Annotated in this window: 34 protein-coding genes and 1 tRNA gene; 12 read left to right on the top strand and 23 right to left on the bottom strand. The window is 67.8% G+C overall.

Annotated features, from left to right (window positions below):
- Window positions 1-260: 260 nt before the first annotated feature.
- From helR to A5780_RS21630, 3 genes are all read right to left on the bottom strand, one after another.
- A complete protein-coding gene (helR, locus tag A5780_RS21620) occupies window positions 261-2,462 on the bottom strand; it encodes an RNA polymerase recycling motor ATPase HelR (protein WP_064909418.1) in 2,202 nt (733 codons plus the stop codon).
- A gap of 194 nt (window positions 2,463-2,656) precedes the next feature.
- A complete protein-coding gene (locus A5780_RS21625) occupies window positions 2,657-4,084 on the bottom strand; it encodes a hypothetical protein (protein ID WP_197521825.1) in 1,428 nt (475 codons plus the stop codon).
- Window positions 4,085-4,219: 135 nt separating this feature from the next.
- On the bottom strand, window positions 4,220-4,429 hold the full coding sequence (locus tag A5780_RS21630) for a DUF397 domain-containing protein (protein WP_030516880.1): 210 nt from the start codon (window positions 4,427-4,429) through the stop codon (window positions 4,220-4,222).
- A 382-nt stretch (window positions 4,430-4,811) separates the two neighbouring features.
- Between A5780_RS21630 and A5780_RS21635 the strand changes: the two genes are divergently transcribed.
- Both A5780_RS21635 and gluQRS read left to right on the top strand, forming a co-directional pair.
- Entirely contained in the window at window positions 4,812-5,297 is a 486-nt protein-coding gene (locus A5780_RS21635; protein ID WP_064909434.1) for a DUF309 domain-containing protein, read from the top strand.
- Entirely contained in the window at window positions 5,294-6,214 is a 921-nt protein-coding gene (gluQRS, locus tag A5780_RS21640; RefSeq protein WP_064909419.1) for a tRNA glutamyl-Q(34) synthetase GluQRS, read from the top strand. Before A5780_RS21635 ends, gluQRS begins: the two co-directional genes overlap by 4 nt.
- Window positions 6,215-6,267: 53 nt before the next feature.
- Here the strand turns inward: gluQRS and A5780_RS21645 are convergent, their stop codons facing one another.
- Window positions 6,268-6,804 (bottom strand): DUF4190 domain-containing protein, encoded by a 537-nt coding sequence (locus A5780_RS21645; RefSeq protein WP_030516877.1) that lies wholly within the window; start codon window positions 6,802-6,804, stop codon window positions 6,268-6,270.
- Window positions 6,805-6,853: 49 nt separating this feature from the next.
- Here A5780_RS21645 and A5780_RS21650 point away from each other — a divergent pair, with 49 nt between their 5' ends.
- A complete protein-coding gene (locus A5780_RS21650; protein ID WP_064909420.1) occupies window positions 6,854-7,627 on the top strand; it encodes a queuosine precursor transporter in 774 nt (257 codons plus the stop codon).
- 33 nt (window positions 7,628-7,660) lie between these two features.
- Here A5780_RS21650 and tgt read toward each other — a convergent pair whose 3' ends face one another.
- From tgt to A5780_RS21675, 5 genes are all read right to left on the bottom strand, one after another.
- Window positions 7,661-8,905, bottom strand: coding sequence for a tRNA guanosine(34) transglycosylase Tgt (gene tgt, locus A5780_RS21655; RefSeq protein WP_064909421.1), 1,245 nt, complete (start codon window positions 8,903-8,905; stop codon window positions 7,661-7,663).
- A gap of 33 nt (window positions 8,906-8,938) precedes the next feature.
- Entirely contained in the window at window positions 8,939-10,885 is a 1,947-nt protein-coding gene (locus A5780_RS21660) for an ABC transporter ATP-binding protein (RefSeq protein WP_036525382.1), read from the bottom strand.
- On the bottom strand, window positions 10,882-12,618 hold the full coding sequence (locus A5780_RS21665) for an ABC transporter ATP-binding protein (RefSeq protein WP_064909422.1): 1,737 nt from the start codon (window positions 12,616-12,618) through the stop codon (window positions 10,882-10,884). The genes A5780_RS21660 and A5780_RS21665 overlap by 4 nt, the downstream gene beginning before the upstream one ends.
- 114 nt (window positions 12,619-12,732) lie before the next feature.
- Window positions 12,733-13,218 (bottom strand): Rrf2 family transcriptional regulator, encoded by a 486-nt coding sequence (locus A5780_RS21670; protein ID WP_064909423.1) that lies wholly within the window; start codon window positions 13,216-13,218, stop codon window positions 12,733-12,735.
- A complete protein-coding gene (locus tag A5780_RS21675; RefSeq protein ID WP_064909424.1) occupies window positions 13,218-13,814 on the bottom strand; it encodes a TetR/AcrR family transcriptional regulator in 597 nt (198 codons plus the stop codon). The genes A5780_RS21670 and A5780_RS21675 overlap by 1 nt, the downstream gene beginning before the upstream one ends.
- A 206-nt stretch (window positions 13,815-14,020) precedes the next feature.
- Here A5780_RS21675 and A5780_RS21680 point away from each other — a divergent pair, with 206 nt between their 5' ends.
- Both A5780_RS21680 and A5780_RS21685 read left to right on the top strand, forming a co-directional pair.
- Window positions 14,021-16,402: an MMPL family transporter gene (locus A5780_RS21680; protein ID WP_064909425.1), complete on the top strand. Its 2,382-nt coding sequence runs from the start codon at window positions 14,021-14,023 to the stop codon at window positions 16,400-16,402.
- 257 nt (window positions 16,403-16,659) lie between these two features.
- Window positions 16,660-18,969: an MMPL family transporter gene (locus A5780_RS21685; RefSeq protein ID WP_064909426.1), complete on the top strand. Its 2,310-nt coding sequence runs from the start codon at window positions 16,660-16,662 to the stop codon at window positions 18,967-18,969.
- A gap of 22 nt (window positions 18,970-18,991) precedes the next feature.
- Here the strand turns inward: A5780_RS21685 and A5780_RS21690 are convergent, their stop codons facing one another.
- From A5780_RS21690 to A5780_RS21705, 4 genes are all read right to left on the bottom strand, one after another.
- The gene (locus tag A5780_RS21690; protein ID WP_063010939.1) at window positions 18,992-19,927 is read right to left on the bottom strand and encodes an LLM class F420-dependent oxidoreductase; all 936 of its coding nucleotides are present in this window, start codon (window positions 19,925-19,927) and stop codon (window positions 18,992-18,994) included.
- Window positions 19,928-20,040: 113 nt separating this feature from the next.
- Window positions 20,041-21,438 (bottom strand): aminotransferase class I/II-fold pyridoxal phosphate-dependent enzyme, encoded by a 1,398-nt coding sequence (locus A5780_RS21695; protein WP_064909427.1) that lies wholly within the window; start codon window positions 21,436-21,438, stop codon window positions 20,041-20,043.
- A gap of 40 nt (window positions 21,439-21,478) precedes the next feature.
- Window positions 21,479-27,805: a type I polyketide synthase gene (locus tag A5780_RS21700; protein ID WP_064909428.1), complete on the bottom strand. Its 6,327-nt coding sequence runs from the start codon at window positions 27,803-27,805 to the stop codon at window positions 21,479-21,481.
- 120 nt (window positions 27,806-27,925) lie between these two features.
- Window positions 27,926-28,522 carry a GNAT family N-acetyltransferase gene (locus tag A5780_RS21705; RefSeq protein ID WP_227462882.1) on the bottom strand — a complete coding sequence of 199 codons (597 nt, stop codon included), beginning with the start codon at window positions 28,520-28,522 and terminating at the stop codon, window positions 27,926-27,928.
- 504 nt (window positions 28,523-29,026) lie between these two features.
- Here A5780_RS21705 and A5780_RS21715 point away from each other — a divergent pair.
- Window positions 29,027-29,434: a hypothetical protein gene (locus A5780_RS21715; protein WP_146098704.1), complete on the top strand. Its 408-nt coding sequence runs from the start codon at window positions 29,027-29,029 to the stop codon at window positions 29,432-29,434.
- 17 nt (window positions 29,435-29,451) lie between these two features.
- Here the strand turns inward: A5780_RS21715 and A5780_RS21720 are convergent, their stop codons facing one another.
- A complete protein-coding gene (locus tag A5780_RS21720; RefSeq protein WP_064902791.1) occupies window positions 29,452-30,042 on the bottom strand; it encodes a TetR/AcrR family transcriptional regulator in 591 nt (196 codons plus the stop codon).
- An 84-nt stretch (window positions 30,043-30,126) separates the two neighbouring features.
- Here A5780_RS21720 and A5780_RS21725 point away from each other — a divergent pair, with 84 nt between their 5' ends.
- Window positions 30,127-30,462, top strand: a complete 336-nt coding sequence (locus tag A5780_RS21725) for a hypothetical protein (RefSeq protein ID WP_063010859.1) — start codon at window positions 30,127-30,129, stop codon at window positions 30,460-30,462.
- A 117-nt stretch (window positions 30,463-30,579) separates the two neighbouring features.
- Here the strand turns inward: A5780_RS21725 and A5780_RS21730 are convergent.
- The 3 genes from A5780_RS21730 to A5780_RS21740 all read right to left on the bottom strand — a co-directional run bounded on the left by A5780_RS21730 (window position 30,580) and on the right by A5780_RS21740 (window position 31,720).
- Window positions 30,580-30,670 (bottom strand) — tRNA-Ser (locus A5780_RS21730).
- A gap of 46 nt (window positions 30,671-30,716) precedes the next feature.
- A complete protein-coding gene (locus A5780_RS21735) occupies window positions 30,717-31,187 on the bottom strand; it encodes a nucleoside deaminase (RefSeq protein ID WP_063010857.1) in 471 nt (156 codons plus the stop codon).
- Window positions 31,184-31,720 (bottom strand): tRNA adenosine deaminase-associated protein, encoded by a 537-nt coding sequence (locus tag A5780_RS21740; protein WP_030516861.1) that lies wholly within the window; start codon window positions 31,718-31,720, stop codon window positions 31,184-31,186. The genes A5780_RS21735 and A5780_RS21740 overlap by 4 nt, the downstream gene beginning before the upstream one ends.
- Window positions 31,721-31,778: 58 nt before the next feature.
- On the opposite strand from A5780_RS21740, the gene A5780_RS21745 reads away from it, so the two are divergent.
- Window positions 31,779-32,729, top strand: coding sequence for a prephenate dehydrogenase (locus tag A5780_RS21745; protein WP_063010855.1), 951 nt, complete (start codon window positions 31,779-31,781; stop codon window positions 32,727-32,729).
- 14 nt (window positions 32,730-32,743) lie between these two features.
- Here the strand turns inward: A5780_RS21745 and A5780_RS21750 are convergent, their stop codons facing one another.
- The 3 genes from A5780_RS21750 to A5780_RS21760 all read right to left on the bottom strand — a co-directional run bounded on the left by A5780_RS21750 (window position 32,744) and on the right by A5780_RS21760 (window position 37,227).
- Complete coding sequence (locus tag A5780_RS21750; RefSeq protein ID WP_030516859.1) at window positions 32,744-33,364, bottom strand: putative glycolipid-binding domain-containing protein; 621 nt, start codon at window positions 33,362-33,364, stop codon at window positions 32,744-32,746.
- Window positions 33,365-33,428: 64 nt separating this feature from the next.
- On the bottom strand, window positions 33,429-35,402 hold the full coding sequence (locus A5780_RS21755; protein WP_082976633.1) for an ABC transporter ATP-binding protein: 1,974 nt from the start codon (window positions 35,400-35,402) through the stop codon (window positions 33,429-33,431).
- Window positions 35,356-37,227 (bottom strand): ABC transporter ATP-binding protein, encoded by a 1,872-nt coding sequence (locus A5780_RS21760; protein ID WP_082976630.1) that lies wholly within the window; start codon window positions 37,225-37,227, stop codon window positions 35,356-35,358. Before A5780_RS21760 ends, A5780_RS21755 begins: the two co-directional genes overlap by 47 nt.
- A gap of 359 nt (window positions 37,228-37,586) precedes the next feature.
- On the opposite strand from A5780_RS21760, the gene A5780_RS21765 reads away from it, so the two are divergent.
- The 3 genes from A5780_RS21765 to A5780_RS21775 all read left to right on the top strand — a co-directional run bounded on the left by A5780_RS21765 (window position 37,587) and on the right by A5780_RS21775 (window position 40,357).
- Window positions 37,587-38,729: a DNA cytosine methyltransferase gene (locus A5780_RS21765; RefSeq protein WP_064902800.1), complete on the top strand. Its 1,143-nt coding sequence runs from the start codon at window positions 37,587-37,589 to the stop codon at window positions 38,727-38,729.
- A gap of 350 nt (window positions 38,730-39,079) precedes the next feature.
- Window positions 39,080-39,496, top strand: coding sequence for a very short patch repair endonuclease (locus tag A5780_RS21770; protein WP_063010836.1), 417 nt, complete (start codon window positions 39,080-39,082; stop codon window positions 39,494-39,496).
- A 78-nt stretch (window positions 39,497-39,574) separates the two neighbouring features.
- On the top strand, window positions 39,575-40,357 hold the full coding sequence (locus tag A5780_RS21775) for a DUF998 domain-containing protein (RefSeq protein WP_082856748.1): 783 nt from the start codon (window positions 39,575-39,577) through the stop codon (window positions 40,355-40,357).
- A gap of 171 nt (window positions 40,358-40,528) precedes the next feature.
- Here A5780_RS21775 and A5780_RS21780 read toward each other — a convergent pair whose 3' ends face one another.
- Complete coding sequence (locus A5780_RS21780; protein ID WP_231983044.1) at window positions 40,529-42,085, bottom strand: esterase-like activity of phytase family protein; 1,557 nt, start codon at window positions 42,083-42,085, stop codon at window positions 40,529-40,531.
- 113 nt (window positions 42,086-42,198) lie between these two features.
- On the opposite strand from A5780_RS21780, the gene A5780_RS21785 reads away from it, so the two are divergent.
- Window positions 42,199-42,975, top strand: coding sequence for a maleylpyruvate isomerase family mycothiol-dependent enzyme (locus A5780_RS21785; protein WP_064909431.1), 777 nt, complete (start codon window positions 42,199-42,201; stop codon window positions 42,973-42,975).
- Window positions 42,976-42,985: 10 nt separating this feature from the next.
- Here A5780_RS21785 and A5780_RS21790 read toward each other — a convergent pair whose 3' ends face one another.
- Both A5780_RS21790 and A5780_RS21795 read right to left on the bottom strand, forming a co-directional pair.
- A complete protein-coding gene (locus tag A5780_RS21790) occupies window positions 42,986-43,819 on the bottom strand; it encodes a dienelactone hydrolase family protein (RefSeq protein ID WP_063010832.1) in 834 nt (277 codons plus the stop codon).
- A 25-nt stretch (window positions 43,820-43,844) separates the two neighbouring features.
- The gene (locus A5780_RS21795) at window positions 43,845-44,366 is read right to left on the bottom strand and encodes an AraC family transcriptional regulator (protein WP_064909432.1); all 522 of its coding nucleotides are present in this window, start codon (window positions 44,364-44,366) and stop codon (window positions 43,845-43,847) included.
- Between the last annotated feature and the right edge of the window lie 177 nt (window positions 44,367-44,543).

A 44,543-nucleotide genomic window follows, 5' to 3' on the forward strand; every position in this document is an offset into this window, starting at 1 on the left:
GACGACCTTCGCTTTACAAGAGCGGTGCTCTACCACTGAGCTAAGGAGGCGGGTGAAGCGGTGCCAAGATCACCGGGCGAATTCCGGGGCGGCTGCACGCCTGGGCGCGGGCGGCGGACGGAACATGGCTGGGGCTGGTGGAATTCGAGTTGCGCACCGGGAACGGGCGCAGTCGGCTACCGGTGACCCAATGGTGTCCGGCGCATGCGTTGATCATGCGGGGCGGGTGCGGGCCGCCGGATTAGCGGCCCGCCACATCGCTACGCGGAGCGGCGATTTCCGGCCGCCGCGGGCTCGGCGACCGGGACCAGACCGGCGAGTGCCGTGGGCAGCGGGTCTCGGTGCAGAACTCCGAGGCGCTGGGTGGCGCGGGTGAGGGCCACGTAGAGTTCGGCCGCGCCCCGCGGCCCATCGGACAGGATGCGCTCCGGTTCGACGACGAGTACGGCATCGAACTCGAGGCCCTTCGTCTCCGATGCCGCAACCGTGCCGGGGACGCCGGGCGGGCCGATCACGACGGCGGTGCCCTCGCGACCCTCCTCGTCGCGAACGAAATCCGCGATGGCGGAGGTCAATTCGCTTTCGTCGACGCGGCGCGACCACGGCCGCACGCCACAGGCACGCACCGACTCGGGTGACCGCGCATCCGGCGCGAATTCGGCGAGAACCGCCGCCGCGACCGCCATGATCTCGGCCGGCGTCCGGTAGTTCACCGTCAGGGAGCGATAGCGCCACCGGCCGGGAACATAGGGCTCGAGCATGGCGTCCCACGATGTCGCGCCGGCGGTCGAACGACGCTGGGCGAGGTCGCCGACCACGGTGAAGGAGCGGCCCGGACACCGCCGCATCAGCACCCGCCAGTCCATCTCGGAGAGCTCCTGCGCCTCGTCGACCACGATGTGGCGATAGGTCCAATCCCGGTCGGCGGCGGCGCGTTCGGCCAGATCACGGGTATCGCGATCGGCGAATCGGTCGGCGAGGTCCTCGGCGTAGAGCAGGTCGGTGGCGAAGAGGTGGTCCTCGTCGTCCATCGAATCCTCGCGGCCGGTCATGAGCTCCAAAACCCCTGCGGCATATCGGGCTTCGGCCGCACGTTCACGTTCCACGGTGTCGTCCGCCGGCTTCTCCCGGCCCAGCAGATCGACCAGTTCGTCGAGCAGCGGTACATCCGACACCGTCCACGCGGCGCCGTCGGCACGCCCGAGGGCCGGGTCGGCGCCTGCCGCTCGCAACCGCTCGGACGACGAATACAGCTCGGCCAGTAGCTTTTCCGGGGTGAGCACCGGCCAGAGCTGGTCGAGCGCGGCAGCGAACTGCTCACTCTCGGCGAGCTCGGCGACGAGGTCGGCGCGCAGGTTCTCCCACGCCTCCCGGTCGTCGCGGGTGATCCAGCCCTTGCCGATCCGCGCGATCGCGCGCTCGGTGATCACGTAGGTGACGATCTCGCGGAACACCGCACGCGCCTCGTTGTGCGGCAGACCGCTGGTGCGCGCCTCCTCGCGCGCCCATTCCGCGGTCGCCGCATCGATGCGCGCGGTGACATCGGTCAATTCGATGGTCAGCGGTTCCGCCGGCAAGCACTGCCGGTCCGCGACCGCGGCGGCGAGCACATCCAGCATGCGCAGCGAACCCTTGATGCGCACCGCATCCGGAGTGTCCTCGGCGGTCACGTGCAGGCCCGGCACCAGATCGCCCGTGGTGGTGAAGACGACGTTGGTTTCGCCGAGCGACGGCAGCACGCGGTCGATATGACGCAGAAAGGCCGGATTGGGTCCGACCACGAGAACGCCGTGGCGCTCCATCTGCTCGCGCTGGGTGTAGAGCAGATAGGCGACGCGATGCAGCGCCACCACCGTCTTGCCGGTACCGGGTCCGCCCTCGATCACCAGCACGCCGGGATGATCGAGCCGGATGATCTCGTCCTGTTCGGCCTGGATGGTGGCCACGATGTCGCGCATGCCCTCGCCACGAGGCGCGTCGACGGCCGCGAGCAGCGCCGCATCCCCGCGTTCCCCGGCGCCCGGACGGCCGAAGATCTCGTCGGTGTAGTCGACGACGCGGCGGCCGCGGAAATGGAACTGCCGGCGCCGCCGCATCCGCTCCGGGCTGGCGGCGGTGGCGGTGTAGAAGGCCCGTGCCGCCGGAGCCCGCCAGTCCAGCAGCAACGGCTCGAAGTCGTTGCTCCGCTCGAACAGCCCGATCCGGCCGATATAGGACCTCTCCCCGGAATCGCTGTCCAATCGGCCGAAACACAGGCCGTTGTCGGCCACGTCCAAGCGCTTCACCTCACGCGCCAGCGTGCGCACCTCCACATCGCGGTCCACCAGCGCACCGCCGTTGCCGCGCAACGCCGCGCTGTAGCGGCCCTTCGCCTCGGCGCGCTCGCCGTCGAGGCGTGCGTAGAGCCCGGACACGTAGTCCTGTTCGGCCCGCAACTCGTCCTGATACCCCGGTTCCGACATGTGTCCCTCATTTCCCTGGCTCGACATGGTTCATGTGGACACCCGTGTCCGTCTCGGCCGCTGCGCGTCTCCTCCCGTTTTCGCAGGTACACGGCCTCGGCGGGCCATTGTGCGGCACGACCGGGGCCTTGCCGCAAGCCCCCCACTCCGCTATATATTGAATATGGAAAGAGGTGCACCAGCCTCTTCCGCGATCAGTCGGCGGTCAGCCGCGCACCGACCTCACCCACCGCGCCACGCAAGAGGCGGGCGTACTCGTCCACATCCACCACCTGGGGATCGGCGTGGACCGACAGGGTCACCGTCGTTCCGAGTCCGTGCAGGCCGTGGGTCAGATGCATCACCGCGCCGAGGGCGGGGAAACCGGCGGTGAAGCGGACCGCGCCGCCGGCGATCGACAGATCCGCCTCGCCGCGGTGGACGCTGGAGAGCACGGTGTGGCCCGAGATCCGGTCGGGAACCAGATCCAAGGGATAGCCGGCGATATCGCGACGGAGAACCGGGGCCGGGATCGCGTCGGTGACGCGGTCACGCGCGGACTGCAGCGGATGGGTGGCGCGGATCCGTCGTTCGGCCAGCGCCGCGGCGATGCGGCGCGCCCGCAGCCGCAGGTCCGGTTCCGCGACGCACAGATCGACACCGAGGTCACGATAGTTGTTGTGCGGGACAGCTTTTCGATCGGTCACCACAGGCAGGGCCATCGAGACCTGCGCGCCCAACGGGTCGGCGGATTCGCCGTGGGCGGCAAGATATCGACTCATCGCGACGGAGATCGCGGTCAGCGCGACGACCGTGACCGTATAGCCGGGAACGTGCAGGCTCTCCCCCGCGATCACGCGGACGGCCCGATGCTCCGGCGCCGGCGGGCGGTTCAGCCGGGTCGGCGCGAAATTCGGTGCCGCGGGGGGAATCTCACCCGCCTCGGCGAGGCTGTTCAATTCCCTGTCCGCACGTGCCGCGACGAATCCGCGCCGCACCGTTCGGGCCACGCCGGGCAGGAACGAAAGAAGCGCCAGGGCTTCGACCGCAAGGGTTTCCACAGATGACGCGAACCGGGCTCGCGCCCCGCGGCCGTGATGCCGATCGACCATCGCGCCGGTGGACGATCCGACGCGATCCGAACCGTCACCCGGTTCGGCGACCCCGCGAGCTGCCGCGTCCAAGCCCCGCAACAACTCGCGCGCGATATGCGCGGCCCGTTTTCCGTCCGCCAGCGCATGCGAAAGCTGAAGCACCACAACGAGTGCGGGCCCCGATGCGCCCGGCGCGTCCCGGACGCCGCGATACAGATGGATCCGCCAGATGTATCGCCGCGCCGGTACCGAGTGCGCCAGAATCACCCCCAGCGATGCTTCCACAGTCGTCCACAGCGGCTCCTCGGACGCGTGGACGACGACCTGCGCCTCGTCGAAATCCGCAGGCTCCCAGGCCGGATAAGCGAAACGGTGCTCCCGGATACGGACGTTCAACTCCGGGATTTCGGCGCTGCGCGCGATCACCGCCGCCCGCAGCGCGTCGGCGGACCATCCGGCGTCGTCGAAGCAGTAGAGCAGGAACAGGTCGTTGCAGGCCCGGCGCGACAACCAGAACCTGGTGGCATCCTGCGGTGTCAGTAGATCCACCCGCCGACGATATCCACAACCGTCCACATATCCCGCACCCACCGAGATCCATCGGCACCCGGGATCGGCCGCATCGACCAGCACAACAAGGCCCCGAGTCGCGTCGACTCGGGGCCCATCACCTGATCGCCGGGGTCAGGCGGGACCTAACTTCCCGTCGGTCACGCCCGAGACGAACGCATCCCACTCGCCGGGCGTGAAAGCCAGAATCGGCCCGCTGCCGCAGTCTTTGGTATCGCGAACCCCGACATTGCCGTCACTCAGAAAAGCGACCTCGACACAGTTTCCGTCGGGGCCGCTGTATTTACTCTTGCGCCACACCGCACCGGTCGAATCAACCTTCACCTCAACCTCTCCTTTACCACCGTAGATAACGCGACAATCATGCTTCCATCGTCGCCGGACCCGGGTTTCTCGAGACTCGACGGCTCCACGATGCGCCTGGTCATAGCGCACGAACTACTCGATGAACGGAATGGGCCACGAGGTACACACCGCCATGGTGCGCGCTCGCGGTGACCCCGGGAGAGCACCCTAGCAGCACCCACAATCCATGTCCCGCGTCTTTTCACTTTCAACCACTCGAATTGCGATAAATAATTCCCGTTCACTAATAGCGAGGAAATTGCCAAATGACAGGAGAATGATCCGCTAAACAAAACCGGGCCGCGAAATTCGCTCGGGCACGGCCGCACTACGCCCCGGATAAACCGTGCGGTTGCTCGGTATGGATCATGGAGTAGTGCTGGAACGAGATCGCGACGATGCCGGACACGCCCGAAATGCCCGTCCTCGAGACCGGTTCGGGCGACCACTACCGCCCGGTAGCGTCGGCGTCGCCCGGATTCCGGATGATCTCGACCTCCCACCGGACGAAACCCTGGACTATGCCCAGCGCCTCCTGAACGAGGGACTGGCCTTCAACGCACACGAGGTGCTGGAGGCCGCATGGAAGAACGGACCGTTCGCGGAAAGGATGCTGTGGCAGGGGCTGGCGCAGTACGCCGTCGGCATCACCCACATCCAGCGCGGTAATCCGAAGGGTGCCCGCACCCTGCTCGAGCGGGCGATCGGCCGGTTGTCGGCCACGCCGTCGCCCCCGTACGGCATCGATTCGACCGGGCTGGTCGCACATGCCGAGGGTCTGCTGGCGGATCTGGATGCCGGCCGCGAGATTCCGGAAGACGCGCTGTGCCCCCGGCTGCGCGGATGATCCCGCATACCGCCGGGGCGGGTCGCTTCGCCCCCAGCCCCTCCGGTGACCTGCACCTGGGCAATCTCCGCACCGCCCTGCTGGCGTGGTTGTTCGCCCGCAGCACCGCACGCAATTTCCGGCTGCGGATCGAGGACCTGGACCGGGTGCGGCCGGGTGCGGAAAAGCGTCAGCTCGAGGATTTGGCCGCGGTCGGGCTGGACTGGGACGGCCAGGTGGTCCGGCAATCGGAGCGCACCCCGCAGTATGCGGCAGCGATCGAGCGGCTCGGCGCGGCCGGCATGACCTACGAGTGTTATTGCACGCGAAAGGAGATCCAGAAGGCCGTCTCCGCACCGCACGGCCCGATGGGCGCCTATCCGGGGACCTGCCGCGACCTGAGCGAGGCGCGGCGGGCGGCCAAGCGCGCCGAGGGTCGCCCCGCCGCACTGCGGCTGCGCTCGCAGACCACGGAATTCGAGATCGTCGACGAAATCCACGGCCGGTATCGCGGGCTGGTCGACGATTTCGTGCTGCGTCGCGGCGACGGAACGGCGGCCTACAACCTCGCGGTTGTGGTGGACGATGCGGCCCAGGGCTTCGACCAGGTCGTTCGCGGTGACGATCTGCTGCCCTCGACACCGCGGCAGGCCTATCTGGCCACGGTCCTCGGACTCGCCGTACCCTCCTACGCGCACGTCCCGCTGGTGCTCAACATCGAGGGCGCGCGGCTGGCCAAGCGCGACGGTGCCGTAACCCTGCGCGACAGAACCGCTCTCGGCGAGACGCCGCGTCAGGTTTTCACCTTGCTCGCGGCCTCGCTCGGCCTGCGGGGCGAGACACCGCGCGCGCTACTGGATCAGTTCACTCCGGCGACGGTGCCGCACGAACCGTGGATTCTGGACCCCGAACATCCGGATCCACTGCGCCACAGCTGATCCGGCGACGGTGCGTCCGGCGATCCGGACGCACTGCTGCTCCCGCCCGGCTCCTACCAGTTCGCGGCCGCGACGTTGACGATCACCCACACGATGGTGAGCACGATGCCGACGGCACCGACCCAGATTCCGCCGAGCGCCATACCGCGGCCTTGACCGCCGCGCTCCTTGATCTGGTTCAGCGCGATCACACCCAGGATGATCCCGACGATCGATCCGATACAGGTGCACAGTCCCAGGATCGACGCGATCAGCGAACCGATCGCCAGTCCGTTGGTGCCCTGTTGCGGCGCCGCGTAGCCGTAGGGCTGATACGGCGTCGCGGCCGGATAGCCGTAGCCGGGCTGACCGTAGGGCTGCTGCTGCGGATAGCTCGGGTAGGACTGCTGCTGTTGCGGCGGCGGGGTCGGCTGCTGGTAGGGAGACGACTGCTGATGCGGGGCCGAGGAGTATCCGGCCTGCGGATTGGGCGGCGGGGTGGGCTGCTGCGGCGGGGTCGGCGGAACCGACTGGTGGCCGCCCGAATCGGACGAGACACCTTCGCCGCCGTACTGTTTCCACCATTCGTCGGAATCGCCGGGATTCGTCATCGGTCCAGCCTATTCCACCGGGCCGGGTTGCCGGTATCGTGCACAGGTCGTGAGTGAGACACAAGAAACGACACCGACCGGGGAGTCTGGACGCCCCGCGGTCGAACACGCAGCATTCGCGCAGGCCGCGGGGGGTCCCTTCACGCTGATCGTGACCTTGTTCACGGCGACGCTGATGATTTCCAACATCTGCGCGACCAAGGGCGTGCAGTTCTTCACCGGCCACGAGGTGTCCCTCGGACCCATCGAAATCCTGCCGATCACCACCGACGGAGCATTTTTCCTGTTCCCCCTCGCCTATGTGATCGGCGACGTGCTGAGCGAGGTGTACGGCTTCAAGGCCGCCCGCCGCACCATCTACTACGGCTTCGGCATGCTGATCCTGATGGTGGTCTGCTTCTGGATCGCGATCGGCCTGCCGGCGGCCGGGTTCTACGACAATCAGGACGCGTTCCGCACCGTCGCCGATACCACGCCGCAACTCGTCGCGGCCGGGCTCGCCGGTTATGTGGTGGGCCAGTTCCTGAACTCGATGACGCTGGTGCTGATCAAGGAGCGCACCAAGGAGAAGCATCTGTGGGCGCGGCTGCTGGGCTCGACCGTCGCCGGTGAATTCGGCGACACGCTGGTGTTCTGCTCGATCGCGGCGACGGCCATCGGGATCAACACGTGGGGCGCGTTCATCAACTACGTGATCGTCGGCTTCGTATGGAAGACCCTGTGCGAGGTGCTGATCATGCCGATCAGCTACCGCTGCATCGCCTATCTGAAGAAGCACGAACCCAGCTACGCACCGCTGGACAAGCCGGCGCTCTACAGCTGACGCGGAACCGGGCGCGAGGCGGGGCCGTTCCGTTCAGTCGAAGCGGATCCGGCCCTGCCACCGTCCCAGGAACTCCGCCTTGAAGTCGTCGTAGTAGCCGCCCTCGATGCTCGCGCGGATGTCGTCCACGAGCCGAATCGTGAAGCGCTCGTTGTGAATCGTGCACAGCGTCGCGGCGAGCATTTCCTTCGCCTTGAACAGGTGATGGATGTAGGCACGGGTGTAGTGAGCGCAGGTGTAGCAGTCGCAGGTGTCGTCGATCGGGGTGAAATCGCGGCGGAACCGGCTGGTGTTGATGTTGAACCGGCCGGCCGCCACATAGATCGCGGCATTGCGCGCGACGCGGGACGGATTGACGCAGTCGAAGGTGTCGGCGCCGTTCTCGATCGCCACGAAGAAGTCCTCGGGTTCGCTGATACCCAGCAGATGCCGCGGTTTCTCCGCCGGCAGTTCGTCGCAGCACCAGCCCACGATGGTGCCGAGATTGGCCTTCTCCAGCGCGCCGCCGATGCCGTAACCGTCGAAACCCGTTCCGCCGCTTCCCCGCATCGCGTCCAGATCGCGGCAGGCCTTGCGGCGCAGGTCTTCGTACTGCGCACCCTGGATCACCGCGAACAGCGCCTGATACGGCCGGTGCGCGCGTTCGGCGGTGAGCCGCTCGTGTTCGTCGATGCAGCGCTGCGCCCACTCGTGTGTGCGGCGCAGCGATTTCTCCTGATAGCCACGGGTGTTGAACAGCGTGGTCAGTTCGTCGAAGGCGAACATGATGTCGGCGCCGAGGCGGTGCTGGATCCCCATCGACACCTCGGGGGTGAACCGATGGCTCGATCCGTCCAGATGGGAGCGGAAGGTGACGCCGTCGTCGTCGACCACGGCCAGCCGCTCCTTACCCTTCGCGATCACCTCGTCGCTCTGCACGCCGACGGCCTCCATGGCCAGCACCTTCTTGAAGCCGACGCCGAGCGACATCACCTGGAAGCCGCCGCTGTCGGTGAAGGTGGGGCCCGGCCAGTTCATGAACCGGCTCAGGCCGCCCGCCTCGTCGACGATGTCGGATCCCGGCTGCAAATACAGGTGGTAGGCATTGGCGAGCAGGGCCTGCGCGCCGATCTCCGCCATCGCCTCCGGAAGTACCGCCTTGACCGTGGCCTTGGTGCCGACCGGGATGAACGCCGGAGTGACGATCTGCCCGTGGGGCGTGGTGATCACACCGGTGCGGCCGTGCCGCCCCGGCAGCGACGTACCGACGGTGAAGGAGAACTGGTCGGGATCGGACACGCCGCTATCCTGCCAGGCCGGTGACCACGGCCCTCACACCACGTCCAGCGTCTCCTCGTCGACCAGATCCTGATCGACCGCCGCGCCGGTGAACTGCGCGTTGTAGAGGCGGAAGTAGGCGCCGCGCGCGGCCAGCAGCCGCTCGTGAGTGCCCTGCTCGACGATGTGGCCACCCTCCATCACCACGATCAGATCGGCATCGCGGATCGTCGAAAGACGGTGCGCGATAACGAAACTGGTGCGGTCACGGCGCAGCGCGGCCATCGCCTGCTGCACCAGCAACTCGGTGCGGGTGTCGACCGAACTGGTGGCCTCGTCGAGGATCAGGATGGTCGGCTTGGCCAGGAAGGCGCGGGCGATGGTGATCAGTTGCTTCTCACCGGCGCTGACTCCGGAGCCCTCCTCGTCGATCACCGTGTCGTAACCCAGCGGCAGCGAATGGACGAAGCGGTCCACGTAGGCGGCGCGGGCGGCCGCGAGGATCTCCTCTTCGCTCGCCTCCGGGTTGCCGTAGGCGATGTTCTCGCGGATCGTGCCGCCGAACAACCAGGTGTCCTGCAGCACCATGCCGATCCGCGAGCGCAGCCGGTCGCGGCCGATGCCGGTGATGTCGACCCCGTCGATGGTGATCGCGCCGGAATCCAGTTCGTAGAACCGCTCGAGCAGATTGACCAGCGTCGTCTTACCGGCACCCGTCGGACCCACGATGGCGACCACGTGGCCGGGCTCGGCGACCAGCGAGAGATCCTCGATCACCGGCTTGTCGGGCTCGTAGCGGAACGACACCGCGTCGAATTCGACCCGGCCGCGATCGATCGGGCGCGGATCCTCCTCGCGCGGATCGGGAACCTGCTCGTCGGCATCGAGGATTTCGAAGATCCGCTCGGCCGACGCGACGCCCGACTGCAGCAGATTGATCATCGAACCGATCTGGGTGAGCGGCTGGCTGAACTGGCGCGAGTACTGGATGAAGGCCTGCACCTCACCCAGCGACAGGCTGCCCGAGGCCACGCGCAGACCGCCGACCACGGCGATCAGCACGTAGTTCAGGTTTCCGATGAACATCATCACCGGCATGATCAGCCCGGAGATGAACTGCGCCTTGAAGCTCGCCTGGTAGAGCTTGTCGTTGCGCTTGTCGAATTCCACGCCGACCTCGCGGATGCGGCCGAACGCCGTGACCACCTCGTGGCCGGTGAAGGCCTCCTCGACCTGCGCGTTGACCAGGCCGGTGTACTTCCACTGATCGACGAAATGCGGTTTCGACCGCTTCGCGATCTGGGCCGTGACGACCACGGCGGCCGGGACCGTGAGCAGCGCGATCACCGCCAGCAACGGCGAGATCCAGAACATCATGATCAGGATGCCGATCACCGACAGCACCGACATGACCAGCTGGCTCATGGTCTGCTGCAGGCTCTGCGCCACATTGTCGACGTCGTTGGTCACGCGGGAGAGCACATCGCCGCGGGCGTTGGTGTCGAAATAGCTCAGCGGCAGCCGGTGGATCTTGTCCTCCACCTCGCTGCGCAGCCGCTGCACCGCGCGGTTGATCACCGTGGCCAGCAGATACGCCTGCAACCAGTTGAACAGCGCGGCCAGCACGTAGAGCACCAGAACCAGGGTCAGCACCTGACCCACCGCGCCGAAGTCGACGCCGTGGCCGGGGTTGATGTTCATCGAGGACATCATGTCCGCGAGCCGGTCCTGCCCCTGCGCACGCAGGGACGCCACCGCCTGATCCTTGGTCAGCCCCGCCGGCAACTGCTTGCTGACGACGCCGTCGAAGATGAGGTTGGTCGCCTTACCGAGGATCTGCGGCCCCAGGGTGTTCATGACGACCGAGGCGACGGCCAGCACCAGGATGGCCACGACGGCCGTCCGGTCCGGAGCCAGGCGGCGCAACAACCGCTTCAGCGTCGGGCCGAACGATCTCGCTTTCTGCCCGGGAGCACCCGGCATCGGCGCCCCGGGCCTCATCGCGCCGCCTCTTCCGGACTGAACTGCGATTCCACGATCTCCCGGTACTCCTCGCATTCGCGCAACAGCTGTTCGTGGGTGCCGAGGCCGACCATGGCACCGTCCTCGAGGACGACGATCTGGTCGGCGTCACGGATGGTCGACACGCGCTGCGCCACGGTGATCACCGCGGATTCGCGCGTCTCCGGCCGCAGCGCGTCGCGCACCCGGGCGTCGGTGGCGACGTCGAGTGCGGAGAAGCAGTCGTCGAACAGATAGATCTTGGGCTTCTTCACCAGGGCGCGCGCGATGGCGAGCCGCTGCCGCTGGCCGCCCGAGACGGTGGTGCCACCCTGGGCGACCGGGGTCCGCAACCCTTCGGGCATGGCCCGCACGAAATCGGCGGCCTGCGCGATTTCCAGTGCGTGCCACAGCTGTTCGTCGGTCGCCTCGGGATCGCCGTAGCGCAGGTTCTCCGCGATGGTCCCGGAGAACAGATAGGCCTTCTGCGGCACCAGCCCGATCTGCGAGCGCAGCAGATCCATATCCACCTGCCGCACATCGGTGCCTCCGACCCGCACCACGCCGGAGGTGACGTCGATCAGCCGCGGAATCAGATTGATCAGCGTGGTCTTACCGGATCCGGTGGAACCGACGATCGCGGTGGTCTGCCCGGGCGAGACCCGGAAGCTGATATCGCGCAGCACCGGTTCCGCGGCGCCCGGAAACGCGAATTCGGCGCCGGCCAGCTCGACCGTTCCCGGATCGGCGACGAAGGTCTGCGGCTGTGCCGGCGGCAGCACCGAGGAGTCGGTTTCCAGGACCTCGGCGATGCGTTCGGCCGAGACCGCCGCGCGCGGGGCGATCATCGCCAGGAAGGAGGCCATCATGACCGCCATCAGGATCTGCATGATGTAGGACAGCAGCGCGGTCAGCGAACCGATCTGCATACTGCCGGAGTCGATGGCATGCCCGCCGAACCAGATCACCGCGACCGTGGTCACGTTGCTGATCAGCATCACGGCCGGGAACATCAGCGCGGCCAACCGGCCCACGAACAGCGAGGCCGAGGTCAGCTCGTCGTTGGCCACGCCGAAGCGCCGCGATTCGTAGCGCTCGCGCACGAACGCCCGCACCACGCGGATACCGGTGATCTGCTCGCGCAGCACTCGGTTCACCGAGTCGATGCGCTCCTGCACGCGCCGGAATCCGGGCACCATCCGGGAGATGATCAGCGCCATCGTCAGGCCGAGCACCGGCACCGCGACCAGCAGGATCCAGGAAAGCCCGAGGTCCTGACGCAGTGCCATCACGATGCCGCCGATGCACATGATCGGCGCCATCACCAGGATGGTCACGCTCATCACGACCAGCAGCTGCACCTGCTGCACATCGTTGGTGTTGCGGGTGATCAGCGACGGCGCGCCGAAGATGCCCACCTCACGGGCGGAGAAGGTGCCCACCCGGTGCAGCAGCGCCGCGCGCATTTCCCGCCCCGCACCCATCGCGGCCTGTGCGCCCAGATAGACCGAACTCGCCGAGGCGATGATCTGCACGCCCGACACCAGCAGCATCCACAGACCGGTGGTCCAGATGTAGCCGATATCACCCTTGGTGACGCCGTTGTCGATGATGTCGGCGTTCAGGCTGGGCAGATAGAGCATCGCGATGACGGAGATGAGCTGCAACACAACAACCCCCACCAACTGGGTGCGGTAGGGGGCGAGAAAGGCGCGCAGCAACCTGATCAACATGATGGGTGCAGGCTACCGTCATTCCGGGGCGGTGGCGGCAAGATTTTTCGCTCGGCGAAAGCCGGCCCGCACACCCGCGAAACCGGCTCGACCGGCACAGTCCTCACCTCCGGCCTAGGCGTCGACGCCGGGCGGGACGGGCGCGGGCCGCCGCGTCCAGGCACCGGGATCGGACACCAGGTCCGCGATGAAATCCGGCAGTTCGTCGGTGGCGATATCCGCGATCGAGACCTGCTCCAGCACCGCGCGGATATTGACCCGTAGGGCGATCCACACCCGCTGCAGCGGTTCGGCCACCCCCGAATACACCACGTCCTCGGGGCGCTGCCCACGCACCGAGGCGAGCGGCCCCTCGACCGCGCGGATCACGTCGGCGATGCTGATCTCACCGGCCGCACGAGCCAGCCGGTACCCGCCGTCGGGGCCGCGCCGGCTGACCACCAGATCGGCCCGGCGCAGTTGCGCCGCAATGGATTCCAGAATCTTCGGGGAAATGTCCTGTGCCGTGGCGATCGTCTCCGCCTTCACCGAATTCGGTTGCGCGCGAGCGATTTCCAACAGGATGCGGACCGCGTAGTCGATCCTCGCCGAGATGTGCACTAGCGCTGTCCACCCGGTCCGTTCAGCACACCGAGAGCGGCCTCGATCAGGACCCGCTCGATCACCTCGTCACCGGCATCGGGCACGAGCTCGTTCGACCACAGCGCCGTGCCCAGCACCTCCAGGGCGGCACTGGCACGCAATTGCGCCTCGTGCGAGGGGGCGGGTCCGGCCAGCCAGACACACAGTCGCCGGTGCATATCGAACATGTCCGGATGCCGATCTCCGATCGCGTTGAGGATGGCCACGGTGTCGCGCACGCACATCGCGCCCGCGGTGCGATGTCGTAAGAGGGTCCGGAGCTGGCGATTCAGCACCTCCCGAGCGCCCGCCGGGCTGTACGGCACACCGTCGAGTTCGTCGACCACGAGCTTCATGTCGTCGAAGATCGGTTCGATGATCGCGAGCAGCAGATCGAGCTTCGACGCGTAGTGATAGTAGAGCGACGCCTTTGTGATTCCCACCGCATCCGCGACCTCGCGCAGGCTCGTCTGCTCGAAGCCCTTGTTCGAAAAAAGCCGGATCGCCGCCTCACGAATCGCGTCCTTGGTGCTCTGACCTGCGACAACGGTTCCTGAGGTACTTCGGGCGCTCATGCGATGATCCTCTCATCAACCGATCGAAGCGGAGGGCACGCCCCGAAAATCGAGGTTGTTCCTCCGCTTAGCGATTGGGTAGTCTACCTACCGCACGGTAGGCAGAAAGCGTCGATGGAGGCGGATCGCAGTGCGGCGTCCGCAGTAGTGCTGTCTACGGGGCCTGAACTCAGCACCGCAAATCAGCTATCGCTAGGAGATACCGCGTGTCCGTGTACCTCTATCGGTGGGGGAAGTTCGCCTTCCGCCGAAAATGGATCGTGCTACCGGTCTGGTTGCTGATCTTCGTGATCGTGGGCGCCGTCGGCGTCGGGCTGAAGAAGCAGAGCCAAGACGACTTCAACATGCCGGATCTGCCCTCGCAGAAGGCCACCGACATCCTGGACAGGGAATTTCCTGGACAATCGGCCGCCTTCAAATTCGACGCGGTGACCGGCACATATGTCGCCGCGGCCACCCACGGCAAGCTCACCGATCCGGACAATCACAAGGCACTCACCGCGCTTGTCGAGAAGATCAACAACCTCGACATCGTCGACAAGTCCAAGATCAATGCGCAGGACCCCGACCCGCAACGTCGGGGCGTGCTGACCGACCCGGTCGCCGCGACGACGGCGATCGGCTGCACCTCCGGTGATCGCACCGACCCGAACTTCGTCGCGAAATGCGGCCTGGCGCCGCTGAACGTGCTCGGCAAGAACAACAGTGCCGATACCGTCGCCTATTTCAGCGTGCCGTTCAAGATCAAGTCGTTCTCCGATATCACCAAGGCCGATCGGGACCAGGCATACAAGGTCGCCGACGAGGCGCGCGCGGCCGGACTGGACGTGGAGATCAGCGGCACCATCGCCACCGAGCAGGCGCCGCCGGGCGGACAGTCGGAAATGATCGGTTACGCCGTCGCCTTCATCGTGATGATGATCGCCTTCGGCGCGCTGATCGCGGCGTTCGTGCCGATTCTGACCGGCATCGTGGGTGTCGGCATGGCATCCTCGCTGATCATGGCCGGCACCTCGATCGCCAACATCCCGAACTTCACCACCGTGCTGGCGGCGATGATCGGTATCGCGCTGTCGATCGACTACGCGCTGTTCATCGTCTCGCGCTACAAACATGAACTCGCCGTGCAGGATTCGCCGGAAGAGGCTGCGGGCGTCGCCATCGGCACTGCCGGTTCCGCGGTGGTCTTCGCCGGTATGACGGTCATCATCGCGCTGTGCGGCCTGAGCATCGTCGGCGTCAGCTTCCTCACCTGGATGGGTCTGGGCGGCGCGCTGGCCGCGCTGTTCGCGATCCTGGTCGCGCTGACCCTGCTGCCCGCGATGATGGGCGCCTTCGGCCGCTTCCTGTTCAAGCCGAAGTTGCCGCTGGTCGCGCGGACCGACACCGAGGACGACGACGCCGTCACCAACGGCAAGCGTTTCGCCCGGCTGATCGCCAAGGCGCCGTGGGTGACCCTCGGCGCGAGCGTGATCGCGCTCGGCCTGCTCGCCGCACCCGCGGTGAATCTGAGCCTCGGCCTCCCCGGTGAGGACAGCCAGCCCAAGACCACCACGGTTCGGAAGGCCTACGACCTGCGCACCGAAGGGTTCGGCGAGGGCAGCAACGGCACCCTGCTGGTGGTCGCGGATCTGACCAAGGTCAAGCCGGAGCAGCGTCAGGAGGCCGTCATGGCCCTGCACGACAAGCTGGCCGGCTACCAGGGCATGGACTTCGTGACCATGCCGTCGACGAACAAGCTCACGCCGCAGAAGACTCCGGACTATGTGAACAGCACCGGCGCCCAGTTGACCGCGGTGCCCGATCACGGCCCGAACAACTCCGAAACCCAGGACCTGGTGAAACACGCCCGGGACGCGGAGTCGGACCTGCAGGCGAAATACGGTATGGAGTACGGCATCACCGGCTCGACCGCCATCTACGCCGATGTGTCCAATGCCCTGCTCGGCAAGATCGTGCCGTACATGACGATCGTGGCGATCGCGGCGTTCATCCTGCTGGTACTGGTGTTCCGCTCGGTTCTGGTGCCGCTGACCGCCGCATTGGGATTCCTGTTGTCGATGGCGGCCACCTTCGGCGCCACCGTGCTGATCTTCCAGCAGGACAAGCTCGGCCTGATCGGCGACCAGCATCCGATCGTGAGCTTCCTGCCGATCATGTTGATCGGCTTGGTATTCGGCCTCGCCATGGACTACCAGGTGTTCCTGGTGACCCGGATGCGAGAGGAATACGTGCACGGCAAATCCCCGAAGGAGGCCATGGTGTCCGGTTACCACCACGGCGCTCGCGTGGTCACCTCCGCGGCCATCATCATGATCTCCGTCTTCGGCGGATTCATGTTGGAGTCCGACGTGACCGCGAAGTCGATGGGCTTCGCACTGGCGGCCGGCGTGCTGTTCGACGCCTTCCTGGTCCGGATGGTCCTGATTCCGTCGCTGCTGGTCCTGCTGGGCAAGTGGGCCTGGTGGATGCCGAAGTGGCTGGACCGGATCCTGCCCGATATCGATGTCGAGGGCACCAAGCTGCGCGAGTTGCAGCAGCGTGACCGCGACACCGCGGCGGAGAAGGAGCCGGTCCCGGTCGGCTGATCCGCGAACCACGGCACGAGCCCTCATCCGAACAGCGGATGGGGGCTCGTGCCGTATCCGGTCCGGGGGATCTCGGACCGCAAAGATCTTGATCTTGCAGCAACGACACAGCAGACTCGAACCTAATGCTCTCCAGCTCGGCCACTCGGCGGACCGACGGTACCGGCGAGTGTGCCGGCAACCGCACAGCTCGATCAGCGACCGGCCCCGGTTCGCAGTCAGCGCCAATCGAGGCCCGCGACCACTAGGAGCGCCTCGTGTCCGTGTATCTGTATCGGTGGGGAAGGTTCGCCTTTCGGCACAAGTGGATCGTGCTCCCGGTCTGGCTGATCCTGTTCCTGATCATCGGCAGTCTCGGCACGCAGTTGAAGAAGCCGATGAACGACGACTTCACGATCCCGAATCTGCCGTCGGAACGCGCCACCGAGATCATGGACAAACACTTCCCGGGGATGTCGCAGGCGTTCAGTTTCGAGGCGGTCACCGGTACCTATGTCTTCGGGGCGGCACCGGGGCAGAAACTCACCGACGCATCCCAACGCGCGGCCGTCGGTGGTGTGGTTTCGAAGCTGAACGATCTGAACATCGTCGATCACAAGACCCCGCTGGTGGATCCGATCACCGCCACCGAACAGATGGGCTGCTTCGCGACCGATCGCAGTTCGCCGGAATTCGTCTCGCGCTGCAGTGCCGCGCCGGTCAACGTGTTGAACAAGGAGAACCCCGATACCGTTGCGGTGCTGACCGTTCCGTTCACGATCCAGAAATTCACCGATATCACCGCCGCCGATCGCGCGGCCGCCTACGCGGTCGGTGACGAGGCACGGGCCGCCGGACTTCAGGTTGAGATGAGCGGGTCGCTGGCGATGGAACAACAACAGCCCAGTGGTCGGGCCGAGATGATCGGCATGGCCGTGGCGCTGGTGGTGATGGTGGTGGCCTTCGGCGCGATCGTGGCGGCCTTCGTGCCGATCATCACCGCGATCGTCGGACTCGGACTGGCGACGTCGGTGATCTTCCTCGGCACATCGTTCATGTCGGTACCGAGTTTCACCACCTTCCTGGCCTCGATGATCGGCATCGCGCTCTCGATCGACTACGCGCTGTTCATCGTCTCGCGCTACAAACACGAACGCGCGGTGCAGAATTCGCCGGAGATCGCCGCGGGCACGGCCCTGGGGACGGCCGGTTCGGCGGTCGTGTTCGCGGGCGCGACGGTGATCATCGCGCTGGTCGCCCTGGCCATCGTCAACATCAGCTTCCTGACCTTCATGGGACTGGGCGGGGCGATCGCGGCGGCGTTCGCGGTGCTCACCGCGATCACCCTGATGCCGGCACTGCTCGGCGCCTTCGGCAAGCACCTGTTCGAGCCGAAGCTCCCGGCGATCGCGCAACACGATCCCGAGGACGATTCGGTGGTCACCAACGGTATGCGGGTGGCGCGGGTGATCGGGCGGATGCCGTGGCTGACGCTGGTCGCGAGCATCATCGTGCTGGGTCTGCTGGCCGCGCCCGCGCTGAGCTTGAATCTGGGCCTGCCCGGTGAGGACAGCCAGCCCAGGACCACCACCATTCGCAAGGCCTACGACCTGCGCACCGAGGGATTCGGGGCCGGCAGTAACGGCAAGCTACAAGTCGTCGCCGATCTGTCGCAGGTGCCCGCCGATCAGCGGCAGGCGGCGCTGACCGCGCTACACGACGAGCTGGCCGCCTATCCGGGTATGGATTATGTGACCCGACCGCAGCTGAGCAGGGACGGCGGCGGCGCGTTGATGACCGCGGTACCCACCACCGGGCCCAACGATCAGGCCACCAAGGATCTGGTGCGCAACGCGCGCAATGCCGAAGCCGCACTGCACGACAGATACGGCATCGACTACGGAATCACCGGCACCACAGCCATTTACGCCGATGTCGACCATGCGCTGCTCAGTAAGATCCTGCCCTATCTGGCGATCGTGGCGGGTGCGGCATTCCTGTTGCTGATCGCGGTATTCCGTTCGGTGCTGGTACCTTTCACCGCCGCGCTGGGATTCCTGCTCTCCATGGCGGCGACCTTCGGCGCCACGGTGCTGATCTTCCAGAAGGGCGCGCTGGGTCTCATCTCCGAACCGCGGCCGATCGTGAGCTTCCTGCCGATCATGTTGATCGGCTTGGTCTTCGGCCTCGCCATGGACTACCAGGTCTTCCTCGTCACCCGCATGCGCGAGGAATACGTGCACGGGAAACCACCCACCGAGGCGATGATCTCCGGCTACCACCACGGCGCACGGGTGGTGACCTCGGCCGCCGTCATCATGATCTCGGTCTTCGGTTCGTTCCTGCTGGAATCGGATGCGACCGCCAAGTCGATGGGTTTCGCGCTCGCCGCGGGCGTCCTGTTCGACGCTTTCCTGGTGCGGATGGTTCTGATCCCGTCGCTGCTGGTGCTGATGGGTAAGGCGGCCTGGTGGATTCCGGGGTGGCTCAGCCGGATCGTGCCGGATATCGACGTGGAGGGTGCGCGGTTGCGCGCGCTCCACGTCGACAATCCGGATGAGCCCAGGAGTCCGGTGAAGGTCGGCTGAGCCGGCGCTGCCACCGGAGGGTTCAGCCCAGCTGGGCGGCGACCTCGCCGGCGACCAATTCCACGTGGTCGAGATCGGACAGGTCGAGCACCTGCAGGTAGAGGCGGGTAATGCCGGTGGTCTCGCGGTAGCGGCCGATCTTGTCGACCACCTCGGCCGGGGTGCCGGCCAGGCCGTTGGTGCGCAGTTCGTGCACCTCGCGGCCGATCGCCTCGGCGCGGCGAGCGATCTCGGCCTCGTCGCGGCCCACGCACAGCACCTGGGCGGCCGAGCGGACGATCTCACCGGGATCGCGGCCGATGTCGCGCGCGGCCGCGGCAACCCGATCGAATTGCGCCGCAGCCGTTTCCGCATCCGTGAACGGCAGATTGAACTCGTGCGCGTACCGCGCGGCCAGGGCCGGTGTGCGCTTCTTGCCCGCGCCACCGATGATCACGGGCGGGCCGGGCTGCTGCACCGGCTTGGGCAGTGCCGGACTGCCCTGCAGCACATAGTGTTTGCCGGTGAAATCGAAGGTCTCGCCCACCGGGGTCTGCCACAGGCCGGTGATGACGGCCAGTTGCTCGGCGTAGCGATCGAAGCGCTCGCCGAGCTCCGGCAGATCGATGCCGTAGGCGCGATGCTCGTCGGCGAACCACCCCGAACCGAGTCCGAGTTCGACCCGGCCACCCGACATCTGGTCGACCTGCGCGACCGAGATCGCCAGCACCGACGGATGCCGGAACGTCGCGGCGGTGACCAGTGTGCCCAGCCGGATCCGGGAGGTCTCGCGCGCGAGCCCGGCCAGGGTGATCCACGCGTCGGTGGGCCCGGGCAGGCCGGAGACCCCGCCCATCTTCAGATAGTGATCCGACCGGAAGAATGCGTCGAACCCCGCCTCCTCGGTCACCTTCGCAACCCGGAGCAGATCGTCGTAGGTAGCCCCTTGCTGGGGCTCGGTGAAGATTCGTAGTTCCACGCGCACCAACGTACCGGGCCGGCTGCGCCGGCCCGCGGAGCTGCCGAACCGCCCGGCGAGGGGACCGGACACGTCGTGGCACGGCCCTCTCGCGCGGCGGTCGGCCGCGCATGTCAGCCGGTGATGCCCAGGTCCGGCAACTGCGCGGCGGCGGTGACGGCCTCGGACAGCAGATCGGCGGTGGCCTCCAGTTGCGCGTGTTCGTGTTCGGAGGTCAGGAAGAAGCGCAGTCGTTCCTGACCCGCCGGTACCGCCGGAGACGAAATCGCGCCCGCGTAGACGCCGTTGCGCAGCAGTGTGGTGGCGACGTAGCCGGCGCGCAGTTCACCGGGGACGATAACCGGGCAGATCGGGGTGCCTTCGGAGATGCCGAGGTCGATGCCGCGCTCGCCGAGCAGGGTGCGGAAGTGCTCGGCGTTGGACCACAGCCGACGCAGTCGCTGCGGTTCCGCCTCGAGGACGTCGAGTGCGGCCAGCGCGGCGCCGATGGTCGAGGGCGCCGGGCCGCCGGTCAGCATGGCCACACCCGGTGCGGCGGCCTTCATCGCGGCGATCAGGTCCGCGTCGGCGGCGATGAAACCGCCGCAGCTGCCCAACGCCTTCGACAGGGTGCCCATCCAGATGTCGACATCGTCGCCGGCCATGCCGTAGTGCTCGCGGATGCCGTGGCCGCGTTCGCCGAAGACGCCGAGCGAATGCGCCTCGTCGACCATGACCGCACAGTCGAATTCCCGTGCGATGGCGGCTATTTCGCTCACCCGGCCGACCGTGCCGTCCATGCTGTAATGCCCTTCGACCACGACCAGCGCCCGATCGAAGTTCCCGCGCGACATGCGCAGCACCGAACGCAGCGACTCCGGATCGTTGTGGCGGAAGTTGAGCCGCCGCGCTCCCGACCACTGCACCCCGGACACCACGCTGCCGTGGATGAGCGAATCGCAGATCGCGACGTCGTCGGCGCCCAGCAGGAAGCCGATCACGCCGGCATTGGTGAGATAACCACTGGTGGTGACCATCGCGTCACCGACGTCGTACATCGCCGCCAGGCGCTGTTCGAGTTCGGCGTAGATCGGGATCTCCCCGGCGACGATGCGGCTGGCCGAGGCGGACGCGCCGTAAGTGTCCAGCGCGTCCTTGGCGGCCTGCACCACCTTCGGATGGTTGCCCAGGCCGAGATAGTTGTAGGCGCTGAAATTCACCAGATCCCGGCCCTGCCACCGGATGACGGTGTCGTTCGGGCTCTCCCGCACGAGGAACATCGGATTCGGCGTGCCGCTGTGCTCGTGCACCGCCGCGATCGCCGCGCGTTTCTGCACCATCGCCGCGACCTCGGGGTGGTCGGCGAATTGGCGTCCGGGGCCCCGGCGCGCGCGGGCCGGTTTACTGTTGCCGCCGGTGAACCCACCGCGCGAGCTTCCGGACGTCGCAGCGGTGGGAGCAGCCGCCGGGGAGGGCCCGGATGCCGCGCCGGACAACAACTTCCGCGCCAGATCCCGCGCCGATTCACTCATCCCGCATCCTTTCCCGGCGCAGCAGGCAGCTGCGGCCCTCTCATCCCGCCGCCCCCTGCACGATCGCCTCGGCCACCCGCGCACCCGCCTGTTCGAGGCTGAACGAGCGGCCCATCTTCATCGACATCAGTTCCACGCCCAGCGACTTCGTCACCAGGGCGCCGAATTCGACCGCCATCAGCGAGTCCAATCCGAGTTCGGGCACCGGAACCGTCAGGTCGATCGAATCCGCCGAAACACCCATGACCTGCGCAAGTTGCTCGGCCAGCATGAAGGCGACCACCTCGTTGCGCTTACCCTCGTCGAGTTCGGCGAGCTGAACGCGCAGCCGCGCGGCGGCCGAATCGTCCTGTGCCGCAGCGGCGATCAGTTCCTCGGTGCGTCCGGTCTGGGCGAAGAACGGCGCGGTGGCGTTCACCTTGGCCCAGTCGACCGGAATGATCGAGACCTGCGTGACGCCCAATCGCAGCGCCTGCTCCAGATATTCGGTCCCCTCGTCCATGGTGATCGAATCGAAGCCGGTGTTGCGCAGATACCGCGCGATATGTTCGTCGTCGGCCATACCGCCGCCGGACATATGCCCCCAGCCGACGACCAGGGCGGTACCGCCCGCGCGGACCACCGTATCCCCGATGGCCTGGAGCGCGATATTGGCCGCGGTGTAGGCATATTGGCCGACACCGCCGAACATCGCACTGCCGGAGGACCACAGCGCGAACTGATCCAGCCGAGCCCCGGCCGCCTGGATGCCGGCGACGAGTGCGCGCGCACCGTCGGCCTTCGCGCGGAACACCTTGGCCAGACTCTCGGCATCCATGACGGTGATGCGCTTGTCGTCGATGGCGCCGGCCGTGTGGAACACCCCGCGCAGCGGATGCTCGGGCCGGTGGGCGCGAGCGAGGACCGCCGCGACGGCATCGGCATCGGTGATGTCGACCCGCTCGACGGTGACCTCGATGCCCTGCGTCTCCCAGGCCGCGAGCTGCGCGACGGCGGCCTCGGTGGTGGCACCGCCGCGGCCGAGCAGCGTCAGCCGGCGGGCGCCGTGGCCCACCAGCCACCGTCCGGTGGCCAGGCCGAAGGCGCCGAAACCACCGGTGATCAGGTATTGCGCCGCCGGGTCGATCTCGATGTCCGGTAGCTGCGGGCGGACCAGCGGTGCTTCCTCGGTCAGATCCAGCGCCACCCGGCCGATCCGGGTCGAGCGGGCCACCTCCTCGAAGGCCTGGGCCACCTCCGCCGTCCCGTACTTCTGGAACGGCAGCGGCCGATAGGTGCCGTCGTCGAAGCCGGCGTTGACCTTGCGGCCCAGCTCCATCACCTCGGTGTGCCGCAACCGCAGCATCCGGTCCAGATCGAAGGAGAAGTAGGAGACGTTCTTGTCGAACGCCGACAGATCCAGCATGCCGCCGGTGTAGATATCGGCCTTGCCGATCTCCACGATGCGGCCGAATTCGGCGATCACCGCGAAGTTCTGGCGCAGGATCTCACCGGGCGCCGAGCTGATGATCACGTCCACACCGCGTCCGCCGGTGAGGGCGAGCACCTCGTCGACGAAGTTCAGCGACCGCGAGCCGACCACGTGATCGGCGCCCTCGGCCAGGACATAGGCGCGTCGCTGTTCGCTGCTCGCGGTGCCGATCACGATGGCGCCGTGCAACTTCGCGATCTGCACCGCCGCGCTGCCGACACCGCCCGCCGCACCGTGCACCAGCACGGTCTCACCGGCACGGATCCGCGCCAGTTCGAGCAACGAATACTCGGCGGTGGTGAACGCGGTGACGCTGCTGCACCGGCCGGCATCGGTGTCGGGATGGACGTGGGTGAGCGAATCGGTCGAGGTGGTGTGATAGCGCGCGACCATGCCCTTGGAGGTCAGGCTCACCGAGTCGCCGACCGCGTAGTCGGTGACGCCGGGGCCGACCCGGACCACCTCGCCGCCGCCTTCCATCCCCGGCACCAAGCCGAAGAAGGTCTCCGACAGTTCACGTTCGCCGAGGACGCCGATCACCTTCAGCGCGTCCTTGTAGTTGAGGCCCACCGCACGCATCCGGACCTCGACCTCACCCGGGCCGGGTTCGCGCCGATCACAGCGCCGCCAGCCCAGCCGCGCGAAGGTGCGCGAACGAGGCAGTTCCAGTTCGAAATTCGCCTCGGGGTCGGTGAGCGGTTCGGCGATGTCGAGGGCGTCGAGCCGCTCCGGCAGCGTCCGGGTCACGACCGTGGTCCAGCGCAGGCCGTTGCGCAGGACGGCCTCGTCGACCAGGTCGTACTGGAAGCCGCCGGGGATCGCCAGTTCGGCGGACAGGTCCGTGACCGTTGTGTCGGCATCGATATCCACCAGTCGCCACCGCAGCCGGGACTGCTCGTTGAGCAGCACGCGACGAGCGCCGGCGATGGCCGCCTGGCTGGGGTCCGATGCCGTCCCATCCGCGGGGTGGGCGTACGCGTGGGCGCTGACCACGGTCACGTACATAGATCCGTCGCCGGTCAGCGGGATTTCGATCTCGTGCTCGGTGACCCGTTCCTCGAGGTAACCGTCCAGCGTCACCGCGATCCGGCGCAGCGTCCACAGCGCCGCCACATCACCGTCGGGCGAATGTCCGGGGACCACGCATACGTGCAGCCGTTGCACACCCTCGGTGCCGAAGATGTCGCGAAGCCGTTGTGCCAGTTCCGGTTCCAGCTCGGCGTCGCCGGGATCGAGGCGGAGGACTTCCGATCCGGCACCACCGGCGACGGCATCGCGCACCCGCTCGATCCGCGAGTCGATGTTCTCGCCGTAGCCGAGGACCAGGGTGTACAGGCCGTCGTTGCCGGGAAGCGCGGACGTGTCGACCGGATCGCGCAGCTCCCACCGTTCCTCGTAGAACATGTCGGTCATGCGCTGCAGCGGGCCGCGGCCGGGGGTCAGGGAACCGAATTCCATCCCCCTGATCTGCATGACCACGGTGCGCTCGGCATCGAGCAGATCGATATCGGCCAGCGGCCGGTCGCCCTCGGCGAACCGGGCCACGGCCGTGACCTCCTCCGGCAGGGGCGCGAGGCGGCGGACGGTGCGCACGCCGACCGGCACCATCGCGCCCTCCTGGGCACCACCGCGGCCGGCGAGCAGGGCGGCCACACTCTGCAGCGCCGCATCGACGATCGCGGGATGTGCGAGATACCTCTCGCCCTGGCCGATGGTGCCGTCGAGTCGCGCGACCACGGTGTCCGGCGAGATGCGGATCGAGGTGGCGCGCCGGAAGGCCGGCCCGTATTCCAATCCGCGCGCGGCCAATCCGGCATAGAACTCGGCGGGCTCGACCGCGAGCATCTGCTCGGTGTCGGGCACGTCCGCGGTGATCGGCGCGTAACTGCCTTCGACCAGGCGGCCCATCGCGTGGACGGTCCAGATGGTTCCGGCCGCGCCCCGGGAACGGATGGTGAAGCGCCCGGTCGAATCCTCCACGTGGAGTTCGACGATCGGCGCCTCGCCCTCCTCGACGACCAGGGGCGCGACGAACCGCACGCCCTCCACGGCGACCTGATCCGATTCGGTGCGCACCGCGGCGGCGCTCAGCGCGGCGTCCAGATATCCCGCGCCCGGCAGGATCCGGGTGCCGCCCACGACGTGATCGGCCAGCCAGGGCAGCGCGGCGAGCGACAGTTCCACCCGCCAGGCGTTGGAGTCGTCGGGATTCTGATCACCGAGCATCGGATGCGCGTCGGGCGTGCCGTGCCGCAGCAGCCGGAATTCGGGCAGTTCGTTGCGCAGCCGGGTGCGCTGCCACGGATAGCGCGGCAGATCGATATGCGGCGTCGGGTCCGGCACACCCGCGAACAGCGCGTCGATGTCGAGAACTCCGGCCGCGTACAGACCGGACAGGGTCTGGCGCAGGCTGTCCGCGTCGTGCTGTTTGCGGTGCAGGGTGGCTACCGTCGTACCGGTTTCGCCTGCGCCGATGAGTATTTCGCGAATGTTGGCGCCGAGTACCGGATGCGGACCGACCTCGACGAACACCCGGTTGCCGGCCCGGACCAGCGCGGTGATGGCATCGGCGAACCGCACCGGTTGCCGGACGTTGGCACACCAGTACTCGGCATTCCAGTCGGCCGCGGTGACCTGTTCGCCGGTGACCGTGGAGTACAGCGGGATACGCGGTTCGGCGACGGTGAGCCCGGCCAGCACCGCGCGCAGTTCATCCAGGATCGGGTCCATCAGATGACTGTGGTACGGCACCTCGACCTGCAGTCGGCGCGCGAAAATACCGTCGGCGGTGAGCTTTTCGGCGATCTCGTCGAGACGGTCGACCGCACCGGCCAGCGTGACGGCCGAGGGTGAGTTGATCGCCGCGATATCGACCGAACCGTCGGCGGCGATGACCTCGCGAGCGGCCTCGGCCGGCAATCCGATCGCCAGCATGCCACCCGTCCCGGCCGTCGTGGCCTGCAACCGGGCGCGGTGATAGCTGACCAGCAGCGCGTCGTGGAGCGACAGCATTCCGGTCACATAGGCGGCCGATACCTCGCCGACGCTGTGGCCGACGACGACGGCGGGTTCGATTCCGTACTCCCGCAACGCCGCGTACAGCGCGACCTGCACCAGGAAGTTCGCCGGTTGCGCGATGGCGGTCGAGGTGACCCGCGACTGCTCCTCGGGCCGCAGCAACTCCTCGACGACGGACCAGCCGGCGATGTCGGTGAACACGGCATCGATGCGGCGCGCCTCATCGGCGAACGGGCCTTCGGTGCCGAGCAGCTCGCGTGCCATGCCCCACCACTGCGGACCCATACCGGTGAAGACGTACACCGGCTCGGCGGTGCGCTTGGCGACGGTGCGACCGACCCGGCCCTCCCCGCTCGCCAGATCCACCAAGCCGCGGACCAGTTCGGTGTCGTCGCCGAAGGTGATCGCGGCGCGATGGTTGTGGTGGTGGCGGCGCCGCCACGCGGCTTCGGCCAGCCGGCCGGGATCGGCGCCCTCGGCGATCAGTTCGGCGACGCCGCGAGCCAATTGCCGAACCGCGGCCTCGCTCCGCGCGGAGAGCGGCAGGACGCCGAAATGCTGTGGCGCCCGGTCGTTTTCGGAGCCACCCCGGTACTCCTGCAGAATCGCGTGCGCATTGGTGCCGCCGTATCCGAAACCGTTGACGGCCACCGTCATCCGCTCGACCTCGCCGCCCACCGGTTCGGCCTCGGTCTGCAGGCGGATTCCCAGTTCCTCGAACGGGATATCGGGATTCGGGGTGTCCAGCCAGCCCTGCGGCGCGATGGTGCGATGCGTGATGGCCAGCGCCGATTTGATGACGCTCGCGATACCCGAGGCCGCCTCGGTGTGCCCCAGCGTCGCCTTCACCGAGCCGACACCGACCGGACCGGGCCGCCCGGTGGCAGCGCCGTAGGCCCGGCCGATGGCTCGCAGTTCCAGCGGGTCGCCCACCGGCGTTCCGGTGCCGTGCGCCTCGACGTAGGTGATCTCGTGCGCCGGAATTCCGGAACGCTCGATCACGGTCTTGGCCAGTGCTTCTTGAGAATCCGCGTTCGGGACGGTGATGGCCGTGGTGCGGCCGTCCTGATTCGATCCGGTGGCCTTGACGACCGCGTAGACGCGGTCGCCGTCGCGTTCGGCATCGGCCAGCTTCTTCAGCACCACGATGCCGGCGCCCTCACCGCGGCCGTAACCGTCGGCGGCGGCGTCGAACGGTTTGCTGCGGCCGTCGGCGGCGAGGAATCCGCCCTTGCACATGGAGACGAACGGCTCCGGCTGCGCCATCACGGTCACACCGCCGGCGAGGGCGTATTCGCAGTCCCCGCTCTCGATGGCCTGGCAGGCCAGATGCAGCGCGACCAGCGACGAGGAACAGGCGGTGTCGACGGTGACCGCCGGACCGGTGAGGTTGAGCGCGTAGGCGATCCGGTTGGAGAGCATCGTGTACGACGCGCCGGCGGCGGTGTGCATGTCGACATGCGGCAGCGCCGGTCCGCCGACCGATACCGCCAGCTGATCGAGGGTGAAGGCGCCGATGTAGACCCCGAGCCCCGAGCCCGCGCTGCGTCCCGCGACGCCCGCGTCGTCGAGCGCCTCCCACACCACTTCCAGGACCAGTCGCTGCTGCGGGTCCATGGCGGCGGCCTCGCGCGGGGAGATGCCGAAGAAGTCGGGATCGAACTCCCACGGATCGCCGGTCATGAAGGCGGCGCGCTTGGTGTACATGCGGCCGGGGGTGCGGCGGTCGGCGTCGTAGTAGCGCCGCCAGTCCCAGCGGTCGGCCGGGATCTCGGTGACCCCGTCCCGTTTGTTGATCACGAAGTCCCAGAAGGACTCCGGCGAATCGATGCCGCCGGCATACCGGCATCCGATTCCGACGATGGCAATGTCAGACACAGCGACTCCTCGGCCGACTCGGAAATACTTCTCGCTCCCCCGGAGCAGTTCGGGCGATCGGCCTGGTTCCGCGTTCGCCGGAAACCGGCGACCCCTCCGCGGCGGCCTTCGCCCCGCCGATCAGAGCGGACGCGGTCGGCGAATGATGATGTTTAATTCCGGACCCGTCCGGCCCAGCCGGACGGACCCGGTGCGTTCGTTACCCAGGGCCTCGTAGTACCCGACGTTCTCGTCCTTGCAGATTCCGCACAGGAGTACGCCCTGCCGGTCGGCCTTGTCGGTGAACGACGCGTACAACGCCCGGCCGATGCCGCGGCGCTGCAGTTCCGGATCGGTGCCGAGGTAGACGTGGAAGAAGTGGGGTTCGGCCGGGGCCGCCCGATCCATGGTGCGATCGACCTCGGTTCCCCGTCCCACGGCGGTGCCCATTCCCGCGAGAAACAGCGGGCCGGCGAGGAGTTCGCGCAGTCCGCCGGGCCGGTAACCGTCCGGGTACCAGAGCAGGACGCCGACGATCCGGCCGTCCAGCTCCGCGACCTCGGCGCCGCCGGCCGGCAGGAAGCGATGCGTGATCATCGTCCGCAACATGCGCGGCGACCGACGGTGCCGGACAGCTTCGTCCGGAAAGACGTATTCCTCGATCGGATCGTCGTGGGCGAAGGCCGCGGCCAGTACCCGCACCATTCCGGTGATGTCGTCGCGCGTCGCGGTCCGCACGACCGGACTCTCCGGTTTGTTCAAAGCTGTTGTCCCTCACATGATCTGCACACTCCCCGACTACGTCGGCGGGACGTCCGGCAAGCAACTGGACGCTAGATTACCTCAGCCCGCCACACTTCCTACTAGTCGGTAATGTGCAGTAGAACACGCGGGTACGACACGACGCTATGAATATCCACAGTCCTCGACACCGGGCTATCGCCGGGCGCCCGATGTGAAACACGTCCTTCCGCAAGGAAATACACGGCGCGGTCGGCAGCTCACACCGCGCGCGATCACCGATCCCCGCCGGAAGCTCGGTCGCACAGCGATATACAGGCAAACCACCGCGGCGACCGCCCGCGCGACCGCACTCGCCTCGCGGTTTACCAATGGCGGTAAATCGGGACGTCCGGCCCCGCGGCAATCTGGACAATCGGGATGACGGCGAGTTCGCCGTCACTGCTACGAATCTGGGCCTCGACCGCGATCGCCGCGTGGAGGTCGAAAGGAACCGGAAACTTGAATACACGGATTCTGGCCGTCGGCATCGTTTCGGGCGCGGTGTGCGCCACGGTCGCCGCCATCGCTCCCTCGGCATCCGCTCAGCCGTTTCCCGCCGGGGTGTCGTGCTCGGAGACGACCTGCACCAACGACACGGACGACACCTACCTGATCGAGGCGTGGCAGCACTGCCGGGTCGTCGGCGGGACCGCGGAGACCGAAACCCCGTTCAACATGGTCGTGCGAGCGCACGAGACGGTGCCGGTGAAAGGTGTGGAGTGCCCGCCGCTGGTGATCGAGCGGTCCGACACCATCGGCGGCACGGACACCACGGTGCTGCGGACGGAGCCGACCCGGATCAGCTTCTTCAAGGCCGTCCACCACGATCCGGACGCGCCGAAGGTTCGTACCGGTTCGGCCGGATAAGCCGCAGCGGCGGGTGCCTACCGGTCGAATACGTCCGCTGCGGTTTGCGGTGTGCCGTGCGCGATCTCGTGGAACGCCGGCCGGAGTATGGCCGTGATCTGTTCGGAAGACGCGGTGTTCACACCATCCAGCCCGAGCAGGTGGCGCGCTATGACGGTGCCGAGCGTGATTGCGCCGATGAGCCCGGCGCGCAGGACCGCGTCATCGTCGACCATGTGGCCCGCGGCCTGATGCTGTCGCGCGGCCATGGCGGATCGGATGTCGTCGGCGGCCTGAGGATGTGTGAACATCGCTCGAATCGCGGCAAGGGCGTCCATGGGCTGCTGATCGAGTTTGTCCGCCAGCGCGGCGAGGAGTTGTTCTGCCGCCTCTTCGGGCGTGCCCGTCACCTCGGCGTCCGGCTCGATTCCCGCCACCTGGGCAAACAGCTCGGCTTTGGAACCGAAGTAGCGCATCACGAGTCCGGGATCGGTGTCTGCCGCAGTCGCGATCGCGCGGATGGTGGCCGCTTCGTAGCCCTCTTCGGAGAACAGCCTGCGCGCCGCCTGCAGGATGCGCGCCTGTGTGCTGTGGCGTTGCTCGGCACGATTAAGGGGTCGGGAACTCACTCGGTCAGTCTACGCTGTTGACCGAGTACCGAGACTCTCGCTACCCTCGGTCTACATTGTTGACCGAATTAGAGGTGATATGCCATGTGGCTCACGATCCTGCTTTCGATGCTGGCCGGCGTCATGGGTGCGAACGCGGTCCCCCATTTCGTCAAAGGCATGGTGGGGGAACAGTTTCCGAACGTGTGGGGCAATTCCGCACTGCGTAACGCGGTGGCCGGAACCTTCGGTCTCGCCATCGCGGTGGCGATCGGCTGTCTGGCCGACATGCCCGCCCACGTCGCCCCAGCCATCATCGGTGGGCTGGCCGGCGCTCTGCTCATGGCGGTGTTCCACGGGTGCGGTGGCGCCTTTCGCCTGAATACCGCTCTGGGCCTGGCGAATCCACCGCGGCACTCGGAGTCGGTCACACAGCACTGAACATGCTCACCGGCTGATTACTGCGCAACCCTCTGCGCCGACCGGGGGAACGGAACGCTTCACGCGTCCTACGCGAAGGCCGGGACTGGCAGAAGGCCAGCCCCGGCCTGGGCGCTGTGGCGGTGGCGGAGGGATTTGAACCCTCGGTGGGGGGTTACCCCACACACGCTTTCGAGGCGTGCTCCTTAGGCCGCTCGGACACGCCACCGCAGGTGACTTTACCGGACAGGCGGAGCGAAACCGAAATCGGGTGGTCAGGGGCGCTGAGTGCGGAAGAAGGCGTCCAGCACGGCCGCGCATTCGGCCTCCAGTACACCCCCGCGGACTTCGGGACGATGGTTGAGGCGACGGTCACGCACCACATCCCACAGCGAGCCGACCGCACCGGTCTTGGGTTCCCACGCGCCGAAGACCACGCGGCGGACCCGGGCCAAGACCAGGGCCCCGGCACACATCGTGCAGGGTTCCAACGTCACGGCCAGCGTTGTGCCCTCCAGCCGCCAACCGTCACCGTGGACCTGTGCCGCGCGGCGCAGCGCCAGGATCTCGGCATGCGCGGTCGGGTCGCCGAGCGCCTCTCGCGCATTGCCGGCACGAGCCAGCTCCCGACCGTCCGCGTCGAAGACGACCGCGCCGACCGGGACGTCCCGCGGATCGGTCTCCGCCGCCGCGGCGAGGGCGGCCCGGACGAGGTCCTCGTCTGCGCGCGGTGACGCCGGGCTCAACGGTGCAGCTTGTCCAGGACCGCGGAGAACTCGTCGGCGAAGCCCAGCCGCTGTGCGACCATGCCCAGCTGCTCGTCCGGATAGAGATCGGTTTCGGCGAGGATGACGCTGAGCACGGGCTCGGGCAGGCCGAGGTCCGCCAGCACACCCAGATCGCCTTCCTCCCACGGATCGATCTCGTCCAGTTCGTCCGGATCGATATCGGGGACTTCGACATTCAGCGCGTCGAGCACCTCGACGGCGATGTCGTAATCGATCGCGGCGGTGGCGTCCGAGATCAGCAACCGGCTACCGGTCGGCCCCGGCCGCAGGACGATGAAGAATTCGTCGTCGACGTCCAGCAGTCCGAACACCGCACCGGTACTGCGCAGCGCGCGCAGTTCGTTCTCGGCCGCGGACAGACTCGACAGTGCCGCGGCACTGAGCGGGCTGCAGCGCCACGTGCTGTCTTCGCGGACGACCGCCACGGCGAACCCTTCCACATCGTCGTAATCGTCCGACGCGGCCCTGTTCGTGCTCGAGCGCTGTGCCATGGCCGCAACGGTAGTCGGCTTCGGCGGAAATGTTGAAGTCGTATGCGAATCTGATCCGATGACGGGCGATCGGAATTCCTCGGTGTGCGTACTGGGTACGGGTTTGATCGGCGGTTCGCTGCTGCGCGCGGCGACCGCGGCCGGCTACCGGGCCTGGGGTTACAACCGGTCGGCCCCGGGTGCGCAGGCCGCCCGGGCCGACGGATTCGACGTCGAATCCGACATCGCGGCGGTGCTGTCCCGGGCCGCCGCCGACGATGCGCTGATCGTGCTGGCGGTGCCGATGCCGGCCATCGATACCGTTCTCGCGGATGTGAAGACATTCGCGCCCGACTGCACGCTCACCGATGTGGTGAGCGTGAAGGAACCGGTGCGCGTCGAGGTGCACCGGCAGGAACTGGGCGCGTACTACGTCGGCGGGCATCCGATGGCGGGGACGGCCGAATCCGGCTGGGCCGCATCGTCTCCCGACCTGTTTCGCGACGCGGCCTGGGCGGTCGGCGTGGATCCGGGCACCCGCGCCGAGCCGTGGAACCGGGTCGCGCGGCTGGCGCTGGACTGCGGTGCGATCGTGGTGCCGGTCCTGGCGGACGAACACGACCGTGCGGTGGCACGGATCTCGCATCTGCCGCACGTGCTGGCCGAGGCGCTGGCGGTCGCGGGGGCCGCGGGCGGCGATCTGGCACTGGGCCTGGCCGCCGGATCGTTTCGCGACGGCACCCGGGTCGCGGCGACCGCACCCGATCTGGTGCGCGCGATCTGCGAACCGAACGCGGCCGCGCTCACCGAGGCGATCGACGACGCGCTGCGGCTGCTCGCGGCCGCGCGCGACAGCCTGCGTGACGAGGGCACCCTCGGCGAACTGATCGACGCGGGCTACAGCGAACGCGACCGATACGACACCCTGCGCCGCTGGGACATCACCGATATCCGCCCGGGCGACCACGATTGGCTGGAACGGTTGCGCGATGCGGGACGGCAGGGCGGGGTGATCCGCTCGCTGGACTGAGCGACCGCACCGCGTCAGACCCGCTCGGCCAGGCCCGGATAGTCGAGGACGAATCCGTCGTCGTCGACGGTGACGGTCGCGCTCGACACCGGCGAGAGCACGTGGATCCCGTCGGCGCCGCTGCTGTAGGTGAGGATCGCCTCCTGCACGAGCAGATCCGGAACCCGCACGTAGACCACCGGAACCTGCACGTCCTCGGTGGCATGCGCCAGCCCGAAACGGCGAATCGGCAGGGTGTTGAAGAACGGGCTCAGCACCACGTCCACATCCAGCGCGCCGCCGAACATGGACCGCACGTGGGTGCCGCCGGCATCGACGAGCCAGTAGTTCTCCTCGTCCCGGGCGATCGAGGCATGGCGTTCGCCCGAGGCGACCGTACTGCGCAGCGACAGCCGCTTGGTGCGTCCCACCTCGTCGGTGACGAGGTCGTAGGACGCGCTGAACGCGGGATGTTCACCGCAGCCGCCGGCGATGATGCGCCCGGACGCGCGGATCCGGTTGCCGGTGAGGACCACGCGCACCGATTCCATCCGTGATCCGTCGTGCGCGCGCCAGGTGAGCACCGCCGGCCAGCGGGGCGCTGCGGCCTCGCTCGCCTGGGCGGTCTCGGAATTGCCCTGGGCTGGCTTACTCACCCCTCTACCGTATGTGACAACCGGGCTTGCGGTGTGGTCGCGGCACGCGAGTTGTTCACCTGCGCTACACCAGCGATTCGCGCCACGCGGTGTGCAGAGCGGCGAAACGTCCGGTCGATGCGATCAGATCCGCGGGCGTCCCGTCCTCGACGATGCGCCCGGAATCCATCACCAGCACCCGGTCGGCGATGGCGACGGTCGACAGGCGATGCGCGATGATCACCGCCGTGCGCCCGCGCAGCACGGTCTCGAGCGCCCGCTGTACCTGCCGCTCACCCGGGATGTCCAGGCTCGAGGTGGCCTCGTCCAGCACGATCACCGCGGGATCGGCCAGGAAGACGCGCGCGAAGGCGACGAGCTGGCGCTGGCCGGCCGACAATCGCCCGCCGCGCTTGCGTACATCGGTGTCGAATCCGTCCGGCAGCGACATCACGAAGTCGTACAACCCGACCGCGCGGGCCGCCGCGAACACTTCGGCATCGGTGGCCTCGGGTCTGCCGAGCCGGATGTTGTCGGCGACCGAACCGGAGAACAGGTACGACTCCTGCGTCACCATCGCGACCGCGCGGCGCAGATCCGCGTCGGCGATCGTGCGCAGATCGATACCGTCCAGCGACACCGTGCCCGACGAGGGATCGTAGAACCGCGCGATCAGCTTGGCCAGGGTCGACTTGCCGGCGCCGGTGGCCCCGACCAGCGCGACGACCTGGCCGGCCGCGACGGTGAGCGAGAAGCGTGGCAGCACCGACCGCACCGGCCGATCCGCGGTGCCGGACACGTCGTCCCGGCTCGGGTAGCCGAAGACGACATCGCTCAGGCGCAGTTCACCTCGCGCCCGCGCGAGTGGACGCGGGGCATCGGGTTCGGCCACGCTCGGCCGCTCCTCCAGCACGCCCGAGATCCGCTCCAGCGCGGCCGCCGCGGACTGATAGGAGTTGAACACCTGGGCCAATTCGTCCAAGGGGCCGTAGAACTGCCGCAGGTACAGCAGGAACGCCGCTAGCACACCGATTTCGGTGTGGCCGTGGATCACTCGCCACGCACCGACGACCAGGATGACGACGTTGGTCACATTGCTGATCAACCGCACCAGCCCGATGTAGGCCGCCATCCCGTGCAGCGCACTGATATTGGCCGAGCGGTACTCGGCATCGGAGTCGACCAGAATGGCCTCGTTGCGCTCCTCGCGCCGAAAGGCCTGCACCGCACGGATTCCGCCCATGGTCTCGACGAAATGCACGACCACCTTCGCGATCGCGCCTCGGGTGCGGCGGTAGCCGGCGCGCTGACGCCGCTGTGCCCAGCGGGTCACGAAGACCAGCGGGACGAAACCGAGCAGCACCACCGCGGCGAGCGGAATATCCAGCCACAGTAGAATTCCCGCGATCGTCACCACCGACAGCACGGCGCTCAGCGCGTCGTTGAGCGCGCGCTCGAGCAGATCCTCGAGCGATTCCAGATCGCTGGTGAGCCGCGCGACGATCTTGCCGGAGGTGTAGTTCTCGTGGAAATCGATCGAGAGCCGCTGCACGTGCGTGAAGACCCGCAGCCGCAGATCGAACAGCACCTGCTGGCTCAACCTGCCGGAGATGCGCAGGAACAGGAAGGTCGTCACGCCGCCGAGCGCGGTGCAGCCGAGGATGCCGCCCACGGCCAGCACCAGCGGCAACCAGTCGCCGTCGAGCGCGCGTGCGACACCGGTGTCGACTCCGTGTGCGACGAACAGCGGCGTCGCCACCAGGGCCGCATTGTCGATCACGATCAACACCAGCGCGGCGGCCGCCCACCGGCGGTAGGGACGGATCAGCGACCACAGCAGGCGGCGCGACCGTGCCGCCAGGGCGAGGTTGACCGCCTCGGTCTGCTCCCCTTCCTCGGCGGCCACGCCCCGCCAGTCGGCCTCGGATTCGGCGTCGGTGCGGAGGGCCACGGCGCCGCCGGCCTCCTCGTAGGCCGCGGTTTCCGGGCGGCCGCTGCTCGTGCCCGCCCGGTCAGTGTTCGTGCGCGAAGCTGCGTCCTCGTTCGGGTTCTCCGCCATCGAGATCACCTCCCATCAGTTCCCGGTAGCGCGAACAGGTTTCGAGCAGTCGTTCATGAGGTCCGTCGGCGATGATGCGGCCCCCGTCGAGGACCGCGACCCGATCCGCCCAGGCCGCGGTCGACGGGCGGTGGGCCACCAGCAGCACGGTGGCACCGGCCAGCGCCTCTCGCAGTCGCTTCTGGACCTGTTCTTCGGTGCTCACATCCAGAGCGGAGAGCGGGTCGTCCAGAACTACGACGTGCCCGCCGGCATGTTTCTGCCGGTCCAGGACGGCTCGCGCCAGCGCCAGCCGCTGCCGCTGACCGCCGGAAAGGCTCAGACCCTGTTCCCCGATCCGGGTGCGCAGACCCCACGGCAATTCGTCGACGAACTGCGCGGCGCAGGCCACATCCAGTGCGGCATGGATCCGGTCCTCGCCGGCGTCGGGGTAGCCGAGAGTGATGTTCTCGCGCACGCTGGCCGAGAACAGCACCGGATCCTCGAAGGCCACCGAGACCTGTGACCGCAGATCCGCCAGTCGTAGCGAGCGCACGTCGATACCGTCGATGGTCACCGCACCGGCCGCGACGTCGAACAGTCGCGGCACCAGGCCCAGCAACGCCGACTTACCGCTGCCGGTGGCGCCGACCACCGCGACGGTCTCCCCGGGACGCACGTGCAGCGAAATATCGTGCAGCAGATCACGGTCGGCGTCCGGGAAGCGGAAACGCACCCGCTCGAACCGCAATTCACCACGCAGCGGCTGCGGCGCGGGAACGGGATGCTCCGGGTCGGTGATCTCGACGGGGGTGTCGATCACCTCCCAGAACCGTTGCGCCGCGGTGCGGGCGTGGTTCATCTCGGCCAGCAGGAAGCCGAAGCCCATGATCGGCCACTGCAGATAGGTGGTCAGGGTGATGCCGGCGACCAGGGCGCCGACCGTCATCGCCTGTTCGGTGAGCAGATATCCGCCGATGGCGAGTGCGGCCGCGATACCCAACGCGGACAGCGTGTTCAGCGCGGTCCACAACCGCGCCGCCAACCGCACCTTGGCCAGCTCGAGGGTTCGCAGTTCGCGCGCCTCGGCCCGGAACTGGCCCCCGAACCACGGACCGCGGCCGAACGCCTTGAGGACGCGAATGCCCTGTGCGGATTCCTCGACCGTGGTGGCGAGATGGCCGGACTGGTCCTGCGCGCGACGGGAGGCGCGACCGTAGCCCTGTTCGAATTGCAGTGCGAGCAGGACGAGCGGAACCGCGATGAGCAGTTCGATCAACCCGATCTGCCAGCTCAAGACGAACAGCAGCGCCACACCCACGCCCAGCGTCGCACTCAGCGACAGCAGCGACGGCGCGACAAAGGCGAAGAAGCGCCGCAGGGTGGACATGTCGGTGATCGCCCGCGAGGTGAGCTGGCCGGACTCCATCCCGTCGTGGACGCCGACCGACAGCACCTGCAATCGCTGGAAAAGCTTGCCGCGCAACGACACCTCCAGCCGGCTCGCGGGCGCCGCGATGATCCACCGCCGCCACCACGAGGTGACCGTGCTGAGCACCGCCAGCCCCACCACCAGGCCGATCGGCACCCAGATGCCGCCGAAATCCCGCTGCGCGACCGGCCCGTCGACGATCCGCGCGGTGACGAACGGCAACGTGATATCGCACAGCATGCCGAGCCCCGACAGCACGGCGCTGCCGAACAGCGCCGCGCGATAGGGCCGGATCTCCGGCCACAGACGCCGCAATGAACCCGCACCCGTCACTCGGGTGGTGTGATTTTCGTCGACCGTTCCGGTTCTGTCGTCCTCCGAATCGGATACGGTCTCCGTCGTAGCGACGGACACAACAATCCCCCTTCGCCAGGTCGTCTTTCGCCGAATCGCTCACTACCGCACCGCCCCGGCCCCCGACCGAGCGCCCGTACGACCTTCCAGATTGCCAGCGCCGCCCCCGCCCGCCAACCGATTTTCGGTCGCTGGGCCGCCCGACCTCTCCGAACCGCACAGCTGGGAACCGGCATGCTGGGCTCGCCCGCTCCGCCTCTCATTTCCCCACGGGCCCGTGCACATCCGAAGAACACCACCCACTGATTGCTGACGCCCTCGACCTGCTCGAGTAACCTCCACACCCGGGCCCTTCGCGACCGCGCCGGTGCCCGACGGGGATTCGGGCGAAAGGACCACCGGCTGTGAACAACACGCGGATGGTCGGGTTGTTCGCCGGGATCGGGGGTTTGGAGCTCGGGCTCAGCGCCCACGGTTGGCGTACCGAGCTGCTCTGCGAGATCGACCCGGGCGCACGCGCGGTCCTCTCCGCCCGCTTCCCCGATGTCGAGACCCACGCCGATGTGACCCGCCTGCGCGGGCTGCCCGCCGGGACGGAGCTGGTCGCCGCCGGATTTCCCTGTCAGGACCTGTCGCAGGCGGGACGGACGGCGGGCATCACCGGCGAGCGCTCGGGTCTGGTCGACGAGGTGTTCCGGCTGGTCCGGCGCAAACGCGGCCCGCGCTGGCTGCTGATCGAGAACGTCCCGTTCATGTTGCAGCTGGGGCGTGGACAGGCGATGCGGCACATCACGGCCGCGTTGGAGGAGCTGGGCTACACCTGGGCCTACCGGGTGGTCGACGCACGCGCCTTCGGGCTGCCACAGCGGCGGCAGCGGGTGCTGATGCTGGCGTCGCGGTCGGAGGATCCGCGGCCGGTGCTGTTCGGAACCGATGCGGGGCCACGCACGATCGGCGATCCGGAGGTGGATCCGTGCGGCTTCTACTGGACCGAGGGGGTGCGCGGGCTGGGCTGGGCGGTGAACGCGGTGCCGACGCTGAAAGGCGGGTCCGGGCTCGGGATCGCCAGTCCGCCCGCGGTCCGGTTGCCGGCCGGTGAGATCGTCACTCCGGGAATCACCGATGCCGAACGGCTGCAAGGGTTTTCCCACGATTGGACCGCGCCCGCACTCTCCGCCGCCGGGGTCCGCCCCGGACATCGGTGGAAGCTGGTCGGCAACGCGGTGAGTGTGCGGATGGCGTCGTGGATCGGCTCCCGCTTGGCGTCTCCCTCCGACGGCGTGGCCGCGGACTACGCGCCGCTGACCGCGCATCGCTGGCCGGCGGCGGCCTGGGGTCATGCCGGCACGGCCTATCGGGTCCCGGTCTCGACGTGGCCGGTGCACGAGCCGTACGAGGATCTGCGCTGGTTCCTCGACGACGCCCGCTTGCTGTCGGCCCGCGCGACCGCCGGTTTCCTGCGCCGCGCCGCCCGCGGCACGCTGCGCTTCCCGCCCGGTTTCCTCGCCGATGTGGAGAACCACCTGATCCGCATGGGAGGCCTGCCACAGGAGGCGGCGTGAGTGATAATGCGCAGCCCACTCGCGCGGCCGACCGGGCGCGGGTGTCCCGCACGTCCCAGCGGCGGCGTGAGTGATAATGCGCAGCCCACTCGCGCGGCCGACCGGGCGCGGGTGTCCCGCACGTCCCAGCGGCGGCGTGAGTGATAATGCGCAGCCCACTCGCGCGGCCGACCGGGCGCGGGTGTCCCGCACGTCCCAGCGGCGGCGTGAGTGATAATGCGCAGCCCACTCGCGCGGCCGACCGGGCGCGGGTGTCCCGCACGTCCCAGCGGCGGCGTGAGATGTCGAATAGGTCACCGAATCCGACCCCGGGAACACCCGCCCGCCGGTGGACGCTGTAAGGGTTGTGCATGAGTTCCGGCCGTCCCGTCACCGACGCGGTGACCAGTGCCCGGATGGCTCGGCAGCGGCGGACGGGTACCGCCCCGGAGACCGCGTTGCGTACCGAACTGCATCGGCGAGGCCTGCGCTACTTCGTGGACCGCGCCCCGCTTCCGGGTTTGCGCCGCCGGGCCGACCTGGTTTTCCCGCGCCGCAAGGTGGCGGTGTACGTGGACGGGTGTTTCTGGCACTGCTGCCCCGAACACGCCACCTACCCGAAGAACAACGCCGAGTGGTGGGCCGAGAAATTGGCCGGCAACGTGGCCCGCGACCGCGATACCGATGCGCGGCTCACCGCCGCGGGCTGGCTGGTGGTTCGGGTCTGGGAACACGAGGATTCGATGGCCGCCGCGGATCGGGTGCAGTCGGCTTTGTCGGATCGATAGACCATGATGGAAGTGCAGCCGACATTGCAGCGGAAATACGGCACTTCCGGACGTGGGCGATGACGTGAAACGAGGGCAATGACGCCGAGCGAGCCGCATGATCGTGCGGCGGACCGATCCGGTGCGGTCGCCGTACTGGAGCGAGACCACGCGCCCGCGCGCGTGCGGTTCCGCTTGGTCCGCTTACTGATCGCGGCCGCTGTCGCCGTCGCGGGGGTCTGCTATTCGTCGTGGGTCCTGGAATTCGTCCTGCCGATCCATCTGAATCCGATCAGGTCGTTCCTGAGCGAATTGGACGCCGAGGGCCGTCCTTTTCGCTGGGTGTTCGACCTGGGCGACACCATCGCCGGTTCGCTCACCTTGATTTCCGCGATTACGGCGATGTTCGTTTTCTCGCGGCGGCGTTTGTCGACCGTCGGCTGGGTGGCGCTGGGCTGTTTCGGCGCGTCCACGATCGCCGATGCGCAATGGCCGTTGCACACCTGCTCGGCGCCGTGCCCGCCGTCGGACAGCGGCATGTTTCCGCAGTTGCACCAGATCCACGCGCTGACCAGCACGCTCGCGGTCACGTCGATATTCGTGGCGATGATCGCCTTCAGCGTCGCCGCCTTCCGCTATCGGCGCTGGCCGATTCTGCGGCATTCCGGATTGTGGATCCTCATCATCGGCTCGACCGCTACGGCCTGGATGCTGATCGCCGACAATCTGCCGGGCAATTACGCACTGGGCATCGCCCAGCGCATCCAGGTCGGATCCATGTCGCTGTGGCTGATCGCGCTCGCGGTGCAGATCTGGGTTGCGCAGCGCGTGATCAGCGGCGACGGGCGGAAGCGCGCACGGGCTCGTCGTTCCGCAGCATGACCAGTGAGCGGGGCGCCGATTCCGCCACCGCGCCCGCGATCGCCATGGCCGCGAAGGTGGCCAGTATGACGCCCATTACCAGTACCTCGACAATTGTGTTCATATACCCACGGTGACAGCGGCGACTGGCATGCATTTGTGCAGAACATGGGTAAAACCTGAGAATGCCGGCTAGCCCACCGAGACGGTGACGGTGTGCGTCGTGGTGCGTGCCGGAAGCGCCCCGGTATCTACGCGCAGGATTTCGCCGGTGTCCTGGCGGCCGTCCGGCAAGATCTTCGGTTTCAGGCCGAAGGGCGGCTCGCTACCGCTGCTTCCGGCCAATCCGAAATCACTGTCGTCGGAGATGTAGAGCGTGCGGCCGCCGTCGGTGGTGGCGACCCCCTCGATTTTGTCGTGGCCGAAGAATGCGCCGGCCGGATTCAGCCCCGCGACCAATCCGGCGAGATCCAGGTTCGACTTCTTCGCGACCGGGGTGATACCCGCCTTGCCGAGCGCGGCGATCCCGTCGGCGGTCGATACCTTGCCGACATAGGTTTCCAGCGGTTCGTCGCCGACCAGCAGGCCGAGATTCGGATCGTATCGGGTGCCGGGAACGGCGGCTCGCGGTCCGATATCGGTGGCGCCGTTCAGATCGATCGTCCACAGTTTCTTGTTCGCCTTCGGCGCGAGTTCGCCGTCGCGTTCGTCCACGAGAAAGGTGTGGTCGTCGAGTGCGGTGATTTCGGAGACGGCCAGTCTGCGCTTCGGATCCTCGAGCGGGTACACGAATTCGGCTACGGCGCGGGTCTGCAAGTCGACCGTGACGATTCGGGTCATCGGCACCTCCCGTGCGGAAGCCGATCCCGGTGTCTGCAAACCGCTTTGAATCACACCGACCAATCGCCGCCCGTCCGGCGTGACGGTCAGGCCTTCCATGCCCTGATTCGGCGCCCGCAGCGACAATTCGCGCGGCAACCCGGAACCGGGTGCGAGGCGGTCGATTTCGGTGCCGGATGCGTCGAAGTGCACGAGGAACGGACCGTATTCGTCGGAGACCCAGAAGGTGCCGTCGGGCAGCGCGACCAATCCTTCCGGGTCCAGGCCGTGGTCGATGGGCGGCAAGGGGTGGCCGTCGAGATCACGCATGGTCTCCCCGGTCGACGCCGCGGTGTCGACGAGTCCGTTGAAGCCGACGCCCGCACGGTTCTTCAGGTCGATGGTGGATTCCAGCACCGCGCGCGTTCCGGTCAACCGGAATTTGCCGATCTTCGGCACGAAACTCGGGATGGGAACCAGCTTTTCGTTCTTGCCGGGCCCGTCGACGTTCGGGCCGCGGTCGGTGAGTCCGTAGAATTCGTCGGCCGACCCCGGCACCGGCGTCCACGCGGACCCGAAACCGCTGCCCTGCACCGTGGTTCCGAACTCGCCGAGCGGCGCGATATCGGTGGTGTAGAGGTGAACCGCATCGGAGGTGGTCACCGTGAAGGTGTCCTCGCCCTGGTATCCGGGCTCCGGCGTGTAGCGCAGGGAACCGTCGGCGGTGCGGTCCAGGCGGCCGTGGGCCGGGGTGCCGAAGGCGACGGCCGCACCACCGCCGGTGCGGGCGGACAGATCGTCGAGCGATACGGTCAGCGGCCGGTCCCGGTCGGTGTGCCATTGCGGTTCGCCACCGCCGGACGAACAGGCGGCAGCCGCGCAGAGTACGGCGCCGGCGAGGGCGAATCGGAGCATGTGCCTGGTTCCCACCGGTGATACCTATCCTGCCGAGTCGACGATCAGCTGTCGGGCACCTGAACAGTTATCCGACGGCAATCGAGTTCGCCCAGCGCGCGTTCCCAGCGCTGGGTAGGGTCACCCAGGTGACCAGCGAAGCGCCGGAATCAGCCGTTCCCGTCGACCTGCTCGAAGCCGTGCATACGGCAACCGAGTCGCTGGTCGGCGCGGTGGAAACCTTGCACGACAGCGATATCGCCGAACCGTCACTGCTGCCGGGCTGGACGCGCGGCCATCTGCTGGCCCACCTGTCCCGCAATGCCGACGGTCTGGTGAACCTGCTGCTGTGGGCCCGCACCGGCATCGAAACCCCGCAGTACGCAAGCCAACTGCTGCGCGATTCCGATATCGAGGCCGGTGCGCCGCGCCCGCTCGCCGAGCAACTGGGCGATCTGCGCGCCTCCGCCGATCGCTTCCTCGGCCTCGCCCGGGCCATGCCGCCGGACCGCTGGCAGTACCGGGTGCGGGCTCGCACGGGTAAGGAGCTGGCCACCGCGGTGGTGCCGTGGTTGCGCCTGCGCGAGATCGAGATTCACCGCGTCGACCTGAACATCGGCTACCGGCCCGCGGACTGGCCGGCCGCCTTCGTGGCCCGCATGCTGCCGGAGGTGTCCGCCGGATTCGACCACGCGGCCTCCGCACATCGCCCCGCCGATGCCAAGCCGATGACCTCCGACCCGGATCAGCCACCGCCGCCGAGTTTCACCCTCGTCGCCACCGACACCGATTTCACCGCCAAGGTGGGCCCCGACCCTTCCGACACCATCTCCGGGCCCGCAGCGGAGCTGCTGGCGTGGTTGATCGGCCGCAGCGAGGGCGTGGGACTCACCGGATATCTGCCGAATCTGCCCGCCTGGTTGTGAGGCGGCGGACTCACCGGTTCACGCGCCCCGGAACGTCGAGCCGTTCGGCGAGGAAATCCAGGACGCGGTGCAGCGCGGCCTGAGTCGGTTCGCCCGGTTCGTCGATGAGATGTTCGGTGAGTACCGAATGCGCGCTCAGCACGCCCTCCGGATTGGCGGCGGCATCGTCGAGTTCGATGGCGATGAAGGCGTCGCCTAGTTCCCGGCGCAGGAATTCGAAACGTTGCGCGGGTGAGCGCCGGTCACCGCGGAAACGCAGCCCCATCACCGAAAGACCCTCGCCGCAACGCTGTTTGACGCGCTCCAGATCGTCGGGCGAGAGGTCGATCGAGCATTTCTGCCGGGTGGTGAAACCCAGCGGCAGGCCGGGCTGTGAGAGCACGGGTGCGACCAATCGGTCGTCCACAGCCATCCCCAGCGCGAAACCTGCGGTGAAACACATTCCGACGGCACCGACTCCCGGTCCGCCGCACCGCCGATGCTCATCGGCGGCCAGCGCCCGCAGCCACTGCACCACCGGGGATGTGCGGCCGGTCGCCAGCACCACGAACTCCCGGCTGACACAGATCGGCCCGAACTGACCGGCGACGTTCGCCAGCGCGGCAAGAGTGCCATGCGCGGCCGGATCCGGGTCCCGCCCTGGATTGCCGTACAGATGCGGCACCACCGCCGTACAGCCGATGCGCGCTACCCGCCGGGCGAAGTCGAAGACGTCCGGCGAGATGCCGGGAAATTCCGCCATGACGATCACCGCGGGCCCGCTGCCCTGCCGAAAGATCGTGCGGGACTTGCCCTCATGGGTGAAGGTCGCGTGTTCGAAATCGTGAAGATCGTCGTCTGCCATGGCCGGCCCTTTCTCGTTCGGGCCTTCACCTTCGGCCGACCACCCCCGCCGGGTCTTGAAAAAATGTTCCCCAGGCCCGGTATCGGTGCTGCCCGATCGGCGTGTGCGGTTCCCGTGCCAGCGTGTTCGGCGTGCGCCCGGCGAAACTCGCGATCTCCCGGGACATATGGGCCTGATCGCTGTAACCGCAGGAGGCCGCGACATCGGCGGCCGGCCGGCCCGCCACCAGCCCCTCGACCGCATGCCGGAACCGAACCAGCATCGCGGCGCGTTTGGGCCTGAGTCCGATCTGCGATTCGAACCTGGTCCACAGCCGTTTGCGACTCCAGCCGCAGGATTCGGCCAGTTCGGCGACGCGGACCTGCCCGCGGTCCGCGACGATACGATTCCACCCGGCCACGACTTCCGCATCCGGTGTGCGCTCGGGCCGGAAGTGTTGCGCCAGAAACGCTCTCGTGAGCGCGAACCGCACTTCCCAATTCCCCGCCTCCGCGAGCTGCGCACGCAACCGCTCCGCCGAGGCGCCCCACACCTCGTCCAGGCCCACGGCAGCACCCAACTCACCCGGCCCGACCGCACACCGAATACGCCCGCAGCGGCGACATCCGCACCTCGACGCACGCCGCACGTTCGGCCCGAATCGCCGTCCATCGGGACGCGGTGGCCGACTTCGTCCAGGGCACGGCCCGCGCGACGCGCTGGCTGCAGATCACGCCACATGAAA

Origin of the sequence: Nocardia sp. 852002-20019_SCH5090214, assembly GCF_001665865.1 — a bacterium.
Classification (GTDB): Bacteria; Actinomycetota; Actinomycetes; order Mycobacteriales; family Mycobacteriaceae; genus Nocardia; species Nocardia nova.

What these genes read in the sequence shown, in the direction of transcription:
- helR (WP_064909418.1), bottom strand. Translation starts at nt 2,462, where the DNA reads ATGTCGGAACCGGGGTATCAGGACGAGTTGCGGGCCGAACAGGACTAC.
- A5780_RS21635 (WP_064909434.1), top strand. Translation starts at nt 4,812, where the DNA reads ATGGATCATGGAGTAGTGCTGGAACGAGATCGCGACGATGCCGGACAC.
- gluQRS (WP_064909419.1), top strand. Translation starts at nt 5,294, where the DNA reads ATGATCCCGCATACCGCCGGGGCGGGTCGCTTCGCCCCCAGCCCCTCC.
- A5780_RS21645 (WP_030516877.1), bottom strand. Translation starts at nt 6,804, where the DNA reads ATGACGAATCCCGGCGATTCCGACGAATGGTGGAAACAGTACGGCGGC.
- A5780_RS21660 (WP_036525382.1), bottom strand. Translation starts at nt 10,885, where the DNA reads ATGAGGCCCGGGGCGCCGATGCCGGGTGCTCCCGGGCAGAAAGCGAGA.
- A5780_RS21665 (WP_064909422.1), bottom strand. Translation starts at nt 12,618, where the DNA reads ATGTTGATCAGGTTGCTGCGCGCCTTTCTCGCCCCCTACCGCACCCAG.
- A5780_RS21675 (WP_064909424.1), bottom strand. Translation starts at nt 13,814, where the DNA reads ATGAGCGCCCGAAGTACCTCAGGAACCGTTGTCGCAGGTCAGAGCACC.
- A5780_RS21695 (WP_064909427.1), bottom strand. Translation starts at nt 21,438, where the DNA reads ATGAGTGAATCGGCGCGGGATCTGGCGCGGAAGTTGTTGTCCGGCGCG.
- A5780_RS21725 (WP_063010859.1), top strand. Translation starts at nt 30,127, where the DNA reads ATGTGGCTCACGATCCTGCTTTCGATGCTGGCCGGCGTCATGGGTGCG.
- A5780_RS21740 (WP_030516861.1), bottom strand. Translation starts at nt 31,720, where the DNA reads ATGGCACAGCGCTCGAGCACGAACAGGGCCGCGTCGGACGATTACGAC.
- A5780_RS21745 (WP_063010855.1), top strand. Translation starts at nt 31,779, where the DNA reads ATGACGGGCGATCGGAATTCCTCGGTGTGCGTACTGGGTACGGGTTTG.
- A5780_RS21755 (WP_082976633.1), bottom strand. Translation starts at nt 35,402, where the DNA reads ATGGCGGAGAACCCGAACGAGGACGCAGCTTCGCGCACGAACACTGAC.
- A5780_RS21765 (WP_064902800.1), top strand. Translation starts at nt 37,587, where the DNA reads ATGGTCGGGTTGTTCGCCGGGATCGGGGGTTTGGAGCTCGGGCTCAGC.
- A5780_RS21770 (WP_063010836.1), top strand. Translation starts at nt 39,080, where the DNA reads ATGAGTTCCGGCCGTCCCGTCACCGACGCGGTGACCAGTGCCCGGATG.
- A5780_RS21775 (WP_082856748.1), top strand. Translation starts at nt 39,575, where the DNA reads ATGACGCCGAGCGAGCCGCATGATCGTGCGGCGGACCGATCCGGTGCG.
- A5780_RS21790 (WP_063010832.1), bottom strand. Translation starts at nt 43,819, where the DNA reads ATGGCAGACGACGATCTTCACGATTTCGAACACGCGACCTTCACCCAT.